Source organism: Leptospira alexanderi serovar Manhao 3 str. L 60 (assembly GCF_000243815.2).
In the GTDB taxonomy this organism is placed as follows: Bacteria; Spirochaetota; Leptospiria; order Leptospirales; family Leptospiraceae; genus Leptospira; species Leptospira alexanderi.
The window spans coordinates 102,501-153,517 of record NZ_AHMT02000044.1; the positions used below are offsets into that span (position 1 = coordinate 102,501).

80 protein-coding genes and 6 pseudogenes (2 of these 86 cut by a window edge) are annotated in these 51,017 nt (G+C 41.4%); 45 read left to right on the forward strand and 41 right to left on the reverse strand.

What is annotated here, in order from left to right; all coding sequences use genetic code 11:
* Positions 1–302 carry the 3' portion of a YbaB/EbfC family nucleoid-associated protein gene (locus tag LEP1GSC062_RS14005; protein WP_010579243.1) on the forward strand. The gene continues 4 nt to the left of window position 1, outside the view, so the window shows 302 of its 306 coding nt (coding positions 5–306); its start codon lies off the left edge, out of view; its stop codon occupies positions 300–302.
* 351 nt (positions 303–653) lie between these two features.
* Positions 654–1,403, forward strand: a complete 750-nt coding sequence (locus LEP1GSC062_RS14010) for a hypothetical protein (protein WP_010579244.1) — start codon at positions 654–656, stop codon at positions 1,401–1,403.
* A 12-nt stretch (positions 1,404–1,415) separates the two neighbouring features.
* On the opposite strand, the gene LEP1GSC062_RS14015 is transcribed toward LEP1GSC062_RS14010, so the two are convergent.
* Positions 1,416–2,150 (reverse strand): leucine-rich repeat domain-containing protein, encoded by a 735-nt coding sequence (locus LEP1GSC062_RS14015; RefSeq protein ID WP_039942152.1) that lies wholly within the window; start codon positions 2,148–2,150, stop codon positions 1,416–1,418.
* Positions 2,151–2,431: 281 nt separating this feature from the next.
* On the opposite strand from LEP1GSC062_RS14015, the gene LEP1GSC062_RS14020 reads away from it, so the two are divergent.
* The 3 genes from LEP1GSC062_RS14020 to LEP1GSC062_RS14030 are packed head-to-tail and all read left to right on the forward strand — an operon-like array spanning position 2,432 to position 5,847.
* Positions 2,432–3,028, forward strand: a complete 597-nt coding sequence (locus tag LEP1GSC062_RS14020) for an LIC20153 family lipoprotein (protein ID WP_010579246.1) — start codon at positions 2,432–2,434, stop codon at positions 3,026–3,028.
* A 13-nt stretch (positions 3,029–3,041) separates the two neighbouring features.
* Positions 3,042–3,734 (forward strand): HmuY family protein, encoded by a 693-nt coding sequence (locus LEP1GSC062_RS14025; protein WP_010579247.1) that lies wholly within the window; start codon positions 3,042–3,044, stop codon positions 3,732–3,734.
* 4 nt (positions 3,735–3,738) lie between these two features.
* Positions 3,739–5,847 carry a TonB-dependent receptor plug domain-containing protein gene (locus LEP1GSC062_RS14030; protein ID WP_010579248.1) on the forward strand — a complete coding sequence of 703 codons (2,109 nt, stop codon included), beginning with the start codon at positions 3,739–3,741 and terminating at the stop codon, positions 5,845–5,847.
* Positions 5,848–6,120: 273 nt separating this feature from the next.
* Here LEP1GSC062_RS14030 and LEP1GSC062_RS14040 read toward each other — a convergent pair whose 3' ends face one another.
* Together LEP1GSC062_RS14040 and LEP1GSC062_RS14045 are read right to left on the reverse strand one after the other, a co-directional pair.
* Positions 6,121–7,341, reverse strand: coding sequence for an MFS transporter (locus LEP1GSC062_RS14040; RefSeq protein WP_279625788.1), 1,221 nt, complete (start codon positions 7,339–7,341; stop codon positions 6,121–6,123).
* On the reverse strand, positions 7,319–7,996 hold the full coding sequence (locus LEP1GSC062_RS14045) for a biliverdin-producing heme oxygenase (protein WP_010579250.1): 678 nt from the start codon (positions 7,994–7,996) through the stop codon (positions 7,319–7,321). The genes LEP1GSC062_RS14040 and LEP1GSC062_RS14045 overlap by 23 nt, the downstream gene beginning before the upstream one ends.
* Before the next feature lie 534 nt (positions 7,997–8,530).
* Between LEP1GSC062_RS14045 and LEP1GSC062_RS14050 the strand changes: the two genes are divergently transcribed.
* Together LEP1GSC062_RS14050 and LEP1GSC062_RS14055 are read left to right on the forward strand one after the other, a co-directional pair.
* Positions 8,531–10,105 (forward strand): hypothetical protein, encoded by a 1,575-nt coding sequence (locus LEP1GSC062_RS14050; protein ID WP_010579251.1) that lies wholly within the window; start codon positions 8,531–8,533, stop codon positions 10,103–10,105.
* 5 nt (positions 10,106–10,110) lie between these two features.
* Positions 10,111–11,342: pseudogene (locus LEP1GSC062_RS14055) on the forward strand (AZOBR_p60025 family cell surface glycopolymer formation protein).
* Between the two features lie 168 nt (positions 11,343–11,510).
* Here LEP1GSC062_RS14055 and LEP1GSC062_RS25575 read toward each other — a convergent pair.
* Positions 11,511–11,693: pseudogene (locus tag LEP1GSC062_RS25575) on the reverse strand (IS630 family transposase); the annotation flags it as partial.
* A 33-nt stretch (positions 11,694–11,726) separates the two neighbouring features.
* A pseudogene (locus LEP1GSC062_RS20550) lies at positions 11,727–13,054 on the reverse strand (IS256 family transposase).
* Positions 13,055–13,251: 197 nt separating this feature from the next.
* On the opposite strand from LEP1GSC062_RS20550, the pseudogene LEP1GSC062_RS14070 reads away from it, so the two are divergent.
* The 6 genes and pseudogenes from LEP1GSC062_RS14070 to LEP1GSC062_RS21980 form a co-directional block, all read left to right on the forward strand.
* Positions 13,252–13,632, forward strand: a pseudogene (locus LEP1GSC062_RS14070) (hypothetical protein); the annotation flags it as partial.
* Positions 13,629–13,979 (forward strand): hypothetical protein, encoded by a 351-nt coding sequence (locus LEP1GSC062_RS14075; RefSeq protein ID WP_010579253.1) that lies wholly within the window; start codon positions 13,629–13,631, stop codon positions 13,977–13,979. The pseudogene LEP1GSC062_RS14070 and the gene LEP1GSC062_RS14075, both read left to right, overlap by 4 nt.
* 13 nt (positions 13,980–13,992) lie before the next feature.
* On the forward strand, positions 13,993–14,415 hold the full coding sequence (locus tag LEP1GSC062_RS14080) for a hypothetical protein (RefSeq protein ID WP_010579254.1): 423 nt from the start codon (positions 13,993–13,995) through the stop codon (positions 14,413–14,415).
* Between the two features lie 12 nt (positions 14,416–14,427).
* Positions 14,428–14,898: a hypothetical protein gene (locus tag LEP1GSC062_RS14085; RefSeq protein WP_010579255.1), complete on the forward strand. Its 471-nt coding sequence runs from the start codon at positions 14,428–14,430 to the stop codon at positions 14,896–14,898.
* Positions 14,898–15,333, forward strand: a pseudogene (locus LEP1GSC062_RS14090) (M15 family metallopeptidase). Before LEP1GSC062_RS14085 ends, LEP1GSC062_RS14090 begins: the two are co-directional and overlap by 1 nt.
* On the forward strand, positions 15,288–15,488 hold the full coding sequence (locus LEP1GSC062_RS21980) for a hypothetical protein (protein ID WP_020984588.1): 201 nt from the start codon (positions 15,288–15,290) through the stop codon (positions 15,486–15,488). Before LEP1GSC062_RS14090 ends, LEP1GSC062_RS21980 begins: the two are co-directional and overlap by 46 nt.
* 293 nt (positions 15,489–15,781) lie before the next feature.
* On the opposite strand, the gene LEP1GSC062_RS14095 is transcribed toward LEP1GSC062_RS21980, so the two are convergent.
* A complete protein-coding gene (locus LEP1GSC062_RS14095) occupies positions 15,782–16,273 on the reverse strand; it encodes a hypothetical protein (protein WP_010579258.1) in 492 nt (163 codons plus the stop codon).
* 350 nt (positions 16,274–16,623) lie between these two features.
* Here LEP1GSC062_RS14095 and LEP1GSC062_RS14100 point away from each other — a divergent pair, with 350 nt between their 5' ends.
* The 31 genes from LEP1GSC062_RS14100 to LEP1GSC062_RS24900 all read left to right on the forward strand — a co-directional run bounded on the left by LEP1GSC062_RS14100 (position 16,624) and on the right by LEP1GSC062_RS24900 (position 32,617).
* Complete coding sequence (locus LEP1GSC062_RS14100; RefSeq protein ID WP_020984612.1) at positions 16,624–16,821, forward strand: hypothetical protein; 198 nt, start codon at positions 16,624–16,626, stop codon at positions 16,819–16,821.
* Positions 16,822–17,030: 209 nt separating this feature from the next.
* The gene (locus tag LEP1GSC062_RS14105; protein ID WP_010579259.1) at positions 17,031–17,426 is read left to right on the forward strand and encodes a hypothetical protein; all 396 of its coding nucleotides are present in this window, start codon (positions 17,031–17,033) and stop codon (positions 17,424–17,426) included.
* Positions 17,427–17,431: 5 nt separating this feature from the next.
* Positions 17,432–17,656: a hypothetical protein gene (locus LEP1GSC062_RS24885; RefSeq protein WP_039942183.1), complete on the forward strand. Its 225-nt coding sequence runs from the start codon at positions 17,432–17,434 to the stop codon at positions 17,654–17,656.
* Positions 17,653–17,847 (forward strand): hypothetical protein, encoded by a 195-nt coding sequence (locus tag LEP1GSC062_RS14115; RefSeq protein ID WP_010579261.1) that lies wholly within the window; start codon positions 17,653–17,655, stop codon positions 17,845–17,847. The genes LEP1GSC062_RS24885 and LEP1GSC062_RS14115 overlap by 4 nt, the downstream gene beginning before the upstream one ends.
* Entirely contained in the window at positions 17,844–18,218 is a 375-nt protein-coding gene (locus LEP1GSC062_RS14120) for a hypothetical protein (RefSeq protein WP_010579262.1), read from the forward strand. Before LEP1GSC062_RS14115 ends, LEP1GSC062_RS14120 begins: the two co-directional genes overlap by 4 nt.
* On the forward strand, positions 18,215–18,400 hold the full coding sequence (locus LEP1GSC062_RS24890) for a hypothetical protein (RefSeq protein ID WP_010579263.1): 186 nt from the start codon (positions 18,215–18,217) through the stop codon (positions 18,398–18,400). The genes LEP1GSC062_RS14120 and LEP1GSC062_RS24890 overlap by 4 nt, the downstream gene beginning before the upstream one ends.
* Complete coding sequence (locus LEP1GSC062_RS14130; protein WP_010579264.1) at positions 18,397–18,603, forward strand: hypothetical protein; 207 nt, start codon at positions 18,397–18,399, stop codon at positions 18,601–18,603. The genes LEP1GSC062_RS24890 and LEP1GSC062_RS14130 overlap by 4 nt, the downstream gene beginning before the upstream one ends.
* 35 nt (positions 18,604–18,638) lie before the next feature.
* Positions 18,639–18,965, forward strand: a complete 327-nt coding sequence (locus LEP1GSC062_RS24895) for a hypothetical protein (RefSeq protein ID WP_010579265.1) — start codon at positions 18,639–18,641, stop codon at positions 18,963–18,965.
* Positions 18,966–19,290: 325 nt separating this feature from the next.
* Positions 19,291–19,482: a hypothetical protein gene (locus LEP1GSC062_RS14145; protein WP_010579267.1), complete on the forward strand. Its 192-nt coding sequence runs from the start codon at positions 19,291–19,293 to the stop codon at positions 19,480–19,482.
* Complete coding sequence (locus tag LEP1GSC062_RS14150; RefSeq protein WP_010579268.1) at positions 19,479–20,318, forward strand: hypothetical protein; 840 nt, start codon at positions 19,479–19,481, stop codon at positions 20,316–20,318. The genes LEP1GSC062_RS14145 and LEP1GSC062_RS14150 overlap by 4 nt, the downstream gene beginning before the upstream one ends.
* Positions 20,319–20,470: 152 nt before the next feature.
* Positions 20,471–20,656, forward strand: coding sequence for a hypothetical protein (locus LEP1GSC062_RS14155; RefSeq protein ID WP_010579269.1), 186 nt, complete (start codon positions 20,471–20,473; stop codon positions 20,654–20,656).
* Positions 20,657–20,658: 2 nt separating this feature from the next.
* Positions 20,659–20,907 carry a hypothetical protein gene (locus LEP1GSC062_RS14160; RefSeq protein ID WP_010579270.1) on the forward strand — a complete coding sequence of 83 codons (249 nt, stop codon included), beginning with the start codon at positions 20,659–20,661 and terminating at the stop codon, positions 20,905–20,907.
* Between the two features lie 8 nt (positions 20,908–20,915).
* Positions 20,916–21,146 (forward strand): hypothetical protein, encoded by a 231-nt coding sequence (locus tag LEP1GSC062_RS14165; RefSeq protein WP_010579271.1) that lies wholly within the window; start codon positions 20,916–20,918, stop codon positions 21,144–21,146.
* Between the two features lie 13 nt (positions 21,147–21,159).
* Positions 21,160–21,531 (forward strand): DUF736 family protein, encoded by a 372-nt coding sequence (locus tag LEP1GSC062_RS14170; RefSeq protein WP_010579272.1) that lies wholly within the window; start codon positions 21,160–21,162, stop codon positions 21,529–21,531.
* Positions 21,532–21,719: 188 nt separating this feature from the next.
* Complete coding sequence (locus LEP1GSC062_RS14175) at positions 21,720–22,868, forward strand: replication initiation factor domain-containing protein (RefSeq protein ID WP_010579273.1); 1,149 nt, start codon at positions 21,720–21,722, stop codon at positions 22,866–22,868.
* A gap of 305 nt (positions 22,869–23,173) precedes the next feature.
* Entirely contained in the window at positions 23,174–23,746 is a 573-nt protein-coding gene (locus tag LEP1GSC062_RS14180; RefSeq protein WP_039942186.1) for a hypothetical protein, read from the forward strand.
* A 110-nt stretch (positions 23,747–23,856) separates the two neighbouring features.
* Positions 23,857–24,951: a hypothetical protein gene (locus tag LEP1GSC062_RS14185; protein ID WP_010579275.1), complete on the forward strand. Its 1,095-nt coding sequence runs from the start codon at positions 23,857–23,859 to the stop codon at positions 24,949–24,951.
* Between the two features lies 1 nt (position 24,952).
* On the forward strand, positions 24,953–25,246 hold the full coding sequence (locus LEP1GSC062_RS14190; RefSeq protein ID WP_010579276.1) for a hypothetical protein: 294 nt from the start codon (positions 24,953–24,955) through the stop codon (positions 25,244–25,246).
* Positions 25,239–25,856, forward strand: coding sequence for a hypothetical protein (locus LEP1GSC062_RS14195; protein ID WP_020984617.1), 618 nt, complete (start codon positions 25,239–25,241; stop codon positions 25,854–25,856). Before LEP1GSC062_RS14190 ends, LEP1GSC062_RS14195 begins: the two co-directional genes overlap by 8 nt.
* Before the next feature lie 36 nt (positions 25,857–25,892).
* The gene (locus LEP1GSC062_RS14200) at positions 25,893–26,576 is read left to right on the forward strand and encodes a hypothetical protein (RefSeq protein WP_010579278.1); all 684 of its coding nucleotides are present in this window, start codon (positions 25,893–25,895) and stop codon (positions 26,574–26,576) included.
* A 73-nt stretch (positions 26,577–26,649) separates the two neighbouring features.
* Entirely contained in the window at positions 26,650–27,051 is a 402-nt protein-coding gene (locus tag LEP1GSC062_RS14205) for a hypothetical protein (protein WP_010579279.1), read from the forward strand.
* 12 nt (positions 27,052–27,063) lie between these two features.
* The gene (locus LEP1GSC062_RS14210; RefSeq protein WP_010579280.1) at positions 27,064–27,759 is read left to right on the forward strand and encodes a hypothetical protein; all 696 of its coding nucleotides are present in this window, start codon (positions 27,064–27,066) and stop codon (positions 27,757–27,759) included.
* The gene (locus LEP1GSC062_RS14215; protein ID WP_010579281.1) at positions 27,759–29,291 is read left to right on the forward strand and encodes a hypothetical protein; all 1,533 of its coding nucleotides are present in this window, start codon (positions 27,759–27,761) and stop codon (positions 29,289–29,291) included. The genes LEP1GSC062_RS14210 and LEP1GSC062_RS14215 overlap by 1 nt, the downstream gene beginning before the upstream one ends.
* Before the next feature lie 4 nt (positions 29,292–29,295).
* Positions 29,296–29,748, forward strand: a complete 453-nt coding sequence (locus LEP1GSC062_RS14220; protein ID WP_010579282.1) for a D-Ala-D-Ala carboxypeptidase family metallohydrolase — start codon at positions 29,296–29,298, stop codon at positions 29,746–29,748.
* A gap of 4 nt (positions 29,749–29,752) precedes the next feature.
* Entirely contained in the window at positions 29,753–30,358 is a 606-nt protein-coding gene (locus tag LEP1GSC062_RS14225; RefSeq protein WP_010579283.1) for a hypothetical protein, read from the forward strand.
* A complete protein-coding gene (locus LEP1GSC062_RS14230; protein WP_010579284.1) occupies positions 30,355–30,726 on the forward strand; it encodes a hypothetical protein in 372 nt (123 codons plus the stop codon). The genes LEP1GSC062_RS14225 and LEP1GSC062_RS14230 overlap by 4 nt, the downstream gene beginning before the upstream one ends.
* Complete coding sequence (locus LEP1GSC062_RS14235) at positions 30,719–31,123, forward strand: hypothetical protein (RefSeq protein ID WP_010579285.1); 405 nt, start codon at positions 30,719–30,721, stop codon at positions 31,121–31,123. The genes LEP1GSC062_RS14230 and LEP1GSC062_RS14235 overlap by 8 nt, the downstream gene beginning before the upstream one ends.
* On the forward strand, positions 31,123–31,557 hold the full coding sequence (locus LEP1GSC062_RS14240; protein ID WP_010579286.1) for a hypothetical protein: 435 nt from the start codon (positions 31,123–31,125) through the stop codon (positions 31,555–31,557). The genes LEP1GSC062_RS14235 and LEP1GSC062_RS14240 overlap by 1 nt, the downstream gene beginning before the upstream one ends.
* A gap of 6 nt (positions 31,558–31,563) precedes the next feature.
* Positions 31,564–32,028, forward strand: a complete 465-nt coding sequence (locus tag LEP1GSC062_RS14245; RefSeq protein WP_010579287.1) for a hypothetical protein — start codon at positions 31,564–31,566, stop codon at positions 32,026–32,028.
* The gene (locus LEP1GSC062_RS14250) at positions 32,028–32,462 is read left to right on the forward strand and encodes a M15 family metallopeptidase (protein WP_010579288.1); all 435 of its coding nucleotides are present in this window, start codon (positions 32,028–32,030) and stop codon (positions 32,460–32,462) included. Before LEP1GSC062_RS14245 ends, LEP1GSC062_RS14250 begins: the two co-directional genes overlap by 1 nt.
* Positions 32,417–32,617, forward strand: coding sequence for a hypothetical protein (locus LEP1GSC062_RS24900; RefSeq protein ID WP_020984606.1), 201 nt, complete (start codon positions 32,417–32,419; stop codon positions 32,615–32,617). The genes LEP1GSC062_RS14250 and LEP1GSC062_RS24900 overlap by 46 nt, the downstream gene beginning before the upstream one ends.
* A 266-nt stretch (positions 32,618–32,883) precedes the next feature.
* Here the strand turns inward: LEP1GSC062_RS24900 and LEP1GSC062_RS14265 are convergent, their stop codons facing one another.
* Positions 32,884–33,192 (reverse strand): hypothetical protein, encoded by a 309-nt coding sequence (locus tag LEP1GSC062_RS14265; protein ID WP_010579290.1) that lies wholly within the window; start codon positions 33,190–33,192, stop codon positions 32,884–32,886.
* A gap of 389 nt (positions 33,193–33,581) precedes the next feature.
* Between LEP1GSC062_RS14265 and LEP1GSC062_RS24905 the strand changes: the two genes are divergently transcribed.
* Positions 33,582–33,773, forward strand: coding sequence for a hypothetical protein (locus tag LEP1GSC062_RS24905; protein ID WP_010579291.1), 192 nt, complete (start codon positions 33,582–33,584; stop codon positions 33,771–33,773).
* Between the two features lie 200 nt (positions 33,774–33,973).
* Here LEP1GSC062_RS24905 and LEP1GSC062_RS14275 read toward each other — a convergent pair whose 3' ends face one another.
* The 34 genes and pseudogenes from LEP1GSC062_RS14275 to LEP1GSC062_RS14430 all read right to left on the reverse strand — a co-directional run.
* Positions 33,974–34,156, reverse strand: coding sequence for a hypothetical protein (locus LEP1GSC062_RS14275; RefSeq protein WP_010579292.1), 183 nt, complete (start codon positions 34,154–34,156; stop codon positions 33,974–33,976).
* Positions 34,157–34,359: 203 nt separating this feature from the next.
* Positions 34,360–34,542: a globin family protein gene (locus LEP1GSC062_RS14280; protein ID WP_010579293.1), complete on the reverse strand. Its 183-nt coding sequence runs from the start codon at positions 34,540–34,542 to the stop codon at positions 34,360–34,362.
* 201 nt (positions 34,543–34,743) lie between these two features.
* Positions 34,744–35,049 (reverse strand): Bor family protein, encoded by a 306-nt coding sequence (locus LEP1GSC062_RS21985; RefSeq protein WP_010579294.1) that lies wholly within the window; start codon positions 35,047–35,049, stop codon positions 34,744–34,746.
* Between the two features lie 130 nt (positions 35,050–35,179).
* Positions 35,180–35,380: a hypothetical protein gene (locus tag LEP1GSC062_RS24910; RefSeq protein ID WP_020984578.1), complete on the reverse strand. Its 201-nt coding sequence runs from the start codon at positions 35,378–35,380 to the stop codon at positions 35,180–35,182.
* Positions 35,335–35,769: a M15 family metallopeptidase gene (locus LEP1GSC062_RS14285; protein WP_010579295.1), complete on the reverse strand. Its 435-nt coding sequence runs from the start codon at positions 35,767–35,769 to the stop codon at positions 35,335–35,337. Before LEP1GSC062_RS14285 ends, LEP1GSC062_RS24910 begins: the two co-directional genes overlap by 46 nt.
* On the reverse strand, positions 35,769–36,215 hold the full coding sequence (locus LEP1GSC062_RS14290) for a hypothetical protein (protein WP_010579296.1): 447 nt from the start codon (positions 36,213–36,215) through the stop codon (positions 35,769–35,771). The genes LEP1GSC062_RS14285 and LEP1GSC062_RS14290 overlap by 1 nt, the downstream gene beginning before the upstream one ends.
* 3 nt (positions 36,216–36,218) lie before the next feature.
* Positions 36,219–36,656 (reverse strand): hypothetical protein, encoded by a 438-nt coding sequence (locus tag LEP1GSC062_RS14295; protein WP_010579297.1) that lies wholly within the window; start codon positions 36,654–36,656, stop codon positions 36,219–36,221.
* A gap of 24 nt (positions 36,657–36,680) precedes the next feature.
* Positions 36,681–37,028, reverse strand: coding sequence for a hypothetical protein (locus tag LEP1GSC062_RS14300; RefSeq protein WP_010579298.1), 348 nt, complete (start codon positions 37,026–37,028; stop codon positions 36,681–36,683).
* Complete coding sequence (locus LEP1GSC062_RS14305; protein ID WP_010579299.1) at positions 37,025–37,627, reverse strand: hypothetical protein; 603 nt, start codon at positions 37,625–37,627, stop codon at positions 37,025–37,027. The genes LEP1GSC062_RS14300 and LEP1GSC062_RS14305 overlap by 4 nt, the downstream gene beginning before the upstream one ends.
* 4 nt (positions 37,628–37,631) lie before the next feature.
* Positions 37,632–38,081: a D-Ala-D-Ala carboxypeptidase family metallohydrolase gene (locus LEP1GSC062_RS14310; protein WP_010579300.1), complete on the reverse strand. Its 450-nt coding sequence runs from the start codon at positions 38,079–38,081 to the stop codon at positions 37,632–37,634.
* Entirely contained in the window at positions 38,078–39,610 is a 1,533-nt protein-coding gene (locus LEP1GSC062_RS14315) for a hypothetical protein (RefSeq protein ID WP_010579301.1), read from the reverse strand. Before LEP1GSC062_RS14315 ends, LEP1GSC062_RS14310 begins: the two co-directional genes overlap by 4 nt.
* A 1-nt stretch (position 39,611) precedes the next feature.
* Positions 39,612–40,304: a hypothetical protein gene (locus LEP1GSC062_RS14320; RefSeq protein ID WP_020984589.1), complete on the reverse strand. Its 693-nt coding sequence runs from the start codon at positions 40,302–40,304 to the stop codon at positions 39,612–39,614.
* An 8-nt stretch (positions 40,305–40,312) separates the two neighbouring features.
* Positions 40,313–40,741, reverse strand: a complete 429-nt coding sequence (locus LEP1GSC062_RS14325; protein ID WP_010579303.1) for a hypothetical protein — start codon at positions 40,739–40,741, stop codon at positions 40,313–40,315.
* A 9-nt stretch (positions 40,742–40,750) separates the two neighbouring features.
* Entirely contained in the window at positions 40,751–41,428 is a 678-nt protein-coding gene (locus tag LEP1GSC062_RS14330) for a hypothetical protein (protein ID WP_010579304.1), read from the reverse strand.
* A 41-nt stretch (positions 41,429–41,469) separates the two neighbouring features.
* Positions 41,470–42,021, reverse strand: coding sequence for a hypothetical protein (locus LEP1GSC062_RS14335; RefSeq protein WP_010579305.1), 552 nt, complete (start codon positions 42,019–42,021; stop codon positions 41,470–41,472).
* A 31-nt stretch (positions 42,022–42,052) separates the two neighbouring features.
* Positions 42,053–42,337: a hypothetical protein gene (locus LEP1GSC062_RS23680; protein WP_020984601.1), complete on the reverse strand. Its 285-nt coding sequence runs from the start codon at positions 42,335–42,337 to the stop codon at positions 42,053–42,055.
* A 1-nt stretch (position 42,338) separates the two neighbouring features.
* On the reverse strand, positions 42,339–43,445 hold the full coding sequence (locus LEP1GSC062_RS14345) for a hypothetical protein (protein ID WP_010579306.1): 1,107 nt from the start codon (positions 43,443–43,445) through the stop codon (positions 42,339–42,341).
* 96 nt (positions 43,446–43,541) lie between these two features.
* On the reverse strand, positions 43,542–44,105 hold the full coding sequence (locus tag LEP1GSC062_RS14350; protein ID WP_010579307.1) for a hypothetical protein: 564 nt from the start codon (positions 44,103–44,105) through the stop codon (positions 43,542–43,544).
* 42 nt (positions 44,106–44,147) lie between these two features.
* Positions 44,148–44,414, reverse strand: coding sequence for a DUF2442 domain-containing protein (locus LEP1GSC062_RS14355; protein ID WP_020984615.1), 267 nt, complete (start codon positions 44,412–44,414; stop codon positions 44,148–44,150).
* 1 nt (position 44,415) lies between these two features.
* Entirely contained in the window at positions 44,416–44,676 is a 261-nt protein-coding gene (locus LEP1GSC062_RS14360) for a DUF4160 domain-containing protein (RefSeq protein ID WP_010579309.1), read from the reverse strand.
* A gap of 132 nt (positions 44,677–44,808) precedes the next feature.
* Entirely contained in the window at positions 44,809–45,960 is a 1,152-nt protein-coding gene (locus LEP1GSC062_RS14365) for a replication initiation factor domain-containing protein (protein WP_010579310.1), read from the reverse strand.
* A 179-nt stretch (positions 45,961–46,139) separates the two neighbouring features.
* Positions 46,140–46,520 carry a DUF736 family protein gene (locus tag LEP1GSC062_RS14370; RefSeq protein WP_010579311.1) on the reverse strand — a complete coding sequence of 127 codons (381 nt, stop codon included), beginning with the start codon at positions 46,518–46,520 and terminating at the stop codon, positions 46,140–46,142.
* Positions 46,513–46,707 carry a hypothetical protein gene (locus LEP1GSC062_RS14375; protein ID WP_010579312.1) on the reverse strand — a complete coding sequence of 65 codons (195 nt, stop codon included), beginning with the start codon at positions 46,705–46,707 and terminating at the stop codon, positions 46,513–46,515. The genes LEP1GSC062_RS14370 and LEP1GSC062_RS14375 overlap by 8 nt, the downstream gene beginning before the upstream one ends.
* A 248-nt stretch (positions 46,708–46,955) precedes the next feature.
* Entirely contained in the window at positions 46,956–47,108 is a 153-nt protein-coding gene (locus LEP1GSC062_RS24055; RefSeq protein ID WP_020984596.1) for a hypothetical protein, read from the reverse strand.
* A 149-nt stretch (positions 47,109–47,257) separates the two neighbouring features.
* The gene (locus LEP1GSC062_RS14380; RefSeq protein WP_010579313.1) at positions 47,258–48,061 is read right to left on the reverse strand and encodes an ML domain-containing protein; all 804 of its coding nucleotides are present in this window, start codon (positions 48,059–48,061) and stop codon (positions 47,258–47,260) included.
* Positions 48,058–48,240, reverse strand: a complete 183-nt coding sequence (locus tag LEP1GSC062_RS14385) for a hypothetical protein (RefSeq protein ID WP_010579314.1) — start codon at positions 48,238–48,240, stop codon at positions 48,058–48,060. Before LEP1GSC062_RS14385 ends, LEP1GSC062_RS14380 begins: the two co-directional genes overlap by 4 nt.
* On the reverse strand, positions 48,233–48,484 hold the full coding sequence (locus LEP1GSC062_RS24915; protein ID WP_010579315.1) for a hypothetical protein: 252 nt from the start codon (positions 48,482–48,484) through the stop codon (positions 48,233–48,235). The genes LEP1GSC062_RS14385 and LEP1GSC062_RS24915 overlap by 8 nt, the downstream gene beginning before the upstream one ends.
* 127 nt (positions 48,485–48,611) lie before the next feature.
* Entirely contained in the window at positions 48,612–48,818 is a 207-nt protein-coding gene (locus tag LEP1GSC062_RS14395; protein ID WP_010579316.1) for a hypothetical protein, read from the reverse strand.
* Complete coding sequence (locus tag LEP1GSC062_RS24920) at positions 48,815–49,000, reverse strand: hypothetical protein (RefSeq protein ID WP_010579317.1); 186 nt, start codon at positions 48,998–49,000, stop codon at positions 48,815–48,817. The genes LEP1GSC062_RS14395 and LEP1GSC062_RS24920 overlap by 4 nt, the downstream gene beginning before the upstream one ends.
* The gene (locus tag LEP1GSC062_RS14405) at positions 48,997–49,371 is read right to left on the reverse strand and encodes a hypothetical protein (protein WP_010579318.1); all 375 of its coding nucleotides are present in this window, start codon (positions 49,369–49,371) and stop codon (positions 48,997–48,999) included. Before LEP1GSC062_RS14405 ends, LEP1GSC062_RS24920 begins: the two co-directional genes overlap by 4 nt.
* A 184-nt stretch (positions 49,372–49,555) precedes the next feature.
* Positions 49,556–49,780: a hypothetical protein gene (locus tag LEP1GSC062_RS25910; protein WP_010579320.1), complete on the reverse strand. Its 225-nt coding sequence runs from the start codon at positions 49,778–49,780 to the stop codon at positions 49,556–49,558.
* Positions 49,777–50,004 (reverse strand): hypothetical protein, encoded by a 228-nt coding sequence (locus tag LEP1GSC062_RS14420; RefSeq protein ID WP_010579321.1) that lies wholly within the window; start codon positions 50,002–50,004, stop codon positions 49,777–49,779. The genes LEP1GSC062_RS25910 and LEP1GSC062_RS14420 overlap by 4 nt, the downstream gene beginning before the upstream one ends.
* Positions 50,004–50,384 (reverse strand): hypothetical protein, encoded by a 381-nt coding sequence (locus tag LEP1GSC062_RS14425; protein ID WP_010579322.1) that lies wholly within the window; start codon positions 50,382–50,384, stop codon positions 50,004–50,006. Before LEP1GSC062_RS14425 ends, LEP1GSC062_RS14420 begins: the two co-directional genes overlap by 1 nt.
* A 280-nt stretch (positions 50,385–50,664) precedes the next feature.
* Positions 50,665–51,017 (reverse strand): annotated as a pseudogene (locus LEP1GSC062_RS14430) (IS5 family transposase); its annotated part runs 659 nt beyond the window's last position; the annotation flags it as partial.

Consider the following 51,017-nt stretch of genomic DNA (forward strand, 5'->3'; position numbering starts at 1 on the left):
TCGGTAACAAGTTAGAATCAATAAAGCAAATGAATCAGATGCGAGTAAGAATAAAGAAAGCGGAGAAGGATCTGATGGCGCTTTCCTTCGAAGCAAAATCCAAAAACGACTTAGTAACTTGTATCTCCGACGGAAAACTCAACATCAAAGATATATTTATCGAAGACGAACTTCTTGCAAAAAACGATAAAAAACTTTTACAGAAGAGCATCAAACAAGCCGTATCTCGTTCTCTTGAACTTGCACAAAATGCGGCTGAAGAACGAATGGGAGAATTTCGCGGAATGATGGGAATGGAGTGAGTTCTTCTTCGTTTCTCGTCTTAAACACTTTTTACCCAGCCTGAAATTTTAGAATTTCAAATCGATTCGTCTCTCAAAACCAGATTTGTTTTCGAACAATAGAAGCTATCTCAAAAATATCTTAGGAATGATCGGAATCAGCATTTTAAGCAAAGATAAAATATTTTTGAGCAGTTTCTAGTTCACTTGACGTTCCGTATTCGAAATCAAACTTTATGTACATCTAAATATGTCTTTTCCACTTTTTTAGAAACTAGAAAGAATACTTGATTGAAGATTTTTTCCCAACTCTTAAACTACAAAGAATCATTTTACACACCGTATATTCGGGAATCATCAACGCTAAATCCAATGTTCAATCGTAAAAAGGGACGATTTTTCGTATTTTTCACAATTTGTATCTTCACAACCCGATTCTGTTCCTTGGACAACTCAAAAACGGAAGGCGTTCCTGGTCACAAACCCATCTTACCCTTGTTATCCGGAGAATATTATTCCAAAATTCAAAAACTGGAAGAAGGTTATTTTGTGAGGCAGTTATTCCTAGACATGACCCGAAAACAAAGCAAATTCATATTTGCTCAGTTGAGCGTAACCCTCGGCAAAAATCGAGAAGAAACCAGAATGGAAGGAATCGTAAAAACAACAAACAGAGGAGTACAGTTGATTCCGGAATCCTGCCGAGTTTTTACGAACAGAGAATCCGGAAACCGATGGGCCTTAGTCCGCGCCTACGATTGCGATCATCTTTCCTTTCAAATCGAATCAATCCAATCCAATTCGATTTCTATCGAGCCCGATTTTATACCTGGAAATCCAAGCGGAGTTTATAGAAAATCGGCGTCCTCCGATGCAAACAAAATCAGTGCTCTCGTTTTGGAAAGTGAAGGAAAAATTTTAGAAGTCTGGGGACTCAGGCTTTCCAGAGTGAGAAAAAACGCGACGATCGTATTGGAAAAAGAAAACGGGCAAAAATATCCGGTTCGTGCTTTGAAGATCATAGAAACCACGGGACAAGTTACAGCGGAAGGAATTCCCATAGAAAAAGAAGATATCCTCCTCTACGACAATCGCTCGGAAGCCGGACCGCTTACATATTAAAAAAAAAGAATATTATAATGAATCTACGTGCATAGGAACCAACTTGAGGTAGGGGAGTTGCTCTCGCACTAGATCTAATTCTTTCCGGGAAAGATCTAATCCCGACCATTCTAAATAACGTAAGCCCCTCATTTCGCGGATAGAACGAATCTCTTTGATATGAGTATGTCCGATTCGGAGTTCTAAAAGGTTCCTACAATTTGCGATTGGTTCCAAAGAGGAGACTTCCGTGTTTCGAATATCTAGTTGTTGTAGTTTGCACTCTGAGCCAATAAAAGAAAGATCGCGAATTTTGGTTTTATACAAACCTAATTTAGTCAATTTACCGACTCCAGGATATCGTTTCAGATCTTGTTCATCCACGGATGTTTCATTTAGATACAAACTGTGTAGAACGGGCAATTTGGATAAAACGGAAAGATCCTTTACTTTGGTCCCGCTTACATTTAGAAAACTGATTGTCTTTAAGGAACTGAGTTCTTCTAAATTCTGAAACTCCGGATGGGAAATTTCCAGAGAAGCGAGATTTCTAAAATCGACCAATCTGGTTATATCCGGAAATTCATTCTCACCAAATCCAATCCAACGAATTTGATACGGATAATATCTAAGGACTTTACCTTCTTTAGAAAAGACGGGAACTCCACCGGAAACAGGTTCTTTTTCTAAAAGAACGCATGAAAAAGTCCAAAAGCAGAAACCGGTAATCAAAATCTTGGATAAAGAAAAAGAACAGATCCGAATCATAATTTGGTACGATTGAGAATTAGGATTCAAGAAAAAGAAGCCAATTTTTAAAATAAAAAGCTCAAGAGAAGTACATTTTTGGCGTAGGAGCTCCCACACTTCAAGTGTTCAAAGTTCACAGTTAGAATTTAAGATTTTAAAGGTAACATCCAATAGTGGGTTTTTGTAAGTGTTAAAATGGAACTCACAAGAATAGAAAATTCCTTCTTCTCACGCACGATTTTGAGTTTGACTCTCATGTTCACAACTTCAAGATAGCTCAATTACTAAAGGAGTACATCATGAGAAATATTCAAAAATATGCGAAAATAGCAGTTACTTTTAGCCTCATCCTCGGGCTACTCTTAAGCTGCAAAAACGATAAGAAAGAAGATGATAAAAAAGGCGATGGCATTGCTTCTTCGATGCTTCTTTTGGCTTTAGTCAGTTTAACCCCCAGTTACAACTGTGCCGCAACCGTCAAAGGCAAGGTCGCTTCCCTACCTGCAATGACTGCATCCACTTCCGTTCAAACACTTATTTATGGCAAGGTTCCATTCGTAAATCATTCCATCGCAGCCGTTAAAGTTACGGGTGCAGTTAATGGAACTAAAATTGTTTTTACCGGACGTAACGTTGCGGATTTTGACGAAGGGAGTTCCAACAATGAAAACGCTCCTTTGGTCTACAATGCCTCTTCTTGTGCGCTTTCCGATGTCGCTCAAGATACAACAAGATCAACTTACACTACAACTAGCGAAGGTCAATACGGTTCCGCCGCAGGCGACGGTCCTTATACGTATACGCTGAATGCTACAAAAGGTAAAGATTACTATTTTGTTTTCTATCTTGCGAGTAGAACCTCCGAGCCTCCCGCGACTACGTTCCAACTACAATAAGATATCGATTCAAATGAACGCATTTCTGAACTTCAAACCGCTATCCCTCTTCGGACTCGGAGCCTTGCTCCTTGTTTCCTGCGCGAGACAACATTCCGCGGTCGACAACGAAGAACTTGCGTTCAAACAATCGATTCTCGCCTTACAAAAACAAATCGAAGAAGCGAATCGTTCTAAAATTCTTTCCACAGAAGCGAACGAAGACGGTTCGTTTACCACGAAAGTTAGATCGGTTTCGTATGACGTATGGATCAAATACAACTTTGCAAACAAAGCTCAAGCTTTTGTTCCGGATGCATCCGGAGGCTGGGACGTGGGTTTTCAAAGGTTCAAGCTTCAGACAAACGGAGGTTTGACCTATTCGGAGGGACAAGGAGGAGCCTGTTTGACCAATCCTGTTCTCACCGATTTTAACGCCGCGGCTTCGAGTAATTCTGCGGCCTTGGGTTGTACAAACGCTTCTTTTTCCCCCGACACAAACGTATCTGAAATCGCGGCTGGCGGAGTTCAAACCAACTACGTGGGAAACAACGTTCTCAACAAATGGTTTAACTACACTTTCGCTTTTTTGCAGCCTAATCATAACGTTTTCATAATCCGTTCCAATACTGGAAACGAATACTACCTCTTTCAAATTACCAGTTATTATAATTCCGAGGGGACCTCGGCGCATCCCACCGTAAGATGGAAACAAATTCCTTACTAACCGTATGTTCTTTTCGATCCGTCGGCTCTTTCAATTCAAATCGATTCAGATCCTATTGCCGATTCTCTTTTGCATTTCGGTCCAAGCTCAAGATGAAAGCACAAAAGTTAGAAACAAAGTCATCGAAGAAGAATCGCCTAACAGGATTACTACGAAAAACGACAACACAGCTGCAGAATCACTTCGAAAAGAAAACGGGCAAAACATTCCAGAAGAATCCCAAATCGTAGTCACAGGCTCCAGAGGCGAACGAAGACTCAAAGACTCCACGGTTGCGACCGAAGTAATCTCCCGTAAAAAAATAGAAGCCAGCGGTGCAAGAAACGCAGCCGAAGTTTTAGAAACCCAATTGGGAATCGATGTGGTTCCATTTTTTGGAGGTTCAAGAGTTCGAATGCTCGGCCTCGATTCGCAATACGTTCTGATTCTAATCGACGGAGAAAGGATTGCAGGACGTTTAAACAATGCCGTGGACCTCAGCAGATTCAAAGTCCAGAACTTAGAGAGAATCGAAATCGTAAAAGGCGCCTCATCAGCGTTATACGGAGCAGACGCAATCGGAGGAGTTATCAACCTCATCACAAGAGAGGCGGATAAAAAACTAAGCTACGAAATGCGCACCACTTACGGAAACGGAAGTCGAAAAAATTTCAACACCGAAGGGGAATTCAATACTAGCGCCAACATGGGTTTTAGAAACGAATTCGTCAGCGGTGCGGTTTCCGCAGGTTACAATAAAAATCCGGGTTACAGACTAGTTTCGAATTCTCAGGCTACGACCGGAAACGCTTATCAAGATTTAAACACGGGGATGAATCTCACCTTCAACCCGGACGGAAACTTCAAAGGTAAAACGAGAATTCTTTACCAACACAGGGATCAAAACGGTGTGGACGTAACTCAATCCAAAGCAACTTTTGATCGGAATAATAAAACACACGATTTTTTAGCCACGGGTTCTTTGGAATACGGATTTGGAAAAAGAAATTTGATCTCCTTTCGAGGAAACATTTCCAAATGGGAAAACAAATACTACAACAACCAAAGAGGGTCGGACGAATTAGACGTGAAACAATTGAACGCAGAACTCACTTCCCAAGGAACTGTTCAATTGGACATGGAAGCTTCCGAAAAACATTTTATCACGATAGGTGCTGAATCCTTTGCAAACGAATTAGAATCGGATCGGTTACAGAGTCGGTACGTATATAGAACTAGAAAGGCCGTATTCTTTCAGGACGAGTGGACCGTCTCCAGTTCTCCTCGAATTCGAGTGATTCCGGGAGTAAGATACGACGACGATTCTCAATTCGGCAATCAAACGACTCCTAAGCTTGCGGTCCGTTACGATATTTTTCAGAACTTAGTTTGGAGGACGAGCTACGGAAGGGGTTTTCGTCCACCCAGCTTTCAGGAATTATATCTTCGTTTTGAAAACCCGGCCGTGGGTTACGTAGTGGAAGGGAACCCGAATTTAAAACCAGAACGATCGATCACGATCAACTCGGACTTGGAATACAGTCCTTTTAGTTTTTTGACATTTTCCCTCAGTTTATACCGCAACGACATTATCAATTTAATCCAGTACAAATTCGATTCGAACAAAGGGAAGGAATTTGCCGAATTTCAATTACAGAACATCGCGAAGGCATATACGAGAGGAGGGGAATTCGGAGTTCAGTATAAATTCTTAAAATACTTCACGCTCGAATTGGGTTATAATCATACGGATACAAGAGATCTAAATACGGACAGACCTTTAGAAGGAAGAGCGCTTCATCAGGCGTCTGCAAACTTCATTTACAACTCCCCTGGAGGGTTCCAATTCAACCTGAGAGGAAAACATCTGGATAAAAGGCCGTTCTATAGTGCCACGAATAATCTTTCTGCGGCAGGACAAGACTATATTCCCACCGAAGTTAAATTGAACGAAAACCCTCCCGTGATTTACGGAAAACCGTTTACGATTCTGAATGTAAGAATCGAACAGAAATTCTTCAATAAACACTTTTCTCTTTTTTTGGGAGTGGATAACGTGCTCAATCAATACGAACTTGCCTACAATCCGACTCGACCTCGATTTTATTACGGCGGATTTTCCGCTCAGTTTTAGGTTCCGTTAAACCTCCAAAACTATTATAACGTTATTTCAGAAATGATTCTCAATAGAGTTGTTGAAAAATTAATTCTCTATCCGTTTCTGCCCTATTGAAATGGACGTTTGAAGCAGTTTTGCTAATCTGAATCATGGAATTTTTCAACAACTCTAATGTAATATAATGATGTTTCAAAAGTGGACCGCGAGCGTGGGGGTTTGTCGAAATGTAGAAATACGACGCAAATCGGATAAAAACGTATTCCAAATATAAAATATTTTTAGAATATTCTAAAGTTCTTTCTTATTGAGGATCTTGTAAAACGGGATACTCGTTAAAACGATCAGAATCTGCGCGGACCCGAATACAAATGCGGTGAGAGAAGATCCTAAAAAAGGAGCCCAAGTAGTAGAAATCCGATCCAACCCCACCGAAAAAATCGGACCCAGAAAAAATCCAAGGGAGCCGAATCCCATCAGACCGGCCATTACAAGCCCGTTATTTTCGCGCTTACAAAGGGAAGAGGCGAGCCGTAAAGAAGTGGCGAACATCAACCCCGCACCCAATCCGCAGAATAGAAGTGAAACGCCGATCCATATAACCGACTGGAACATTCCGGAAAGGGCCAAAGAAACCCCGTAGATTAACGATCCGATTGCGACTGGAAAATATTTTCCGGTTCTTTTGGAAAGACGAATCGCAGGATAAGATAAAAGAGCCATCGGTAAAAAAACCAAGGATAACATTTTTCCGGTCTCGGAAGGATTAAGGAAAAACTTTTCCCGAAGACGCAGATTCAGAGAACTCATAAAATATCCGGAAGTGAAACGATCCAAGAACTGGAATGCGAGAGGAAACAAGAGGAGAGGATGAGTTAAAAAAAGAACGCAGGATTCTTTCCAAGAATGTTTTTTCGAGTATCTCAACTTTTCTTCGGGAACAAATCGATATACGATCCAACCAAGAAATAATAAAATTCCAGAACCGATTCGAAACGGTAGAGTTGGATCCTGTTTCCCTAAAAAGCCGAAAGAAAGTCCCACGGCTCCTCCCAAAGAAAGTAACATTCCGGATAGACCCATCAAACTTCCGTTGCCGAATTCGAGTTTAGTTTCTCCATGCTCAAAGTCAGCAACGGAAGCGAGAAGTAATCCAATCACGAATACGTGCGTTCCTCCTTCCAAAAAGCGAAAAAACAAAAGTGTGGAGAGATTTTCCGCATAAGGAAGAAGGTTTAAAAGCAAGGCATCAAACCCACAAAAAAGAACGACGAGTTTTTTACGAGTTCCGAAATAATCCGAAAGAAAACCGGCGATCGGCGAAAAAACAAAAGACCCAAGCATCGCTATACTCAAAAACCAGGCGACTTCTCCATTGCCCGATTGAAATCTATCCTTTACAATTTCCTTAAATACGGGCACGATCATCGTGACCGGAAGCATCGCCAAAAAAACGGCTACTGGCAGAAAGTATGCGGATTTTTTCAAATCAGCCTTTTCCCAAAACGGTATCGTAAACTTCCTTACCGATTGCAGAAATCAAGTCCCGTTCTAGTTCGGAAAAAATTCCCTGATTTAAAAGAAATACCTGTTTGGATTCGGATAGAATCGCTTGCTTTTCAGAATCGTTTACGGGCAGAGAATCCAATGCGATCCGATAATTTTGTTTGAATCCGTTGATATCTTGAATGGCGGGAAATTCGTAAAAAGAAATCCCTTGTCCTTCCGGAAGGTTCAAAGCTCTGGCCGCAACTTTTTTCAAGATTTGCCCGCCGGAAAGATCTCCCAGATAACGGACATAGGAATGTGCAGCCAACAATTCCGGTCGAGTTTCGGAAATGTTTCGGATTCTTTTCACATAAACTTGAGTCGCCTCGCTAGGTTGACGATCCGTTGGTTTCCAGGTTCCATAAAAGAATTGAAGATCTTCTAAAAGCGCATCTTTTCGATAAAGCTCCGGGAAATGAATCGATTTTAGTACCGCATTTCCCGTATGGCGCTCCAATTCTTCTTCCATAGATTCGTAAACAAAGTAAAACGCTTCCAAATGTTTTGCATAAGTTCCTTTTTCTAAAATTCCTTTCATAAAACAACGAATGAAAGCGGAACCTTCTGCAGCTTTGTGTTCTTCGGATGTTCCTTCTCGTAAGATGGTTGCTAAACTCATCTTGCACCTCCTGACAATAGTGTGACAATTCTTTTAAGCTGATACTGAGAATCAAACTTATTTTACACAAAATCGCCGATTTTTATTGGGAAAGTTCAAACTCTTCAAAGAATGAATCCGAGAGAGTTTTTGAAGAATTTGTGGGAGCTCCTACAAACAAAGAATTGTCGAGACCACGGATATTTTGCGAAGAAGACCCGGGAAAACGAAAATCTTGAAAGAGATTCCTGGGAAAAGCCGTAGGAGTTCACACAAATGAGAAAGATAGAATTTTACTAGACTTATTGTGGGGAAACGACGGCAACAAAAACGTAAAAATTGGGAATCCGTAGGGCTAAGCTAATGGCTGCTTGTTTCAATGAAATTAAAAAATAGTCGTTCTCATCACGATCACGTTGGCTAAAAAAATATGATCCAGAGTAGGACTTTGAAATTCGCCCGTTTCCTCTGGACAAAAGTCCGAACGGTTTTAGTGTGGATACCCATGAGATCATACTCTTACGGAACCTGTTCCAATTACAATTCCAAGGTAAAATGAATCCCGAGACTCGAGTAAAAATCAAAACGATCTGGATCTCTCTGCTTCTATTACTTGGATTCCTATTTTTAGATCGAGTTCTGTTTCCAATCGCTCTTTTTGAATTTCCAAACGAGTTAGAATGGGACACTTCTCCTTGGTATAACTTTCTTCATAAACAAAGACACATTCGTTTTGAAAAAGACGAAAAAGGGATTCTCATCGCAGGGAGTAGCGTCGCTCTCTATTCCGCATATCCGCAACAGATTACGGATAAAGTACGAACGTCCAACATAAAAGACGGGGAAAAATTCAGAGCAGAATTTTATTCTCATCCCGCCCTATCTCCCACAGATCTTTATTACTATTCTGACGATATTTTAAATAAAAAACCAGAACTCGTGGTCTACGTTTTAAATCCAGCAGATTTACAATTAGATTATATTCAAAAACAAGAATATTCCGGAGTTGGTTTCGACGAACGAGCGAGATTAAAAGACTACAAAATCCGTCATCAAAATCGCTTTATTTTTCCGGGAGAGTTCCTTGCGGACCACTGGAAAGACTATACAAAAGGGGAATTCTTCGCCCAATTGACCAAAGCATTGATCTTACTCAACCGCTTTAGAAGTTTCGTATACGATCCTTGGATAGAATACATGGAACATCATACGAGAACCATGCGCTCCTATCACTATTATACAGGTTCCATGCCCAAAGAAGGGATTTTTTTGAGAGGATGGACCCCGCCAAAATTCACAATCGAATGCGAACTCAAAGACGGGAAATTGTCGGAAGATATCTTCACCCAGAAACCGGGAATCAGAGTTCGGATCGACCGAATCTCACCCGCCGATCAACGGATCTCAACGCAAGCACCCGTTCATAATGAAATATATTCGAAAGCAGGCTGGAAACCGTTGATTCTTGAGTTTAAGGAAAAATCCGGGAGAATACCACAAACTGTAACCTTAGAATTTACAGTTTTACCGACCACGAGTTCCAATGAAGTTGATGCGAGAATTTTCGGCGTTCCCGCGACGTACGGAATCCGTCTTCCTCAAAACTTTTGCAGAAGAGAGATTCGAACTGGAATCTCCTATGAAAGAATTCACGGACTGGACGATGATCGGATCGAAGCCATGTCCGACGAAGATTATCTGAAAGACTACGCAAAACGTCTTTACTATAATCCCGAAAACGAAGGCGCACTCAATCGATTGAAAAAAATCCAGAAGAACAAAGAGATCTTGGGTAATTCCCCTTATTTCATTTGGTCCGAGATTCAATTCTTGGAAAAGACGATCGCCAAATTTAAAGCGAACGGTCAAAAATTGATCATCATTAATTCTCCCGAAAATCCAATCGAAAGTAAATATTACAAAAATGGAAACTGGTATCAGGGCTATCTTAAATTTTTGAGCTCTCACAAAAGCGATACATTCGGTTTTTACGATCTCAAGGATGCGATTCCCGACAAAAAATTGTTTTTAGATCCTCATCATCTGACTTTCAACGGAGCAAAACGCAGTTCCGCTTTCTATACCGATGTCATTCTGAATTTTTTAAACGTTTCAACACGGAAAGAATAATGAAATTGGATGCGTTTTTTTCAAAAATTCGATCCTTATTTGTAAATCCTCTCTTAATCCTTCCTCTGTTTATTTTATTGTACGCTCTTTCTTCCTTTTTAATCTGGAAAAAATACGATTGGAATCCGAGTTCCCAAATCAACTTCGGAATGCAATTCGTTGTTCAAAATGCGGCCGAAACTCCAAAAGGTGCGGTCGTGTTTTTAGGTCGTTCCGGTGATCTAGGAGCCGGCTACGACGGACAAATCTTTTATTATTATTCCAGAATGTTAAGCGAATTCAATTTAAACTGGCCCAAAGGATTCGAAGAAAACATTCGTGCATCTAGAATCGGTTATCCTCTCTTTGTTTCCGTATTCGGCTGGTTCGGAACTTGGGGAACCGTATTCGGAATGTATTTCTTAAATCTCGTCTTGATTTTGATTTCTTGGTTCTTATTAAGAGATCTTTGCGGCGAAAGGCATCGCATCTATTCAAGTCTCTATTTATTTTCGCCCTTTCTTTTAGGAAGTTACTCGCTTTTAGTCTGTGATGCGATTCTAACCGGATTTTTAGTGATAACATTTTGGTTTTACAAAAAAGAAAAATGGATTTGGTTTTCTTTGTTCGGGGGAATTTCAATTTTAACAAAGGAACAAGCTCTCTTTTTACTTTTTCCTCTTGGAATTGAAGCTCTCTCGAAAAAAAATGGAAAGACGCGGTAATAATCGTTTCGACTTTATTTTTGCCGTTTCTTTGGGCCGTTTTTCTAAGAATTCAATTCCCAAATTGGTCTCCGACAAGATTCACCGATTTTTTTACTCCGTTAGACGGCCTTATCGGTTATTGGAAAGAGATCAATCATCCTTCTATAGTATTTTTTTTGCAAGCTCCCAATTTTGAAACGGGCCTAATTCTCTTTGCAAAGAAATTTTCTAGAGTTCCGATCTTTATTCTATTCGCCGTCGGTTTGTTCATTCTCAGTAGCGGAAATTGGAAAAAAGGAATCGCAGAGCGACTTGCTTTTTTCTTGGTGATGTTTTCCATTTTTTCCGCAGGTTATGTACTGTATTGGTCTTCCTATGAAAACGTCTCTAGGATGTTTACAGTTTCAACTGCGTTTTTGATCTTTTGGAAGTTAGAGGACGACTCCATCTCAGACTTCGCTTATTGGATCGTTACCGGAAGTATCGTTTTCATTTTTTTGTTCAAACTTACATTTATCTCTTCGACACTTCCCTACGAGATCTGGAAATGAAGATTTTTTTTACGTCATTTTAAATTCTAATTTCAAGTCCAGAACAAGAATCATCAATGAGAACAAAAGTTGTAGGAGCGTTTCTTAATGGTAAGTCCGCACTCATATTAGCCACTGTTCGTTTAAGGCATGTCGCTTTCTACTACTGATCCATATAAAAATGAGTACCTAAATACCAGCTTGTCTCCAATAACTATCAAAACTGATTGTATTTGATTTCAATATACCTAAAGTAGATTTAGTTCTTTGAATCAATTGGCTAAGATTCTCCGGACAAAAATTAGCCATATAGTTTTTCTTCCAACGACACCAGATATATTCTTGCGGATTTAACTCCGGAGCATAAGGAGGGGTAGTGTCAGCAATCCTGTGTAAATAACTTTTTTAAAACGAATCCAATTTCAATCGATCTCCGAAAAGAATCGCAAACTGGTTCATCGCTTTTCCCCAATCTTGAATCGGCATGGTCCATTTTTTAGACATATTATTCAAAGCTAAATAGAGAAGCTTGATTGCCGCCTCATCGTTCGGAAACGAACCCCGATTCTTGATAATCTTTCTTTAAGCCCACTAATTCATAGATTCGATAGCATTTGTAGTGTATATCGCCTTACGAATGTTAGGTGGATAGGCCAAAAAAAGGAATCACCGAATCCCAATTACTTCTCCAAGACTTGCTGATCATCGGATACTGACTATCCCATTTGGTTGAAAAATCATCAAGGCTTTTCTTAGCAATCTCTTCCGATGGAGATTTGTAGATGGCCTTTAGGTCGACTACCAACTCTTTCCTCTGTTTGTAAGAAACCCATTTCAAAGAATTCCTAACCATAGGAACGATACAAAGTTGAACTTGTGCATTAGGAAAAACTGATATGATTGTATCCGGAAATCCTTTCAATCCGTCGACACAAGCAATTAAGATATCTTCAACGCCTCGATTTTTTAAATCGGTTAAGATCTGAAGCCAGAACTTTGCCCCTTCGGTGCGTTCTACCCAGATCCCAAGAATCTCTTTTGTGCCCTGTAGATTGATTCCTACTGATCTCTCCATAAAGGAGTACCACCAATTTTAGCACAAATCCCCGTTTAGACGCAGAATTTTGGACACTCTATTATGTAGATTGATTCCTAAAGCCAAATAGAAGGCTTTGTTCACGACGTGGTTGCCATCTCGAACCTTCACGATCAGCGCGTCCATGATGAGAATCGGATACACTTTATCCAAGGGTCGATTCTGCCATTCGATCACTGTTTCCATTACGGAATCCGTTACTTGAGAAATTAAATCCGCTGAGACTTCAACTTGATAAATTTCTTTCAGGTGTTGAGATATTTCTCGAGTTGTCATTCCGCGTGAATACATCGAGATGATCTTTTCATCGAAGCCGGTAAATCGTGTCTGTCCTTTCCGGATTATCTGAGGTTCAAAGCTTCCGTTTCTATCTCGAGGAACTTCCAAGTCAATTGTCCCAAAGTCTCCTTTGAGCTTCTTACTACTTTTTCCATTTCTTGAATTGCCTGTGTTATTTCCAGTCGAGGAATTTTTCTCATACCCAAGATGATGCGTCATCTCTCCTTGCATCGCTCGTTCAACAAGTGATTTGGTGAGTTGTTTTAAGAGGCCTTCGTTTCCGATCAGCTCCTCGGGGGGTTTTACCTTTGATTAATTCATCGAGTAGTTCTTCCGCTCGATTCTTCGGTTTGCTCATACTGCTTTATCCTTGTTACTTTTTCTTTTTTCTACAAGTCATTTACACAATCGAGATGACACCCTCGAAAGGAAAACAAATCAGAAAAGTAGAATATAAAGAAATACTAAAATACTAAACGACCTTTCTCCAAAAGCCGCCCTCTTTCCAAACCCCCGGAGGAAGTAGGGGAGAAACTGATCACTCCGTTACAAAATTCTCCTAACTTAATCCGGGGTCTATTTTCTATGTCCGTAGATTTTAATTTTACGGAGAAGGGGGCGGTTCTTCGTTTCCCTCCGTATATGAGAACGCGGGTAGAGGACGGTTTAAAAGAACTTCTGCAAACGATCGTTTCATCGGTTCGGGAAATCTCTACCGAGAACCGTTCTATCGAATTCGATTTTACGAATACGTTAGTCGTAAATCCGTATTCTGCAAATTCTATTTTCGAAATCATAGAGGATGTTCAGACAAATAACGGGGTTTATCTCGTTTTGTCGTTTCGTGGAAAGCACCTGAAGGATTTTGAAATTGCTGTTCGTAAACTGTTATCCCGTTCCGATTCCAAATCCGTAAATGTGAGGAAAAGAAAATGAAGCATATAATTTCAATTTTATTAATATTCTCCTTTGTTTCGTGCGCGTCTTACTCCGAACAGGTGAAACAAAACGAAACCGATTTGGACCGGATGGAACAAATCGTATTCGCGTCTAACGATATTCCAAAAACGGATATGGAGTTTATTAAAAATACTCTCTCTAAAACGAAAGAACTTTTAGACAAAGGTGTTGAGGAGTCCGTTCTTGCGGACAAGTGGCGTGACTGGATTTTTGACAAATGGCTATTTATTGCGTTATTTGTGTTGGGTGCGGTTTCGTTTCTCGTTTGGAAATTAAAATCGTTTTCGTTTCCTCTTCCTTCTCTTGGAAAATCCGAATATTAGGAGTTTTTAATCAATGGCACAACGTTATTATATCTACTACAAACAAACCGGATCCGGGAATTTTACCGTTGGTAAACCTTCCGGCTATAACAAGTTTTTACACAACCCGGACGTGAAAAGAATGTCGTTTGAATTGCCGTCTGACAACGGAAAAAGTCAGGAACAAATCGGGAGATTCATTCAGGATTTTCAACGTTTGAACGCCGGTAGATTCGCGATTTCGAACGCTGTTACTGGGGCCGTTTCAAATCCACCCGCTCCGAAACCTCCGTCCGGTTCCGGTGGAACCGATTCAAAAGTTCCGTCTACTACGATTACAAATTCGGGGAAAGCGGATCCGGAAAAGAAAGACAACAACAACACAGTTATTATTGTTATCGCGATTGCTCTCGGACTCGTATTTGGTCCTAAGCTTTTAAAGAAACGGAAACGGTAAGAACAATAAAATATGTCGTTGCCCGAGTATCCAGATTTATTCGATTTCAAATATACACCTAAGGGGATTGTGTTTCACGCTATCGATTTTTCTGGTTATTCTGGCACTGTGAATATTCCGGATTCTCTTCGGTTATATAACGCATTTTTCGAAGATTTTGAAAAACGTAGAATTGGGTTTCGAGTTCAAAATGGATCGACCTACCGAGAAACCAATATTGCAAATATTTATTCAAATGATCCTCAGATTCCGGTTTTTAACAAAATCTTTTCACAAGCGAATTCTAATATTCCAAATTTCAATACTGTAATTAAAACATACGATTTTGATTCTGGCGGCCCTTCTGCTCCGTTACCTACATCGTTAGTTGAATGGCTGGAAAAGAATTTTAAAGATGTTAAGACGATTTTGATTGTTATTCTCTGTATCTATGCCGGTTGGAAAATTTTTGGAAACGATATTCTCGGTAGGAACCGGAGATAATGAGCGTTATCAATTCCTTCGAAAACGTGGATCCTCGACTCGTTTCGTTTTTCCAGGATTTGAAACGGACGCTTCCGTCCGTCTACGTTTTCGAGTCCCGCCGGTCGTGGACCAGGCAAGCGAAACTTTACGCGGCCTGCAAAGCCGGGACCGGCCACTGTCCGGCGGGCCGCACCGGGAAGTTCCGCGCATCAATACGGTCGGGCATTGGATATTAACGGATTTAGCGCGGAAAAGGATCGGAAAACAATTGAAGCCATTTTAGTGAAACATCCGGATATTGAATGGGGCGTCGATTGGAAACAGAGTGACCCGCCGCACTTTCAAATTCGGAATTGGAGAAACGGGCTTTCGTTCTCTGAAAAAATCTTCGACGGGGGTTATTGGGTATGGGCTGTAATTGCAATAATCATAATATTCCTTCTCAATCGTTAAACGGCGAACTTGGATTCTGGCCGTTTGACTGGTTGGAACAAAGGGCAACCGAGTTTTGTTTGGAAAAAGCGTATGACCATATTACGCCGGTTGTTGTGTTTGTTATCTGTATCGTTTTGATTCTCGTTTTGGGTGGGCGGCTTACGTGGGTTTAACGACGTTTATAAATACCTTCTCTCTGACCAATTCGCTCAATTATGATTTCTTTTTTGATTTCATCGATAAAAAATAAAACCCGATAAGGCCAAACGACTAATCTATAGAAATCGCTTAGAGGAGATTCCATCGGAGCTATTCCTGTATTATTCAATCCGTTTTCTTTTAACTTATTGATTGCCTTTCGGATTTTTTCTTTGTCAGGATTCGGAAATCTTTTGATTTCCTTTTCGATAAAACTTTCGTTTGTGATTGAATATACGAACTTGGAAGACAGAAAACTACGCCTGATTTAAGCCGCGTTTAATCTTTTAAAAAGAGCTTCTCTCATTTCAGGAATGGAAAGTAAGTCGAGTGTCGCCTCGATGGATCTCATCTTTTCAACAATTTGCTTTAGAAGTTCATAATGTTTAAATTCAAAATGAGACCCATCAGCAGATTCTAATTCATCGCGCATCTCGATTAAGACTCTTTCATAGATTTCTAATATTTCTAAAAAACGATGATAATCTCTATCACATTGCTCAATACTCATTTTATAAAGAATGCTTCCGTATCTTTCCAATGCTGTCAGAAGTCTGCCTTCTAATTTGTAAAAATATTCTAAAAACCATTCAGAAATCGGAAATACTTTATCAAGTAATCTTAAAGAAATTCGTATTGGAAAAAGGACGACCCGTAAGGTTTTTAGAACCGGACTGGAAACCGTATTTTTACGAGTTTCCATTTCCACTACGAAAGGAACCAATTTTAGAGCGTTTGAATTTAAGATTGCGGTTGCCATGATTTTACCGAACTGACTGGTTTTTAAACCTACCAGAATGATTCTACCGTATTAGTCGGACTTTATACAGAATTATCAAGAAAAAAATTTGCGAATTAGAATAGTAATTTGGGAATATGTCTACGACCTTTCCATTCCCCCGTTCGGTCCCTGTGAAACGTGTGATTTACCCGTTTCACAGACCATTTTTCAGTATCCCGAAATAGAATAGAAAATACGTTTTAAATGTAAATTGGGAATATGTCTCCCGAACTTTATGAGACGTTTTTTCCTCAAGCGACAGAATTTTTTCTTGATAACATTGAAGAGTCTGTTATTAATTGTTTATCCTTTGAAGCAGGAGGTGATACATGTTGGCAACCACTAAACCAGTTACATTAAGAATGGAAACAGAAGTTTTAGATCGTTTTGATAGAATTGTCCAAAAGGCGAAAAAAAAGCCTTTAGGGACACTTACAGACGATACGATTCAAAATTTTATTCGACGGCTCGTTATAAGCGAACTCGATCGATTGGAAAACGTCGTTGCCAATTCGTCGAAAGCATAATAATAACTAAACTATATTATTTAATTTTGCCACGAATTGGGGACATAACAAACGAGGCATAATTTCCATTATCGTTCTTATTTGGAACATAATTCCAACTTCCGATAATGTATCTATTGTCTATAAACATTATGGGACAAAACATATGCGTTTTGGAACATAATAAAAATTGAAAATATTTTGTCTCTTTTGCGAGAGATAAAATATTCATGACTGAATCAAAATTTCAAACTGAACAAACTTCTAATAATGGCATATTCGATGATCCGAATATGAAATTAATACGAAGTTCTAAAACAATTGTAATAGGGGAGGGCGACGCTCCCTCTATTGCCCCAAACCGTTTCACGCACGCCCTACGTCCCTCAAACGAAACAATCACCCCCGAGGCCCTGTCTCGAATTGTAACCGGCCTAACTACAGTTCTCGAACAAACTCAAACAGTAAAATACCATATCTCCGAATTTTCACACGTTATGAAAAAGACGAGAGAACTTGGAGCGGCCGCCGGTTGTCACGAGACCGGAATCGCCGCCCGCGTGTATACCAAACGGGAATTAATGAAACTCATCATTCTACTCAAAAACCTCTACAGGAAGTATTAATGGTAATGAACGAATATTTTATTCACTTCATAGAGTTGAGTGGCTTTGTGCGAGCGTTTAGAATACAATCTCGGAGTTTACTGGGAGCAAAACAACGGGCGTCGAGAATATTCAACCAACTGTCTGGCTTGTTGATTAGAGAAATAGAGATTAAAGACGCGAATTCAACTAACTCGTTTTGTATGGCTCACAGATTTATCGGATCGAAAAAGTGGAGTTCGTTTTTATGAAACGAGTAGTAAACATAAACTCGGTGGTTCTACGAACGGGTGGGGAATTGATTTTAGATAACAAACAATCTATGCACCTATTAACACGAAGCCTCTGGGTTACAGTCCCAGAGTTTTTTCCTGATAAATATTTTCCGGTAACGTTAGCGGGAGCAAAAAAATTTCTGAACGAGGGGAAGATCAAAAAATGAAAATCCTTTCTATCGAATTCAGTCACGGCCCGGTTTCCATATATGCTCACTCGTTCGAGTCGGAACGAGTGACAATGTGTGTAAAAGGATTTTTGAATACGTTTAAACAGTTCAGTGACTTAACACATGAGTTGAGTCCTGGAATCGGACGGGTTACGATTTGTTCGACGAATCCAAGCGCGTTTTTATTCACGTTACCCAATACGATCGGAACTCTGCATTTACATTTTTCAAATGGTAGAGATACGATCGATCAGGACGTTATTATTTCGACTCTGCAAAGTTCGGAACGGACGGCCGCAATGGAGAAGTTATTAACTGTGGTTCGTTTATTAATACAAACCACTGAATCGGAGCGTATATCCGCATGAAGTATTTGAAATTTTTAATATGTTTCTTCAGCGGGACGGCGGTTGCATTTTTTATTTCGTTTTGGATTGAAACGCTAAACCCGGAACCGCACGAAGGGGCGTTGCTATTTGAATCGTTATCCTGGTATTCGTCTATGTTTCTCGCTGGAATATGCGGATTCATTGCAGGGAGGGGGAAATGAAAGACTTCGTGGATGAGTTAAATAACGAACTCAAATCAAAAGGACTTCCGGGGGTAACGGCCGGAAGTCAGGTTCAACTCAAAACGTGCGCCGGTTGCGGACGTGGTGCGACGGTTTTGTATTCAATGAATCGTTGCAGAGTTTGCATATCAACCGGCTACCGGAATCGTTTTTTACCACCGGGAAGAATTAAGTTTTTTTAATATACAATGAGACATAAATAAAAGCGGAATCTATTATGGAATTTTATCTCTGTTTAACTTTTATCACGGGAGCCTTGAGCGCTGCATTTTGTTTTTTCATGCAAAGGGCGTATTCCGATTTAATATCATCAAGGCCGCGCGGGAAGACACAGGGCGGCGCGGGAAAGCGCGCCATTGATGCGATGTGTGAAATCAAGAGCCTGAGTAAACGGCTGGCTCTTTTTTCTGAAACTTTGAAGTTTCAGAGCACAATGTTAAACGAACTTTTTGAATATGATGAAAATCCGGACTATGTCCATATACGAACTGAATTAGAAAATCTGATAAAGTTAGTAGATTCTAAGGCTCTAAAATACGAGTGAGATAATGGAACTATTTCTAATACTACTCATCGGAACGTCTGTGTCGTTCGGACTGTTTTACTTAGACCACTTTGCAAACGAAAGAGAGATTTCGAAGTGAATAAGAAGACACGGGAAGTTCTTGAATCACACCTTGCCGGTTTTCTCGATGAGACCCTTAAAGGACTGAGAGGCGTTGCTCAAAAGGAACTCTTCAATAAAGAGAATCATCAACTGAGTGGACCGGAGCAGATAACGGAGTTGGAACCGTGTGAGTTTTGTGGAGTAGTAAAGTCGAAAGGGATGGTTTGCCTTCCTTCAAACTTAAATTGTAGGAGAAGACGAAATGCCTAAGATTTTAAGAACTGTAGAATTTTGCGAGGATGTAAAAACGATGACGCGTAACGGACATTCGAAGAGAGATACGGCCAAAAAGCTCGCTAAAAAATATCTCGGACCAAACGGAAAGATTTCGCCAAAGACGGTTCGAATCGCATTAGAAGAGGGCCCACTCGCTCCGAAGGAGCCTAAGCTGTGATCTTAGATTTAAAAGAAGCAAAGCGGGCTTTACAGGCAATTTCGGCCAACTCGGAAGCAGGAACAAAATTCCGAATTTCTTTCTCCAACGCAAAAGCAAACATCCTACATTCACAAAACGTATTAAAAATTCCGTCGTGGCTTCCGTCCGGAGATTATACAGTGGAAGTCTTTCAAGTATCGGAAGAAGAGGAAAGTCCGCGTTCTGCATTTGAATTCCGTTTACCAAATAAAAATCAAATACAACTCGAAGAGCCAACCCCGGAACCCCCGAGCAGTTTACAAAATACTCATGTTTTAGACGGGAGTATTCCTGTTTCCGCACTCAATGCCTTGCTTGCACTTCGAAAAGAGGACCAAAAGGAAATCGATCACAGAAAAGAATCGGATCGCTTGATTTGGGAAGCGAAGATTGCCTCGTTAATCGAGAGCCACAAGAACGAAATAGAGAGAATCAAAGAATCATATAAGAACGAAATCGAACGATTGAACTCGACGCACAAGTTCGAACTCGCTTTAACTCAAGGGAATGTGAACAAACTCGAAGAAGCAAAGGAGCAACTCACTAAATCAATTGAAAGCAGATTGAGGAAAGAACAAAAATCTTTAGTTCCTGCACCTCCTCCAAGCTTCGACGTAAATACAATTACTCAACTTTTAAGTCATCCTTTAGCGTCTGTTTTTATTTCAAAAATTTTCGGTGTGGAAATCCCAACCATTCCCGCTCTGGCCGGGAATCCTCAAGCATTACAATCGATCATTTCAGAAGTTACGAATATGCTTGGTTCCGGAGAAGGCGGCGGGCTTTCTGAATTGCTAAACAGGGGGACTGAATGAATAGTCAAGAAAGAGAAATACAGGAATTGAAATATAAGGTTTCTTTAATCAAGGAAATCTTTCATCTGATATTTCCAAAGTTTGAATCGTTTTTGAGTTCAAAAGATCGTGAACTTATTAAAGCGGCACTCATAAAAATAGGAGAGTAAAAGATGAATCGAATAGTTGCAATCAACGCAATCTGTGAGGACGGTTCGATGCTCGTTTTAAAGGTGTCTGAAATGACGATCATTGATCGGAAGGTGGTGGAACAGATTCAAAAAAACGCGGCTTCCGGAGAGAACATCCAGGAAGTTCAAGCGCAACTTGAAAAAGTGTTAGGAGGCGATCCGAGTTAAAAATGGCTCATGCTTACTGCTACGATCCAAAACGAGACAAGCGACACAAGGTAGAACCACCTAAACCACGTTACACTCCGAAAGGAGACGGCAAGGATTGGATCCGGGAACTCTGCGCGACGTTTCGCGGGACTTTGATTCCTCCGGAACGTTATAAACCGGAATGGAGAGAAATCGACTGCCTTGGTAGTGGTAAGCCTGTAAATCCCGAGCCGGTAGGCGAGAAGCATTCAAAAAAAATAAAGGAGTAAAAAATAAAATGGGAATATATCAAAAGGGAATGGTCGAAATCGGCCCTTCAACAGACGAAACAAAAGTTCCTCGAATTCAAGTGAGGTTAATGGAGAAAAGCGGAAACTATTCGTTTACGATTTCTGAATCTAAGTTCAAACTTTTAGAGAAAGCAATTCTCGAAAAGAATCGGATCGAACCAATCAAAAACAAACAAAACGAGACCAGAAACGATCTGGGTTCTCTCGAAGTGGACTAAAGGAGACTAACGCATGAGCAAAACTTTGGGATATATGCAAGAGAAGAAAGATAAAGACGGAAACAAGTTTTTCAACTTGGAAATCAATCTCCCTTTTTCTCCGAAAATGGAATTTTTTGCAACGGATAACGCGAAGAAAAATTCTCCGGAAGCCAACGACTCCGCACCTGACTACTTAGTTTACTACGCAAAGAATCAAGTGGGAGCCATTTGGAAAAAGATTTCTAAGAATGGATCTAAAGAATATCTTTCTTGCGAAATAGTCGCACCGCTGTCCTCACAAGGCAAGCTGAATTTTGCGCTATTTCCGGATCGAGAAACGGAAGGAAGATTCAACGTCTCCTATTCCGAACCAACCCAGAAAAGGGAAGATGTCCCGTTCTGATGGGATACGGCTTTATTTTGTGGCTGGGAAGCTAAGGGAGTAAGGCAAACACCATAGGCAGGCCGGAGGACGTTCTTTGTCCTCCGGTTTTTTTTGTGTCCGGCATTCAAGCCGGAGGCAAGGGGGGTTAGTAAATACCCCCTTGCTAACTTAATTTCAATAAAACTAAAACAATAAAAGGCAACATCATGAATTCTACTAAAACATCTATATTTATTCCGGACGAATTAAAAAAGCCGTTCGTGGACTGGCTTTCGTTTTCGATCGAGTATTCAGAAAAAGCCTGGGAATGGCTTCGTTTTGTATTTGGGGAGCCTGAAATAGAGGAAAAGGGATCTAGTACCGGACACACTCATAGATTCCGCGCGCCGGGGGATGTTTATGGTGCGTTTTCTCCGGAGCGAAAGAGTCAGAAAATTTATATTTCGCTGTCCTCGAAAGCTTTGTTCTCGTTTCGTTCTTCCTCTCTTAGTTTAAACGAACTAATCGCACAAGCGATTGAACTGAATGGAAGATTCACGCGGGTCGATTTGGCGCTGGATGACTACGAAGGTCATTTGAACCTACCTCATATTTACGAAATGTTAAACCGGAAGCATGTCGCAACTCGGTTTCGTGGATTTAGTAAATTTGAAGCGCCTGTAAATTTAGTCGAAACCGGAAGTTTATTCAAAGATCATAAAATAGGGCGTCATGGATATACAATCTATATCGGTGCGTTTCGCGGTAGTAATACTTTCGTAAGAATCTATGACAAGAAAAGACAGGTAGGTCCGGAATGCGCGTGGCCGATCTGGAATCGATTAGAATTTCAGTTAACTCACCAAGCCGCCGATCAGTATTGCAATCCAAGCTGGAACGTTGACCCGGAAACTGGAGAGATTTTAAATTCAAACGAACGGTTTCCCGATCCACGCCGTGCAAAGTTCGAGGATCGAAACTTTCCTAAAACAGCTTTTTACTATTTAAAATTCCTCGAACCGACATACATTCAGAAAAAAAACGATTTAGGTCATTACTATTTATCCGAAAAACAAAAACATTTCTGGGTGCCTTGTAGTTGGTGGACAAATTTTTTAAAAACGTCGGAAGGAAAATCAATTGGACTTCCAAAAAATGAATCCGGACTTGAAAATATTGATAACTGGATAAGGACTCAGACGTCCGGTGCGGTTTATCTTCTAACTGAATTTTATGGTGAAGAATATTTGAACGAAGTTCTCAAAGACGGAAAAGAAAAGTTTGAAAAGAATAAAAAATACCAAACAATTTTGAAAGAAGCGAGAGAAAAACGAAAAAATCCTCCAAAAATCGAGTTCGACGAGGTTCCGTTTTGAAGAAAAACGGAACTCTAGTGAAACCTTCCTGAAACTTTAACGCTACTTTAATGGGACTTTAGTGAAACCTTAATGATACTTTACTAAAACTTTAGTGAAACATTTAGTAAATTAAAGTCCCGTTCTATTCTTTTTATTTGGCGAATCCTCGCAAAATTCACATTTCTCTTTTGATACACGAATTCTTTTTAGAAACAGAAAAATTAATCCAAAGAAAATTATTTTTTTAAAAACGAAACATTAGCGAAACATTAAAAAATAAAGGTCTTGTGCGTTTTTCTAAGTCGGTTCTGAAATTTTCTTTTGTGATTCCAAACGACTTAACAGAAATAATTCAGAAACTACCGAAGAAGGATCAGGAATCATTCGAACTCATTTTCAGACTTTTCGAGCAGGATCCTTCCCTTGGAGTAATTCGTTCAACTCTCGTTCCACTCGGTTCGTATCACGATACGGTGGAAGATGTTTTTCGAATTGCCTATCTTTACCCGCAAGACTTAGGCGAATATTTACACAAAAGTATTTTTGAACTGTATAACCTGGTTCGGTCTCTTCCGTATCGTCCTGATCCTCCGGGACTTGAAACAGTCAGTCGTTTTAAATTCACGCGACTTCCCTGGTTTCCGATTCGGGATTGTGACGACAAAACGATTCCGATATTGTCGTGGGCGATTTTTCACAACGTTCCTTGTCGCGCGGTTGTATGCGGGCAACGCGTCCGACCGCACCACATTTACCCGGAAGTTTTGTTAAACGACGAGTGGCATACGGTAGACGCAACGTATTCCGACAGATGCAGGTTCGGACAGAAACTATACGGAGAAAACTTCCGAGAAGAGTTCTATTTAAAGGACTTTGAAAAAAAATTCAAAAAATGAAACTTTAGCGGAACTTTAGTGAAACATTAGAAAAAGGTAAAGGAGTTTCGTTAGGAAAAATTCTGTACTTTTTATTTTGCCGGTGTTAGTCTTTCTAACAGAAAAATCAAATGACGTTTAGGTATACATTAGAAGGCGATCAAACAGCAGAGCTTCCACAAGATGCCGTTTTGTTAAGAGTGAAAGGGAAATACCTTCCTACTCACGATCTTGGGAATGGGGTCCTCAATGGAGATTTTTACGTTGAGGAGCTCGACTATCACTCTCCTGAAAGGGCGCAACTCTCGGGTGATGAAGATTCGACGATTGCGGTTCGGCTGGGATCCTTTTATCACGATGACGCGATTCCGATCGCATTGTCCGGCGATGAATTGGGATTTTTTGCGGCTGCAAAGTTATTCGGACGCGGTTTTAAACTTCCGTCATTTGGAAGACTTCCTTCGTTTCGCGGCGTAAAAATAAATACGAGTGGAATATCGAAAGGGTTTAGAGGCGCAACGCGATCAATTCAGAAAGCAGGAAAAGATGTTTTAAAGACCGGACAAAAAGCAGTTAAAGATTACGGAAAGACTTTACAAAAAGGTTTTAAAGACGCTGGGAAATTTGCCGGAAAGGCTTTGGAAGCGGTTCCGGATATTTTACAAGCCGTAGGCCAAGGACAGGGCGGTGCAGGCGAAGAAGAACCTACCGAAGACGAACAACCGGAAGAATTTTCACAATCGGAAGGATTCTCGGATGAAACCGGTTCAGAACCGGCTTACGACGAATCCGGATACGGGGATGAGATGTCAGGGGAGCTTGGATTTTTCCAAGCGGCGATGGCGGCGGCCCCAATGGTATCTAACGTTTTGAGTCAGTTTTCAAACATTCAAAATCAAAAGACTCAAGCAAAAAACCAAATGAATATGAACAAGATGAATTCTATTATGAATCTTGTTCGGCCTACGAGTAAGGCGCCTGTAAAAAAAGCGGTTCAGCCTGCTCAAAATAAAAATTTTTCGAATCCCGCACTTTCAAAAACTCCGGAAGGTAAATACGCCTTAACGTATTCGAATCGGGGAGGAAGCGGAGAAGAACCACCTCCAAATCCAAACGGGAACAATCCAGATAAGAAAAATGATAAGATGCTTCTATATGCCGGAGGCGGTTTAGCGGCAATCATTGTCCTCGTAGTCGTTTTTAATAACATGAAAGGAAAGAAGTAAGATGGCGGCTAAGAAAAAAAGCTCTAAGTCAAAACGCAAAACTACAAAGCGTCGCACTAGTACGAGATCAAAAAAGACCTCTTTGGTTTCGATCGAAAAACGATATACGTCTACAGCGAAGCCAACGCTTCACAAGTATCCAAAGAAACCTGCTAAGAGTGCGACGAACGCGACTAAAAAAACATACATTGAAAAATTCAAAGACGTTCGCGAGAAGAACAAGCGTTTGCTTGACCAGTGGCAGGCAAATGTAAAGGAAGCAAACCAATTGAACAAGGAGATTTACGGTGGCTAAGAAAAAAACGTCATTTATCGATACACTCAAAGAGGGCTTCAACGGCGATACTCTCATAGGGGCGGGTATAACCGTTACGGCAATGGCCCTAAGTTATTTGGGTCAAAACTTCGTTCCAGAATCAATGGACACGAAAAAAAAAGCCCGTCCGATTTTTATTCCGCTCCTGGTTGCCCTCATCTCGGTCTTTCTTCCCAAAAAGGAATTCAAAATTCATGGAATCATCGGTGCCGCGGTCATGCTCATGTTTGGTATTCTTCGGGCTCTGGATGAAGAGAAAGCCAAAGACAAACGAATTACCGGAAAGATGTTCGGCCTTGATACTCTCGGCGGGGATCCGAACGAAAAACGAATCGAATTCAATAATTTGAATGAAGTCGGACAGTTCATCCAGGCGACACAGTCCCAGGTAAATGGATCCGACGGAACCGTTTACGATTTCGTTCCTCTGTTAAATCAAACGGTTCAAGGGGATGAGAACGGACTCTATGGGGATGACGGTCTTTACGGAGATGAAAATGGACTCTATGGAGACGACGACCTTTCCGGCGACGAAGGCGGCCTATATGGCGATGAACCACAACGCGAATACGCGGGTGGAATGATCTAACAAAATCAAATACACGCAATTTTAGGAGAATTTGCAATGAGAAGAACCCTAACAAAAAGAATTTTCGGAAGTGATCCTTCGACAGGGAAAAGAATCGTAAAAGGAGCCAGAAGACTTCCTTTTTATAACCAAACTCTTAGAACCACGGCGGTTTTAAAGAGTGGAGTGCTGGAATACAATCTCTTCAAAAAAGAAGAGCCTGCTTATCTTCGGAATTATACCGGAGAGAAAAACCCGTTCCCGAACGGAGAAGGGGAGTTCATTGCAGTGACCGCCCGGTTCTTGGCACCGGATCAATCCACGATTACATTCGACAATGCTTCGGTTTCGGTTCTGAAAGGGCTGTCGTTGATTCAAAATTCCGGTTCTTTCGTGATGAAAATCGGAGACGAAATCGTAGCGAAAGATCTTCTTTCGGTGATCATGCCACCCATCCCTTGGCTCGTTCTTCCATACGTAAAGGGGAATCCGAACGACGTTGTGTTTCCTCCTCCCGGAGTGATTCACTTCGAACCTCAATCGGGTTGGATGGAACGATCTAAACAAAAGATGATCTCTTTCAAGACTCCGTTGCCTGTTACGGCTCAAGAGGGTGTCGATCTTATCATCAAAATCGACAAGGATCCGACGGTCGCGCTTCCTACGCAAATCGATAACTACCTCTTGGAGCTCCAAACTCCCGCGAACATCTTTTTGAAAAGTGTAAGCGTAGAGAGATAGATTTAAGATCAAAGACCAATGAAATCAAGATCCGGATCGTGCATGATTCGGATCTTTAAAGGAATATTAGAATATGCTTACATTTGATTTAGTCGTTTCAGGAGTTACTCAAAAGTCAATTGAGGCAAACTCTAACGTGTTTACCGACGCGTTTACGATTTCGAATAACTTTGGAAGAAATCTGAAAGTCAAAGCGATTCAAATAAAATACAAAAAAGAACTCAAGACGGCGCAAATCAAAATTTCACAAAACGGAGATTCGACTCCTTTTATCAAGGAGACCCCGCTTGCACAGTTGGGAAGCTCCCATGAGGCGGAAATTGGTTTCAAATTGTTTCCGGTAAACTTAGTCTTTACGCATCAATCTAATTTCAGCATAGAACTGAAACCCGCCGGTGTCATTATCGACAAAGATGATGTTTCGGTATCGCTTTTTTGCGACCACATCAGAGCCGCCGCACCTGCCAAAAAATAGGACAGGTAGGTCATGGAGATTTTTGTTTCTAAAAAAATTGTATATTCAGTTCGGAATATTTTAAACCCTCCGGACTCTTCGGTTCTTTTGGAAAAAAATCTTCCGAAAAGTGCGTATAACGTTCCAGGAGAACAGTATTTTACGATTGGAGCTTTCGACATAAGTTCGTTAAAGACTCCTGTTATCACCGGAATTCTTGCAACTCTTGCACAGAACTACTCAAAAGTGCGTCGGTCATATCTTCCGGCAACTACTCTCCATTTTTTTTCTGTATCTGACAGGAGTCTGTATTCTGTTCTTTCCAAATTTACCGATCCGGAATTTTCAAGTTCAAATTTCAAATTGGACGACAAACCGGTTCCGACTCTTGCAACTTTAAAGGATGAATCGTTTTCGTTGAACTTCAACAAGAACGATGTCGCTTTAAAAAATGTCATTTCCTATCAAACCTATGGTCCTGACTACACATTTCTCTTTGCTCCAAGACACAACCCGGTTCGTTCTATTTTTGACAACATTACAAAATTTTGGTCTGTATCGTTTACCGATTACTTAGAATCAAAGGTTAAGGTGGAGATTCCTTCCCAAACAAAATACGTTTTAATTTTTCCGGACGCATCCGCTCCAACTCCGATTTCTAAAACTCAGACAAAATCGGATATTTCTTTGCAAACTCTTGTAACGTTGAATATAAGCGAGGGGAACTAATGGTTTGGTCCGAGATAGAACCAGGGCAATGGTCCAGTGATTCGGGTCTACTTTTAGAAAATCGGCCCGGGGTTGGGCCATATATCTATTCGGAAGAACTGGAGGACGAAATTCCAGACTCCGGAATGCCTCTCGTGGATCTTTTTAAAAATCCGCTTTTATCAGTGGTTACCGTGGATCCGGATACTGGAAAGCTTCCAGTTTCGCTGATGCCTTCGATTGCGATTACAGATCTGTTTATCGTGAACAGTCAGGCCGCTATGTTGTCGTTAAGCGCACAGCGCGGGGACATTGCGGTTAGAACTGATATTCCTGGCCCCGGTATGTTTATATTGTCCGGGGATGATCCTACGTTTTTGCCAAACTGGATTCCGATAACAGCTCAGTTTCCGGATTGGAATCACATTCAAAATAAACCCGCTTCGTTTCCTCCAACGAGTCACGATCACGACTCTCGTTACTATACCAAATCCGAAACGGATAACGCATTATTACAAAAACGGAATATATCTATTCCGATTCCATCGGAGGACGTTACACAGGACTCGGAACACCGGTTTGTTACGGACGCGGAGAAAAATCTTTGGAATAATCCTTCGTCTTCCACTGACTGGAATACGATATCAAACAAACCCGTGGCGTTTCCACCTTCTGCACACGATCACGATTCTCGTTACTATACAAAATCCGAATCCGATAACGCATTATTACAAAAACGGAATACTGGAGCTTTAATTCCCGCGACCGAAATCGCGGAGGATACAACTCACAAGTTTGTAACCGATACACAAATAGCCGCTTGGAACGCCGGTGGTGGTTTCTCGATTCCTCTGGGTGGAATTTTAGAGGACGCTTTGGATCAGTTACCGAGTTCTAACTTTAAAGAAACGAATGGACAAGCAATTTCTCGTTCTACGTTTGCTACGCTTTGGAATTTGGTTCACAGGTCTGTAACGAGTATAGTGGCGGCCACAGACAGAATCAATGTCGCGGCCCACGGTTTAACGGAAGGGCAGTTGATAAAATTTGCGTTTACGGGTGGAGGGGTTACAGCATTCACAAATTATTATGTTCGTAATCCTACATCGAACGATTTTCAAATCTCCTCGAATCCTACAGGCGGGGTTATCAATCTAACGTCTTCTCAATCAGGGGATTTGATTACAAACGTTGAATATGGATTCGGAGACGGATCAACTACGTTTAACGTTCCCGATCGTCGCGGGATATTTCCGCGCGGTGCGGGAGTTCACGGAAGTAGGACGAAAACGACGGGCGTAAATTACGACGGTGGATCGGTTGGGTTTGCGGGTCAGGATAAGCAAATTCCGCACGTGCACCAACAGTATGCCGGGGATATTGCCGGCGGAACTTACGGACAGGGCGGACGATATGGGGATTCCGGCGGGGCCAGTGCTGCCACAATTCTGTATACGGGTCCCCCCGTGTCGAATGGAACCGGAAATCCGCGAAATGGGGACGAGGTGGCTCCCGCATGGATTGCAGTAAAATACAAAGTGAGAGCGTTATAATATTATGAACCTTTCTAAAAACTTTACGTTAGCCGAATTAACGGTTACTCAAACTGGACTTGTAAACTCTCCCGACGAAAGACAAATCATAAATCTAAAAAGGCTCTGTGAAACAATTCTCGAACCTCTTAAAGAAGTAGCCGGAAAACCGATTCAAGTAAATTCCGGATATCGTTCCCCCGCGGTAAATCGTAAAATCAAGGGAAGCATAACGAGTCAACACATGGCGGGAGAGGCCGCGGACATTTGTGTTGTGGGAATGAGCATTCTCGATATTGTAAAAACAATCATTCAATTGAATCTTCCGTTTCACCAATTGATAAACGAAGGGACCGCTTCGGGAGTCACCTGGGTTCACGTTTCCGTCGCTCCCCTGGGTGTTAAACCGAAAAAGGAAGTTCTTAATGCCTTTGGGATCCCGGGTCAAATGAAATACCAAAGGATTTCAATGGGATAACATTATGGAATCAGTATATTTAGAAATTATAAGGTTCGTAAACGAAGGATCAATTTTTAGAGTGCTTCTCGTCCTATTTTCATTTTTCTCTTTTTTGCTCCTTGCGGGTGTGGGATTTCTTTGGTTTAAAAACCCTGAAATTATCAAAGAGGCACTTCACACGCTATCACTGAGGAAACTTCCGGAAAAGGTTATAGAACAAGAACAGAACGTAATTCCTTCGGTTCCTGATCTTGACCTGATCCGAAATCTTTTTTCGACTTCTATGGATATGAATTTTTCGGAAAAAGGCGTGTTACTTAAATTTCCTCCTTATATGAGAACAAGGTCGGAAGATGGGCTAAAAGAACTCCTTGAAAAAATTCTTTCTTCGGTTCGTGGAATCTCGACGGAAAATCGATCTATAGAGTTCGACTTAACGAATACACTTCTTGTTAACCCTTATTCCGTCTCGGTCATTTTTGAAATCATCGAGAACGTCCAGGCGAATAACGGCGTGTATCTTGTTCTTTCGTTTAAAGGAAAGCATTTAAACGATTTTGAAATTGCTGTTCGTAAACTTTTATCCCGTTCTGATTCCAAATCCGTAAATGTGAGGAAAAGAAAGTGAAGTATATTTCAATTTTATTAATATTCTCCTTTGTTTCGTGCGCGTCTTACTCCGAACAGGTGAAACAAAACGAAACCGATTTGGACCGGATGGAACAAATCGTATTCGCGTCTAACGATATTCCAAAAACGGATATGGAGTTTATTAAAAATACTCTCTCTAAAACGAAAAAGCTTTTAGACAAAGGTGTTGATGAGTCCGTTCTTGCTGATCGTTGGAGAGAGTGGATTTTTAACAAATGGTTGTTTGTTGCTTTGTTCGTTTTGGGAATTGCCGGTTTGATCGTTTTAAAATTTAATTCTTTTTCTCTCGCTTCCTTGGTTCCGGATTTTTTAAAATTTAATCTTGGAGGAATGGGAAATGCCTGATCCTACGTCCAGCACGAAAGTGTTTTTGTTTCGATTGAACAATTGGACAATCGAAAAAGAAGATACTCTATTAGATAAATTCGAGGCCTATGGTTTAAACGACCACTGGCAGGGATACAATCCGCCGGGTCATCCGGCAGCAGTTCGCGGACTGTATTTTGTTCCGGATACGCAGGAGTTGAGAACGCAGGTAGAACGTTTGGTTGCTGAATCTGTCACTCTGAATATGAGTATCCTGGGGACGTATGATTTATTCGATAATCCATTTTCGAACATTGAAAAAAAACAGGATCCGGTTCCGACTTCAGACATTGAAAAAAATAAAGATCCGGTGTCGGTTGCATATATCGTATTAGCGATTTTGGTTATTCTCGTAGTTTTAGGAGTTTTTAAATAATGGCACAACGTTATTATCTCTACTACAAACAATCCGGAGCCGGGAACTTGGTTGTTGGTAAACCTTCCGGTTATGCAAACTTTATGCACAACCCAGACGCAAAAAGAATGTCGTTTGTTTTGCCGGAAAATTCAGGCAAAGCACAAGAAACAATCGGGAAATTCGTTCAAGACTTTCAGCGACTCAATACGAACAAATTTTCGATTTCAAATACTTCGATTCAAAACTCATCGACTCCAACGCCCGGACCTTCTCCTAAACCTCCGGTCGGTGGAACGGATCCCAAACCAAACACGACTACGATTACAAACTCGGAGAAGTTCGAGCCTAAGAAAGAGGATAATAACACTATGCTAATCGGTGCGGTTGTGCTAATCCTGATCGGTGTATACGTTTGGAATAATTCTCAAAAGAAGAGTCAGAGAAGAAGGTAGAATTTTGTGCCTGAAACTCCGTTTGATTTTGATGGGAAATATATACCTTCGGGCGATGTTCGTCACGTAATCGATTGGTCGGGTTATTCGGGTGAAGTAAAGATTCCCGATTCTCTGAAAATCTTTTACGGGTTTTTAGAGGAGCCTGAAAAAAGAAGAATCTCGTTTATTGTTCAGGCGGGGTCTGTGTATCGTGAACAATTCACAGTCAAAATTTATTCGAAAGATCCGCAAATCCCTGAGTTCAATAAAATATTCTCTCAATCGAATATTCAAATTCCTAAATTTTCTAATTCAGTTCGGACTTACGATTATGACACGAAAGGGACAAATATTCCGGGAATCCCCGAACGCGTTAAGAAGGAAACAGAAGAGTTCTTGAAAGATGCAAAAAACATCATACTCGTTGGTCTCGGTGCTTTTATAACCTGGCAAATTTTTAAAGATGATCTTCTCGGTAGGGGGAAATAATGGCCGTTATCAATTCCTTAGAGAACGTTGATTCAAGACTCGTTTCGTTTTTTCAGGATTTAAAAAGATCCCTTCCCTCCGTTTATGTATTCGAGTCCCGCCGGTCATGGGCACGACAAGCTAAACTCTACGCGGCCTGTAAAGCCGGAACCGGTTCTTGTCCGGCGGCTCCGCCGGGAAGTTCTGCACATCAATACGGAAGGGCGTTGGATGTGAACGGATTCAGTGCGGTAAAGGATCGGAAACAAATTGAATCCGTACTAGTAAATCATTCTGGTATTGAATGGGGCGTCGATTGGAAACAGAGTGATCCGCCTCATTTTCAAATTCGAAATTGGAGGAGGGGGCTTTCTCTTTCTGAAAAAATCATCGACGGAGGCTATTGGATATGGATTGTAATTGCGGCAATCATAATATACGTTCTCAATCGTTAAACGGAGAACTGGGATTTTGGCCTTTCGATTGGCTGGAACGAAAAGCAACAGAGTTTTGTATGGAAAAAGCTTATGAGCAGCTAACGCCGCTCGCCGCGTTTTTGATCGCGCTGTTCGCTTTCGTTCTTCTTAGCGGACGAATCAAATGGGTTTAGGAAAATTTAATCTTGAATTTGACTTCTTAGAACGTCGGAAGGTATAAAGAGTCGAAGTTGTTCACAGATTGATTCAATGGTCTGAAGATCAATGCTCTCATCTGAATCACAAATTAAAACACGGACTATTCCATTATTGCAATTCTCTATTTTCCAAATGTGTTCGACAGTATTCATTTCAATAAAGTCGATGTTGTAGTTACTACCGAGAAAAATTCTTACTTCAGACCATGATTTCATAATTTCAGATTCGTTCCTTACAAGATTTATGCACATACCGCGAATTTCGTATCTAATCCTTCGGTTTCGAAATCTGATATGGATTTGTTTTCTGTTTTTTCGAATAAATCAAAATACTTTTGAGGTGCTGGCGAACTATCTGAAAATGGAGTCAAACCCCTTTCTTTGTCTAAAGCGGCCTGTGCGTCAAAAGTGAGTTTGAATCTGTGTAATAGCTCGTCAAAAGATTTGCCTTGTGCCGCAATATTGTTTTCTAAACATCTTACCAGCCAAAGGGTGTCGCTTTCATTTCTGTATATAACTGCTCTAAAATGTTTTAATTCTTTATTGTTCATGGCTCTTTTTCTCCGTATTTATCTATTCGACGACTCTCGAAAAAAATCAAGTAAAACATTTGGGATTTTGGGTCCGTGTCCGGTGGCCCGTTTGGACTTTTCTAATTAATACGATCTTCTTGAAAAACAAACGTCCAAATAGTAATTTGGGAATATGTCTACTCGTAGACAGTTCCCCCGCTCGGTCCCTGTGAAACGTGTGATTTACCCGTTTCACAGACCATTTTTCAGTATCCCGAAATAGAATAGAAAATACGTTTTAAATGTAAATTGGGAATATGTCTCCCGAACTTTATGAGACATTTTTCTCAATGCGACAGAATTTTTTCGTTGACTATAATTGTAAAAATTTTTACAATTATAGCATCCTTTGAAACGGGAGGTGATACATGTTGGCGACTAAAACAGTAGGTCTACGAATAGATACATCTGATATTGAACGATTTGATAAAATTGCTCAAAAGGTCGAGAAATCGGCATTTGGAGTAGCTTTTGATACATCGTTTACGAGCTTCGTTCGGCGCGCGGTGCGGAACGAACTTGATCGATTAGAGAACAAGGTTGCCACAAGCTCGAAGTAAAAAAAGGGATAAAATATTTTCAATTTTTTTGCATACCGTTTGTGGGACATAACGAACGGGGCATAATTTACATTAAAGGACTTTTTGGAACATATCCCTGACTTCCTATAATGTATCTTATGTCCCGTAAAACTATGAGACAGATTAAGTCTCATTGAATCGCAAAACAATAATATCCATTACCGGAAGTTTCGTTTTGTTCACCGGTTTTTTGCAACCAGCGACCGTTTCTCAAGCCATTCAATTTTATCCACCATAGCAGCTTCAATCGCATACTTATTAGTAGGCTTGACCCCTGTGGATTTTTTGAACGCCTCTAAAAGTCTTTCAATCATTTCATCACTTAATGAAACTGTTCGTCTTTTTTCGATCGCCATTTCCATGTATCACCTCCCCGTTCAAAGGATGTAAATGGTTATAACTTTTTACAATATAATCGGTCAAGCAAGTATTTATAAAAAATTATAAAAAAATCGGCATTTCGTTACTGGTCGCTATGTTAATTATGTCCCGTAAAACTATGAGACAGATTAAGTCTCATTGAATCGCAAAACAATAATATCCATTACCGGAAGTTTCGTTTTGTTCACCGGTTTTTTGCAACCAGCGACCGCTTATCGTAGAATTCAGCTTTTTCAATAATCGCAGACTCAACAATGTCTTTTATAACTGGTTTTGCTCCAGTCGCTTTTTTGAACGCTTCTACAAGTTTACTAATAGATTCTTCACTTACGTGAATGTTTCGAGTTTTTTCGGTCGCCATTTCCATGTATCACCCCCTTTTTCTAAGGATGAGATTTTTCTATATTTTTGAGCAGAAAAGTCAATACAAAAATCTCTAAAATACAGAAAAATATAAATTTTTCAACGATTCAAAAATCAAGCTCCGGTTTAATCCTGTCCGAAATCCGGCACCACGTCCGGGCATAAAAAAGCCCCGGAAGAATCCGAGGCTTTCTAAAGTTATTTGTTATTTCTTGGGACTTTGATCACAGTAAATCTCTATCGTTCTCGGTGTATAGATTCCCCACGTCACAGATGACAACAGAATATCTACAAACGTAAACGACGATTCTATTTTTGCAACCGGTCTATTATCACAAATTTGAGACGCGGAAATCTCCTTTGTTTGTCCAATTCCAAATAGAACGAAATGATGGCGCCTCTCATAAGTAGGAACCATTCCAGGCCTATCGTGTTCGAGGGATACGTAGGCTACCTGAGTTGCACAAAAATTCAGGAAAAGGCAAACACACAACGCAAATATTTTTTTCATTTCTCATGCTCCAGTAAAGTGTTATTAGACCCATAATTATTAGGCAACAGTAATGTAGCAATTTCATTTTATTTTAAAATGATTCATATTATATAATGAAATTATTTTATTCTTACGTAAAATTTAAACATCAAACCCACTTGAGTCGCCCACCCAAAACGAGAATCAAAACGACGCAAATGATGAGAATGACAACCGGCGTGATGTGTTCATACGCCCGATCCAAACAAAACTCAGTTGCTTTTTGTTCGATCCAATCAAACGGCCAGACTCCAAGTTCCCCTTTTAACGATTGAGAATGTATATTATGATTATTGCAATTACAGCCCATACCCAATAACCCCCGTCGAAGATTTTTTCAGAGAACGAAAGCCCGTTTCTCCAATTCCGAATTTGAAAATGCGGTGGGTCTGACTGTTTCCAATCGATACCCCACTCAATTTCCGGATGACGTATTAAAACGGATTCAATTGATTTCCGGTCCTTTTCCGCGCTAAATCCGTTCACATCCAACGCCCTTCCGTATTGATGCGCGGAACTCCCCGGTGCGGCCGCCGGACAGGACCCCGTTCCGGCTTTGCAGGCCGCATAGAGTTTGGCTTGCCTGGTCCACGACCGGCGGGATTCGAATACGTAGACGTTCGGAAGCGTCCGTTTCAAATCCTGGAAAAACGAAACGAGTCGAGGATCCACGTTTTCGAAGGAATTGATAACGGCCATTACTTCCGACCCATGATATCATTACCGAAGATTTTCCAACCGAGAAACGCACCGAGACCGATGAGTATAACTGTTTTAATATTTTTCAAAAACTCTTCAGCCTCCTGTTTCAATCGTTCGGGAATTACCGGAATGTTCGTCCCTTTCGTGTCATAGTCATACGTTAGAACAGATTTAGAAAAATTCGGAATCTGAGAATTCGCGTCGGAAAAGATTTTGTTAAACGACGGAATTTGCGGATCTTTGGAATAGATTGTAAGGGAAAGTTGTTCTCTGAAAACGGTTCCGGATTGAACGATAAAGGAGATTTTCCGGCGATCCGGATCCAATAGAAAACCGTAATATTGTTTTAACGAATCCGGAATGTTTACGGACCCGGAAAAACCGGACCAATCAATAACGTGCCGAACGTCACCGGACGGAATGTATTTACCGTCGAACTCCAAGGGTTATCGCCCACGTTTGCCTTTAAGCAGCTTAGGACCAAATACGAGTCCGAGAGCAATCGCGATAACAATAATAACCGCGTTGTTGTTCTCATCCTGTTTCTCCGGCTCTATTTTCCCGGAATTTGTAATTGTAGTAGACGGAGGTTTTGGATCCGTTCCACCCACGGGAGGTTTCGGAGTGGGACCGGATCCAGGAGTCGGTTGCGAAACTGATCCAGTAACCGCGCTTGCAATCGCAAACCGACCGGCGTTTAACCGTTGAAAGTCCTGTATAAACTTTCCGATTTGTTCCTGGGATTTCCCCTGATTTTCCGGCAAGACGAACGACATTCTTTTCGCGTCGGGGTTGTGTAGAAAGTTTGAATAACCGGAAGGTTTTCCAACAACCAAGTTCCCGCTTCCAGTTTGTTTGTAGTAGAGATAATAACGTTGTGCCATTGTTTAAAAACTCCTAATATGATTTTAAATCGAACCGGATATTCCAAGAGTCGGAATTGAAAACGATTTCAGTTTCCAAACGAGAAACGCAATCACTCCCAAAACGAAAAGACAAACAAACAACCACTTGTTGAAAATCCACTCTCTCCAACGATCAGCAAGTGCCGACTCATCAACACCTTTGTCTAAAAGTTCTTTCGTTTTAGAGAGAGTATTTTTAATAAACTCCATATCCGCTTTTGGAATATCGTTAGACGCGAATACGATTTGTTCCACACGGTCCAAATCGATTTCGTTCTGTCTCACTTGCTCAGAGTAAGACGCGCACGAGACAAAGGAGAATATTAATAAAATTGAAATTATATGCTTCATTTTCTTTTCCTCACATTTACGGATTTGGAATCAGAACGGGATAAAAGCTTACGAACAGCAATTTCAAAATCTTTCAAGTGCTTTCCACGAAACGACAAAACGAGATAGACTCCGTTGTTTGTCTGAACGTCCTCTAAAATTTCGAAAACACAACCCGCGGAATACGGGTTTACCAGAAGCGTATTCGTAAAATCGAATTCGATGGAACGGTTTTCTGTAGAGATTTCACGAACCGACGAAACAATCGTTTGTAGTAACTCACTCAGACCGTCCTCTACCCGCGTTCTCATGTATGGAGGAAAACGCAAACACGCCCCTTTCTCCGTAAAATTAAAATCTACGGACATAGAAAATAGACCCCGGATTAAGTTAGGAGAAGTTTGTAACGGAGAAACGATTTTAAGTTCCCCTACTTCCTCCGGGGGGTTTCTCAGTGATAGCGTGCGTAAAGTTTCTTGAATAATTTCCGGATTTTTAAACCAGAGAAACCCCGCACCCGCAAGTATAAAAAAGATTAGAAATGAAAACAGAATGAGAAGGACTCTGAAAATAGACCCTTCATTTAAGAACTTTAGTATCTCTAAATATACTGATTCCATAATGTTATCCTATTGAAATCCGTTGGCATATCATTTTTCCAGGAATCCCAAACGCGTTTAGGATTTCCCGTTTCGGTTTAATTCCAATAGGCGCAACGGAAACGTGAACCCAGGTAGCCGTGGCAGTCCCTTCGTTAATCAACTGATGAAATGGTAAGTTCAACTTCGCTATTATTTTTACAATGTCCAGAGTGCTCATTCCCACAACACAAATGTCCGCCGCTTCTCCCGCCATGTGTTGAGACGTAATCGAACCTTTGATTTTACGATTCACCGCCGGAGAACGATACCCGGAATTGATCCCAATCGGGCGTCCGATTGTTTCACGCAAAGGTTCCAAAATCGTTTCGCAAAGTCGTTTTAAATTTGCGATTTGTTTTTCGTCGGGAACATTTGGAAGTCCCGTCTGAGTAACTGTTAATTCGGCTAACGTAAAGTTTTTAGAAAGGTTCATAACACTCTCACTTTGTATTTTACTGCAATCCATACGGGAGCCACTTCGTCCCCATTTCGCGGATTTCCGGTTCCATTCGACACGGGAGAACCCGTATACAGAATTGTAGCAGCGCTTGCCCCGCCGGAATCCCCATATCGTCCGCCCTGTCCGTATGCTCCACCGGCAATATCCCCGGCATACTGTTGGTGCACGTGTGGAATTTGCCTGTCCTGACCCGCAAACCCAACCGATCCACCATCGTAATTTACACCGGTTGTTTTCGTTCTACTTCCGTGAACTCCCGCACCCCTGGGAAATATCCCGCGACGATCGGGAACGTTAAACGTGGTCGTGTTGTCTCCGAATCCATATTCAATATTTGTAATTAGATCTCCCGATTGAGACGACGTCAGATTGATAACCCCGCCTGTAGGATTTAATGAGATTTGAAAGTTGTCGGCGGTAGGGTTACGAACATAATAATTTGTGAATGCAGTGATTCCGCCGCCGGTGAATGAGAATTTAATCAGTTGCCCTTCTGACAAACCGTGTGCAGTGGAATCGATCCTGTCCGTGACAGGTGCGATACTGGTCACGGTTCTACGAACAGCGCTCCAAAGCGTTGCAAACGTAACACGAGAAATCGCCTGCCCATTCGTTTCTCTGAAATTCGAACTCGGTAACTGATCGAGACTATCCTCTAAAATACCACCGAGTGGAATCTGAAAACCTCCTCCGCCTCCAGAGTCCCATGAGGATATTTGTGCGTCCGTTACGAAACGATGAGTTACATCCTCTGTGACTTCCGTCGCGGGAATCGGAATAGACACATTCCGTTTTTGTAATAATGCGATATCGGATTCGGATTTGGTATAATAACGGGAATCGTGATCGTGAATAGAAGGAGAAAACGTCACGGGTTTATTTTGGATACTACTCCAATCTGTAGCCGCCGGATTGTTCCACTGATTTTTTTCCGCATCGGTTACGAAACGATGAGTTACATCCTCCGTAACTTCCGTCGCGGGAATCGAACCGGTATTCCGTTTTTGTAATAATGCAGAATCCGTTTCGGATTTGGTATAATAACGGGAATCGTGATCGTGATTGGAAGGAGAGAACGAAGTCGGTTTATTTTGGATATTACTCCAATCCGGATACGTCGTTGTGAGAGGAATCCAGTTCGGTAAAAACGTAGGGTCATCACCAGCGAGAATAAACATACCAGGGCCGGGAAGTTCGGTTCTAACCGCAATATCCCCACGTTGTGCGTTTAGAGACAACATTGCGGCCTGACTATTGACGATAAACGTATCATTGATTGCCAGTGCAGGTAGATACTGAGTTGGAAGTTTTCCTGTCGCCGGATCGGCTGTAATTACAGATAACCCCGGGTTTGTAAATAGATCCGAGAGGACCATGAACGTGTCCGGAAATTCGTCCTCAACTTCCTCGTTATACATAATCCAGCCGAATACCCCATCATTTTCCAGAATCCAACCGGAACCGTTTTCAAAACGACCTGTCTCCACCTGTAACCAGGACATTTTAATCTTCCTCGATCACTACGTTTAACAGAGACGAGATGGAAATGTTACTCTTAGTTTGCGACTTCGAAACTGGAGTAGGAGAAGACGCGTAGGGGAATATTAATAAATACTCATATTGCCTTGGAATCGGAATTTTAATCTGAGAATCGAGGGAGTCTATCATAGAGACCGAAAAAAACGGTTCAATGTTATCAAAAATACTTTTCACCCCGTTGTTTCTGGGAGCGAAAAGAAAATCATAGTTTGGACCAAAACTGGAAAATCTCAGACGGTTTGTTGCAACTTTGTCTGAGTTTTCCGTTTTGAATGAGAGAGTTTTTGCAATTGCGAGATTCGGAACCGGAACACCGTCCAGAGTAACGGAAGAAGAAAGAATTTCAGAGTCCGAAAAGTTCTTTAGAATTCCGGACAAAGTCGGATCGGAAGTTCCGAAAAAATTCAACCACTGAACCGGGATGTAACTTTTACGAACATACGAATAGTTCTGAGATAACGTCCAAAGAATCGATTTAATCTTTTGTTTCTGAGTGGGTTTCAGTTTAACCGCAACGACCGTAAATTCTAAATTGCCCGGTAAACTGTAGGCGGATTTAGGAACAGAAGTTTCAAACAATACATCGTTTGTTTGCGGGTTTAGAATGTTCTCCGCACTAAACGCTAATTTTTTTGAAAACAAAACTTCTGTTGCCATAACACGTGTTAAACGTATTCCCCGAGAACCGACATACAAACGTCACCCGCGTTTAACGGAATCGCTTTCGTTTTCACCCAGAGTTCAATTTCGAGGGTATCCCCGAGTAAAAACTCTACGGGAAAATCGTGCGCTTTTTCCGTTGCTCGGTTCCTACCGATGACTGAAATTTGAGTTTGACCGGCAACGAGTTCTCCGTTTGCTCCCGATCGTTTGATTTCAATTAACGCATCTTCCAAGCCCGACTTGTAAACGAGTGCGATTGATGTGACTCGAATCGGTCTGGAACGATCGTTTTTGATCGAAAGAACCTTCTGAGACGAACTACTTGCAGATAACGCGGAGGACTCACTCGACAATACGATATCGTATTTTTGCCTGTAAGGTCTAACTACGCCGGTAGGTTTTGCTACCGGCTTTTGGGATAGTGTATTCACGTTAGTTCCTTATCTCTCTGCTTTTCCCTGGGAAAAATTCGCTTCGACTCCCAGATACGCAATGAGGTAGTAGCCGTCCGCGAAATTCGGAATCGTCACACCGTCGGCGATGTTTAGTTCCAACTCCAGAGACTCGTTTGTTTTTACGGGCAACGGAGATTCAAACGGAACGACTAACGCGTCGGATCGTTTGATCCAGGCCGAATGCGCCCTTCTCTGGGAACTCTGAATCGGAGGACGAATTAAACCTGCAGTTGCAGAACCTACGTCCGTGGTTCTAAAAATAAACGGCATCGGTTCGAGGATGTTTCGGAGTGCCTCAACGTGATTTACGTCTCCACCGGTTCGTAAAGTGACGGTTGCAGAATTTCTAATGCGTTCGATAACATCCACCGCGCCCACGGTCGCCTCGTTGATGGAAATCATTCCCATATTGGGACCTGCAACCCCGAAATACAAAAGCGCCACCTTCCCAAAATTATTCGGAAGTGGATTGGAACCTGGTTCGTAGTTTTTAATCTCTCCCGGTAGATTTTTAAAAAACGAATAGGAACGTTTCAGCGAGTCGATCGGAATCCCGGAGCCAATCGTTTTGTAATAAAACTCAGATCCCGGTTTTCTGATTCTGGATGTGGTTCCATCCGGATTTTTTACTGTAGTTAATTTGCCGTGTGTTCTACGTGACATGTTGTTTTTTTTCCTTAAAAATTTAAAAAATGGTTTCGTGTTTAGAGAAGAACTTCGTCTCCATAGAGAACTTCCTCCCCGTGAATCTCGTCGTCCCCGTAGAGAACTTCTTCGCCATGGATTTCATCCTCTCCATAGAGAACTTCTTCCCCGTGAATTTGGTTTGCCATAGGGGACTGTATCTCTATGTATCCGTCGCCGTCGACCTGAGTGGCCGCGTCCACAAATCCTTTGAGTTCAGACATATTCTGAAATTCTAATTCCTGTCTGTCACCGGCAAGGCTCAGTCCGAAGATCTTTTTCAAAATCTTTTTGTCGTCGGATTTCTCTTCGTCCAATAGTTTCAGGATTCCGAATATTAGCATAATTGCAGATCCAGTGATTGCAAAGGGTTTGTATTCCCGTTTTTTGATTGCCAATGCCGCTATGATTGCAACCAATATCGGAACGACGATGGGTCTGAGTTTTTTCTTTGTGTCCAGAGATTCCGGAACAAAATTTTGTGCGAGATACGAACCCGCGAGTGTCGCAACCCCGATGACGATTCCGATGAGAGTTTTTTTGTCGAATTCCCGTTGTAAATTAAATGCCATTTTGTTTTCCTATGTTTTTGTTAAACGACTTCTATCCGAATATTTTCTGATCCAATTTGTTGGCCTCTTTCACATTCTCCTGCCATTCTCGAAGTTTTTTAGTGTTTCGAGAATTCAAAGTATCAAGCTTTGCCAAATATTTTTTCTTTTGAGTAATGGTTGCGTTTTTTTTGGGCTTCTGTGGAACGGCTGATAACGTTGGGCGTTTAGTTGAATTGTATCGTTTTTGAATACCCTGAGAATGCACCAATGGTTTCGATTTTTTTGTTGAAGTATGTTTCTTCCTACGAACCGTTTTTGATTTTTTAGATGCCATGTTATTTACCTTTTTTATTCATCATATATACGAGTCCGAGTGCCGCGATTCCAGCACCGATATACATTATGTTTTTGTTATCTGTCTTTTCCCCTGAACCACCACCGGAATCGGCTTGGTTGTCCAAATTCCGATTTGAATAACTGAGTTTTAACGCCCCGTCCGGAGTTTGTGCAAGTTTAGGATTAGAAAATGACGAGTTTGATACCGCTTTTTTTGGAGCGGGTCTTTTTACTACGGCTTTCGGTTGAGGTCTCAATACGGAGGCAAATGCGTTTAGTTTATCCATATTCCGCGCGTGTTTGGCCGCCGTGTTTTGCTGTTGCATACTGTTAAACGAATTGAAAATTTGACCCGCCGTTCCCGCCGCCATCATTGCCGTGGGTAAAAAACCGAGTTCGCCGTTTAGTTGCTCTTCCATATCCTCATCCGTTGGAATCTCTTCCGGTGCTTCCGAGTAGTTTTCTACTTCTTCGGAATAACCGGGATCCTCAGAGTTTTGTGTTTCGTCTAACTGTTCGTCTTGAGGTTCTTCAGTTTGTTCTTGGCCCTGCCCTTGTCCCATGGACTGGAGGAGTCCCATTCCGCCCTGTGCGACCTGGCCGACCATATTGCCGACGTCCTTTAGCCCTTTACCCAAACCCTTTCCTACGTCCTTCCAGGCTTTGCCATACGACCGAACTGCATTTTGTGCGCCCTTCCCGATTTGTTTTCCAATTCGGCCGACACTTTTGGTCGCGTTACTTAGTCCACGAGATAACCCCCGAGTGTTTAGTTTGAAGCCCTTAAATACGGGCATTTTGATTGCCGGTGCTTTGAATCGAAGCCCTTTGAGAAGTGCTCCCCAAGCTCCCAGTTCATCACCAGAGAGAAATATCGGGATCGCGTCGTCATAGACAAGGCTTCCAAAAAATTCTGAGTGTTTGGCGTCGTCGAATCCGGAGAGTTGTGCTACTCTGGGAGAGTATCCGTCAATTCGTTCTATATAGAGGTCGCCGGACAGTTCTCCGTTCAATTCAAATTTTGGAATATACTTTCCATATACTCGGGTGATTTGGAAATCTTCCGGTAATGTCGGGTCGCCTTCGAGTGTCAGTCGATTACTCATCTGCCAACAGAGTAATCTATTTCGCTCTCTAGTACAAGCTTCGAATTTTTAGGTTGGGGTTATAGGGCTTGAACAGAGCTCGGACAGAGCTTGTTTTTAGAATTTTTTTTGAAAATCGGCGAGGTAGAACTCACGTCGAAACATTTCTCCGTAAAGTTTTTGTCCGAATACCGAACGTTCCGGATACGTTGCGTCCGCCGGGATCCAATGTCCGTTTAACTGAATTTCGGGGTAGATATGATGAGGTCGGTTTCCTTTTCCGCACACGACAGCGCGGCATGGAATTTTGTCGAGAATCGCTTTTGCTAAAATCGGAACTGTTTTGTCGTCACAGTCACGAATCGGAAACTTTGGATCCTTTGTGTATTTAAAACGACTGACTGTTTCAAGGCCCACGGGGTCCGCGTGATACGGAAGTAATCGAACAACGTTATACAATTCGAATATAATTTTATTTTCATATTCCCCCAAATCTTCCGGATACTGATACGCAAGTCGGAACACGTCCATTACCGTATCCTCATACGATTCCAGTTTGGTTAGGGTAGGTTTTAATCGTTCGAACTTTTCAGGGCTCGCCGTTACAAAGCGGATTAGTTTTTGAACGACCGGATGATCTTTTTGGGGTAGGTTTAGAAGTGATTCGGAAAGTGATTTCATAGAAATAGGAAATCACATTTCTAAAGAAAAGTACAGAGCCGTTTAAATTTTTTTTAAACTTCGTTTGCTCTGTTTTTTATATGCCTTGTAGAGAAAATCCGGACAAACATCAAATCCGTTATCCCACTCAATTGAACCCGTTAGCGAATTAACCGTTACCTGCTCAAACGCTGGACGTTTTTTAAGTTCGGTTCCGATCGGTCCAAAAAGTTCTTTGGAAAGGTCATACATAAAATCTTCCCCCGAATCAAATTTAACTCGAACGGATAGGGAATCAAATTCCGGTTTTACGCTGATAATTTTTTTCATACTAATCTAACGGCTTTATTTTGACAAGTGCTTCCCTTTTGGTAGCACGATCCCAATTTTTTTGCAATGCTTTTCGATTTTTAAACATCCATTCCAAAACCAATTTTTTCGCAACCTTCGGTAAATGTCCGTCCATGATTTTTACGTCCGCGATCCCGATCAACGCGGAATATTCGGCGTAATAGACGTGAACATGCGGAGGATTATGATCTAAGTAGTTGATGTATATTTTAATTCCGTAGAATTCGCTGATTAAAGGCATTTTATTTCTCGTTTTCGTTTTTAGGGCTTGAACAGAACTCACTCAGGACTTGAACAAGACTCGAACAGAGCCACTTTTCAAACTGATAGAGCCTGAACAGGGCTTGAACAAGACCCGAATAGAGCCTATTTTTTAGAATGGAACTTCGTTTTTCGGTTCTAAAACTTTCGGTTTTGATTTTTTCTCTAAAAATTCTTCTTTGAGTCTCTGGTATTTTTTATTCCGTTTTTGTTTTTCAGTCCCTTCCGCCTTTAAATCTTCGTAATAATCGTCCCCATACAAATCGGACATGAGTGATACCGCTCCAGAAACCTGGTTTCGTAACCAGTTGTCGATTTCTTCAAGTCCAGTCTCGTGTTTCGGTAATCCGATCGGCTGTCCTTCGGCGGTTTTTAAAAATTGAGTCCACCAGCTACAAGGAATCCAAAAACGCTTTTCTTTTTCAGAAAGATAAAGATGTCCTAAATCATTTTTTTTCTGAATATAAGTAGGTTCCAAAAACTTAATATAGTAATATGCGGTTCTTGGGAAACTCCTGTCTTCGAATTTGGCGCGTCTTGGATCGGGAAAACTTTCGTTCGTATTCAGGATTTCACCGGTATCCGGATTTACATTCCAAGTCGGATTACAATACTGATCGGCGGCGGGACCGGATAACTGAAACTCTAACCGGTTCCAAATCGGCCAAACACATTCAGGACCGACCTGCAACTTCTTGTCGTAGATCCGAACAAATACACTACTTTTTCGCATCGCTCCGATATAAACCGTAAAGCCTTGTTTTCCAAGCTTTGGGTCTGTAAAAAACGATCCAGTTTTTATTTTCTCTCCCAAGGCTTCAAACTCACTGTATCCCCGAAAGCGGGTTAAAACTTCTTTTCGATCCAATTTTTCACAAATTAAATCTAAGTTTAAAAAACCGTCATAATCATCTTGAGCCAGATCGATTCTCGTAAATCTTCCCTTTAATTGAACCGCTTCCTCAATTAACTTCGAAAGACCTTCTCCTGAAAGCCCTAAATTAAAAAGGGCCTTTGACGAAAGGGACACATAAATTTTTTGACTTCGCCTATTTGGAGAAAACGCACCGAATACGTCCCCGTTCGCCCGGAAGGTATGTGTGTGGCCGGTTTGATACCCCTTTTCTTCGATTTTTAGTTCTCCAAACGTATTCTTCAACCACGTCCAAGAAGGATCCGAATATTCTACGGTAAACGAAAGCCAGTCCACAAACGGACGTTTTAAAAAATCAGGAACGGAAGTTTTTGAGATAATCTCATTCATTTTAGTTTTACCTTTTATTCTTTTGTTTTTATTGAAATTCCGTTAGCGGGGGGGTATTACTCTCCCCCCTCCACCCCGGAAAAATCCGGGCACAAAAAAACCGGAGGACGGTATTGTCCCCCGGTCTGCCTTTACGTGGGCCTTATTCCCTTAGCTTCCCAGCCATACAAATAAAGCCATTAGTATGGAACCTCTTCCTGAGACGGTTTTTTCTCCATCGGTTCCGAATACAATACGTTATAGTCCCCAGGTGTGGCCGGGTCCGGAAACAACGCAAAATTCAGCTTGCCCTCTAAGTGCAGGGGCGCCATTATCTCGCAAGAAAGATATTCTGTAGAGTTCTTAGATGTCTTTTTCCAAGCGGCTCCCACCTGATTCCGTGCGTAATAAACAAGGAAATCAGGCGCGGAGGCCCTGGCATCAGGCGCGTTTTTTTTAGAATTTTCTCTCACGTAAAATTCCATCTTAGGCGAAAACGGAAAATTAATTTCAAGATTGAAAAATTTCTTTCCTTCCTTTTTATCTACCCTCTCCTCCATACGTCCGACTGTTTTACTCATTTCCTTTCACCTCTTCTCTGTTCGCATACCCCAGCGCCTTTTTCATTGCCTCTACGAGAGATATAAAATCACCCTCCTCCAAATAGAACAGGGCTGGTGTTTTGTCCGGTCGCGAAATATAAACCTCGTATTTTATTCCGTCCGTTTCTATGAGTCGTCTGATTGTCGTTCCTGTTGTTTCTGACATTTTTTCTCCTTTTGGTATATTCATTTTATTGAATGCTGCTCGGCTACCGCCGAGGGATTTACAGGGCTCCCACTCCAGGCAGTCCGATTTTTTCGTGGATCACGCTCCATTCCGGTCGATACGCATCGGGTGAGACTAACGTGCAACAAAACACCGAATACAACTCCCGTTGCCAGTCCCGGCCATCGTTTTTAGGCGTATACCGTAAACGACGTAGACGCGTCCGTTGTGGATCGTAAACGCAAGGTTTAGCCACTGTTCTCCGGAACCACTCCGGAGTTTTCAACTGCCGATTGGATTTGTTCCACCATTGCCGGACTAATGATCCTCATGGATGCAACATCCAAAACGACCACCGTTTTATCCCGGAACACAATCGTAATCGATTCTATTTCATTCATCAGTTATTCTCCTTTTGCTTCACGTAATGCAAAATTGATTTGTTCTCGTTGTTCAGCCGACAAATACTTTGAAAACAACGGATACAACGTTTCCAATACCGCAATCAACAACGAATTGCTGTATTCTAAATTTCTAATTCTCTCGTCCATCACTTACCTCGATTGATTATTTCCATAATGCTGTTTGTTTGGCCACCGGTGGAAGGTGTTTGATTCATCAGGCCGGATGCCAATTGCATAATCTGGGCCATATCGATTCCACCGCTTCCGGTTGGTATATTCGGAACTTCTAATCCGAGTGTTTTTCCGAGTAGAGATAATATGAGAGGATTTTCGAGGGCCTTAGTCAGATCAAAGCCTTCGGTCTGAGAACCGTTTTTGAGTTCCCCTTTGACTCGCGATTCAATCGCTCGCGTGAGTTTGGTCCGTTCCGCCTCTAACAAAATCTGATTGTTTTTCGTAATTTCGAGTTTGTATTCCCAGTCTTTGTTAATTCGATCGATTTCATTTTTGTGTGATTCGTTGAGTCGTCTACTTTCCGCTTCGTATGCCGCGCGAAGTCCGTCCAGTTTCGTTTCCCACAATTGTCGTTCATTCTCATGCGAAATTTGATCCTGTTTTCGAAGTTCTAATAATATGCTTAAGTTTAAATCCTTCGGACTTTGAACCTCTACCGGTGGAGTAATTGATATCTGATTTTGTGTTTCAAGCTCCTCTTTGAACGGGATACTGAATTCAAAATTCGAAAGAACCTTTTCCCCCTCACTCGTTACCTCAAATACTTCCGCTCTATACGTTCCGGAGGGAAGGTTTCCGGGAATGGACAGCTTTTTAATCGAGAAAAACATTTCCGTCTTTATATTCAAAAATTCGATTCGATAACTGGACTCGGAACTCGTGCTCGTTGCCAGATTCGAGAGTGTTCGTCTCGCTGTTTTTAGATCCAGTGTCATTGTTTCCCTCTAAACGGCCCTTCTGTCAGCGCTTTCGTAATTGTTCTGGGAGTCAATTTTTTACCGTTACCTAAATACTTCTCAGAAAGTTTCTTGGATATATCCGTTTTGGTATATCCGCGTCGGGCCAACTCCTTAACCTCCGCGACAAAATCGGTTGTTCGGATTATTTTAGGCATTCCGTTTTCCTCTTAACATATTGCAGACGTGTTTTTCGTTTTCGAAATGATAACGCTTACACTGCTCGCATAATATAAACTCGAATATTTCAGATTCATTATGTTTGTCACCTTGCGTTATATACGTTTGCAGTTCCGATGATACATTTCGAATTCCGTGCTCAAACTCTCGTTGGAATCTGTTTTTTACGATTCCAAAGAATTTGTTTAGTTCTTCCGTTATGATTTCGTCGAGATAACGCATTATTTATTCGCTCGTATGTTCGCTACGTGATCGAGATAGAATAGTCCGAACGACACAGACGTTCCGATGAGTAGTATTAGAAATAGTTCCATAATAGATTCCGCTTTTATTTATGTCTCATTGTATATTAAAAAAACTTAATTCTTCCCGGTGGTAAAAAACGATTCCGGTATCCGGTTGATATACACACTCTACAACGACCTGATTGATACAATACCGTCGCACCACGTCCACAACCGGCGCACGTTTTGAGTTGAACCTGACTGCCGGCCGTTACCCCCGGAAGTCCTTTTGATTTGAGTTCGTTATTTAACTCATCCACGAAGTCTTTCATTTCCCCCTCCCTGCAATGAATCCGCATATTCCAGCGAGAAACATAGACGAATACCAGGATAACGATTCAAATAGCAACGCCCCGTCGTGCGGTTCCGGGTTTAGCGTTTCAATCCAAAACGAAATAAAAAATGCAACCGCCATTCCACAAAAAAGAAAAATCGAATATTTCAAATACTTCATGCGGATATACGCTCCGATTCAGTGGTTTGTATTAATAAACGAACCACAGTTAATAACTTCTCCATGGCGGCCGTCCGTTCTGGATCTTGCAAAGTCGGAATAATAACGTCCTGATCGATCGTATCTCTACCATTTGAAAAATGTAAATGCAGGGTTCCGATCGTATTGGGTAATGTGAATAAAAAAGCGCTCGGATTCGTTGAACAAATCGTAACCCGTCCGATCCCCGGACTCAACTCATGTGTTACGTCTTGGAATTGTTGAAACGTATTCAAAAATCCTTTTACACACATTGTCACTCGTTCCGACTCGAACGAGTGAGCATATACAGAAACCGGGCCGTGACTGAATTCGATAGAACGGATTTTCATTTTTTGATCTTCCCCTCGTTCAGAAATTTTTTTGCTCCCGCTAACGTTACCGGAAAATATTTATCAGGAAAAAACTCTGGGACTGTAACCCAGAGGCTTCGTGTTAATAGGTGCATAGATTGTTTGTTATCTAAAATCAATTCCCCACCCGTTCGTAGAACCACTGAGTTTATGTTTACTCGTTTCACAGATATGAACTCCACTTTTTCGATCCGATAAATCTGTGAGCCATACAAAACGGGTTAGTTGAAAATCCATCGTGAATTTCTATTGCAGAAATAGGACGTCCCGGCTGTGTATTGAATATTCTCGTCGCTTTAAACTTTGCTCCCAGTAAACTCCGAGATTGTATTCTAAACGCTCGCACAAAGCCACTCAACTCTATGAAGTGAATAAAATATTCGTTCATCCCGCGGCCCTTGATGCGTGTTTCATTTTTTCTAATTTAGATTCAAGGTTTTTAAATAACTCGAATTCCGCTTCGGTTCGTTCCGCCAATTTTTTAAAAATAGCATCGTCACAAATAGCTTTCGATCTCATATAGCCATCAGCCTGCTCACGCAATTTTGTTCTTTTGTTCCAAACGAGATAACTCAACTCGCGCAATTCGTCGTATGTAAATTCCGTTTCCATTATCTTTTCCCCTTTGCTTTTGCTTCGTCCAGGTCTATGCAAAATTGGTAATACATAGTAACGGCGGTTTTTATAATTTCCTCTAAATTATCACGTGCGGATTTTCTAATGGAATTCCCAATTGCGTGGATGCTATCGGAATCGTTGAAGGTATCAATCGCATGGCGGCCGCGCCGAAAATTCTCCTGTATTTGTGACGCTTGCGTAATGATGGACCCGATTTTGCCGGACCACCAATTTAGTTGTCCGGCCTTAAAATCGCCGTCGTCCCTACTCGCCAACTTTGACAGCGCATTGTCGCGGACTCGTTCAAACGAGTCGAGCATTTCAGAAAATTGTTCTGGGAGTGAGGTTTGTGAATTTTGTTTGGTTTTTGCCATTTCGTAGCATACTACATGGAAATGCAAAATAGTGATAAATTTATTTAAAAAAAATCACTTTAATGTGAACATAATAGAGCTTCCTCATATGTATCTTATGTCCCGTAAAACTATGAGACAGATTAAGTCTCATTGAATCGCAAAACAATAATATCCATTACCGGAAGTTTCGTTTTGTTCACCGGTTTTTTGCAACCAGCGACCGTTTCTCAAGCCATTCAATTTTATCCACCATAGCAGCTTCAATCGCATAAATAGTCGTCCCTGAAAAAGTGATCTCCTAATTAAAATGGTTGCACCAAAGAGAAATTTGAAAAAGGCGCACGCGAAAAAGAGAAATTTGATCCAGAAACAAAAAGAAAGCTCGGAATAGCTTTCTGAAATTACAACCGGCAGCGGATAGGATGGCATTGATACGATCTCCTTCTTGACCTTTCAGAAAGTTCCGATCCATCTTGTGACCCTGTTTCAAATGAGAAATGATCGGTTCAATGGCGGCTCTTCTGTTCATCCATTTCCTTTGCCAACGAGACATTTTCTTTCTGCTTTTATTGGAAAGGTGAACTTCCACATCGACCGGATGATGATCGTTTCCTTTGTAACCTTGATCCACATAACACTCCTTAGGTCGAA

Excerpts from the sequence above, each read along its gene's own strand:
- LEP1GSC062_RS14010 (WP_010579244.1), top strand. The coding sequence starts at position 654 with ATGTTCAATCGTAAAAAGGGACGATTTTTCGTATTTTTCACAATTTGT.
- LEP1GSC062_RS14015 (WP_039942152.1), bottom strand. The coding sequence starts at position 2,150 with ATGATTCGGATCTGTTCTTTTTCTTTATCCAAGATTTTGATTACCGGT.
- LEP1GSC062_RS14020 (WP_010579246.1), top strand. The coding sequence starts at position 2,432 with ATGAGAAATATTCAAAAATATGCGAAAATAGCAGTTACTTTTAGCCTC.
- LEP1GSC062_RS14025 (WP_010579247.1), top strand. The coding sequence starts at position 3,042 with ATGAACGCATTTCTGAACTTCAAACCGCTATCCCTCTTCGGACTCGGA.
- LEP1GSC062_RS14030 (WP_010579248.1), top strand. The coding sequence starts at position 3,739 with ATGTTCTTTTCGATCCGTCGGCTCTTTCAATTCAAATCGATTCAGATC.
- LEP1GSC062_RS14045 (WP_010579250.1), bottom strand. The coding sequence starts at position 7,996 with ATGAGTTTAGCAACCATCTTACGAGAAGGAACATCCGAAGAACACAAA.
- LEP1GSC062_RS14050 (WP_010579251.1), top strand. The coding sequence starts at position 8,531 with ATGAATCCCGAGACTCGAGTAAAAATCAAAACGATCTGGATCTCTCTG.
- LEP1GSC062_RS14075 (WP_010579253.1), top strand. The coding sequence starts at position 13,629 with ATGAAGCATATAATTTCAATTTTATTAATATTCTCCTTTGTTTCGTGC.
- LEP1GSC062_RS14080 (WP_010579254.1), top strand. The coding sequence starts at position 13,993 with ATGGCACAACGTTATTATATCTACTACAAACAAACCGGATCCGGGAAT.
- LEP1GSC062_RS14085 (WP_010579255.1), top strand. The coding sequence starts at position 14,428 with ATGTCGTTGCCCGAGTATCCAGATTTATTCGATTTCAAATATACACCT.
- LEP1GSC062_RS21980 (WP_020984588.1), top strand. The coding sequence starts at position 15,288 with ATGGGCTGTAATTGCAATAATCATAATATTCCTTCTCAATCGTTAAAC.
- LEP1GSC062_RS14095 (WP_010579258.1), bottom strand. The coding sequence starts at position 16,273 with ATGGCAACCGCAATCTTAAATTCAAACGCTCTAAAATTGGTTCCTTTC.
- LEP1GSC062_RS14100 (WP_020984612.1), top strand. The coding sequence starts at position 16,624 with ATGTTGGCAACCACTAAACCAGTTACATTAAGAATGGAAACAGAAGTT.
- LEP1GSC062_RS14105 (WP_010579259.1), top strand. The coding sequence starts at position 17,031 with ATGACTGAATCAAAATTTCAAACTGAACAAACTTCTAATAATGGCATA.
- LEP1GSC062_RS24885 (WP_039942183.1), top strand. The coding sequence starts at position 17,432 with ATGAACGAATATTTTATTCACTTCATAGAGTTGAGTGGCTTTGTGCGA.
- LEP1GSC062_RS14115 (WP_010579261.1), top strand. The coding sequence starts at position 17,653 with ATGAAACGAGTAGTAAACATAAACTCGGTGGTTCTACGAACGGGTGGG.
- LEP1GSC062_RS14120 (WP_010579262.1), top strand. The coding sequence starts at position 17,844 with ATGAAAATCCTTTCTATCGAATTCAGTCACGGCCCGGTTTCCATATAT.
- LEP1GSC062_RS24890 (WP_010579263.1), top strand. The coding sequence starts at position 18,215 with ATGAAGTATTTGAAATTTTTAATATGTTTCTTCAGCGGGACGGCGGTT.
- LEP1GSC062_RS14130 (WP_010579264.1), top strand. The coding sequence starts at position 18,397 with ATGAAAGACTTCGTGGATGAGTTAAATAACGAACTCAAATCAAAAGGA.
- LEP1GSC062_RS24895 (WP_010579265.1), top strand. The coding sequence starts at position 18,639 with ATGGAATTTTATCTCTGTTTAACTTTTATCACGGGAGCCTTGAGCGCT.
- LEP1GSC062_RS14145 (WP_010579267.1), top strand. The coding sequence starts at position 19,291 with ATGCCTAAGATTTTAAGAACTGTAGAATTTTGCGAGGATGTAAAAACG.
- LEP1GSC062_RS14155 (WP_010579269.1), top strand. The coding sequence starts at position 20,471 with ATGAATCGAATAGTTGCAATCAACGCAATCTGTGAGGACGGTTCGATG.
- LEP1GSC062_RS14160 (WP_010579270.1), top strand. The coding sequence starts at position 20,659 with ATGGCTCATGCTTACTGCTACGATCCAAAACGAGACAAGCGACACAAG.
- LEP1GSC062_RS14165 (WP_010579271.1), top strand. The coding sequence starts at position 20,916 with ATGGGAATATATCAAAAGGGAATGGTCGAAATCGGCCCTTCAACAGAC.
- LEP1GSC062_RS14170 (WP_010579272.1), top strand. The coding sequence starts at position 21,160 with ATGAGCAAAACTTTGGGATATATGCAAGAGAAGAAAGATAAAGACGGA.
- LEP1GSC062_RS14175 (WP_010579273.1), top strand. The coding sequence starts at position 21,720 with ATGAATTCTACTAAAACATCTATATTTATTCCGGACGAATTAAAAAAG.
- LEP1GSC062_RS14185 (WP_010579275.1), top strand. The coding sequence starts at position 23,857 with ATGACGTTTAGGTATACATTAGAAGGCGATCAAACAGCAGAGCTTCCA.
- LEP1GSC062_RS14190 (WP_010579276.1), top strand. The coding sequence starts at position 24,953 with ATGGCGGCTAAGAAAAAAAGCTCTAAGTCAAAACGCAAAACTACAAAG.
- LEP1GSC062_RS14200 (WP_010579278.1), top strand. The coding sequence starts at position 25,893 with ATGAGAAGAACCCTAACAAAAAGAATTTTCGGAAGTGATCCTTCGACA.
- LEP1GSC062_RS14205 (WP_010579279.1), top strand. The coding sequence starts at position 26,650 with ATGCTTACATTTGATTTAGTCGTTTCAGGAGTTACTCAAAAGTCAATT.
- LEP1GSC062_RS14210 (WP_010579280.1), top strand. The coding sequence starts at position 27,064 with ATGGAGATTTTTGTTTCTAAAAAAATTGTATATTCAGTTCGGAATATT.
- LEP1GSC062_RS14215 (WP_010579281.1), top strand. The coding sequence starts at position 27,759 with ATGGTTTGGTCCGAGATAGAACCAGGGCAATGGTCCAGTGATTCGGGT.
- LEP1GSC062_RS14220 (WP_010579282.1), top strand. The coding sequence starts at position 29,296 with ATGAACCTTTCTAAAAACTTTACGTTAGCCGAATTAACGGTTACTCAA.
- LEP1GSC062_RS14225 (WP_010579283.1), top strand. The coding sequence starts at position 29,753 with ATGGAATCAGTATATTTAGAAATTATAAGGTTCGTAAACGAAGGATCA.
- LEP1GSC062_RS14235 (WP_010579285.1), top strand. The coding sequence starts at position 30,719 with ATGCCTGATCCTACGTCCAGCACGAAAGTGTTTTTGTTTCGATTGAAC.
- LEP1GSC062_RS14240 (WP_010579286.1), top strand. The coding sequence starts at position 31,123 with ATGGCACAACGTTATTATCTCTACTACAAACAATCCGGAGCCGGGAAC.
- LEP1GSC062_RS14250 (WP_010579288.1), top strand. The coding sequence starts at position 32,028 with ATGGCCGTTATCAATTCCTTAGAGAACGTTGATTCAAGACTCGTTTCG.
- LEP1GSC062_RS24900 (WP_020984606.1), top strand. The coding sequence starts at position 32,417 with ATGGATTGTAATTGCGGCAATCATAATATACGTTCTCAATCGTTAAAC.
- LEP1GSC062_RS14265 (WP_010579290.1), bottom strand. The coding sequence starts at position 33,192 with ATGAACAATAAAGAATTAAAACATTTTAGAGCAGTTATATACAGAAAT.
- LEP1GSC062_RS24905 (WP_010579291.1), top strand. The coding sequence starts at position 33,582 with ATGTTGGCGACTAAAACAGTAGGTCTACGAATAGATACATCTGATATT.
- LEP1GSC062_RS14275 (WP_010579292.1), bottom strand. The coding sequence starts at position 34,156 with ATGGAAATGGCGATCGAAAAAAGACGAACAGTTTCATTAAGTGATGAA.
- LEP1GSC062_RS14280 (WP_010579293.1), bottom strand. The coding sequence starts at position 34,542 with ATGGAAATGGCGACCGAAAAAACTCGAAACATTCACGTAAGTGAAGAA.
- LEP1GSC062_RS21985 (WP_010579294.1), bottom strand. The coding sequence starts at position 35,049 with ATGAAAAAAATATTTGCGTTGTGTGTTTGCCTTTTCCTGAATTTTTGT.
- LEP1GSC062_RS24910 (WP_020984578.1), bottom strand. The coding sequence starts at position 35,380 with ATGGGCTGTAATTGCAATAATCATAATATACATTCTCAATCGTTAAAA.
- LEP1GSC062_RS14285 (WP_010579295.1), bottom strand. The coding sequence starts at position 35,769 with ATGGCCGTTATCAATTCCTTCGAAAACGTGGATCCTCGACTCGTTTCG.
- LEP1GSC062_RS14295 (WP_010579297.1), bottom strand. The coding sequence starts at position 36,656 with ATGGCACAACGTTATTATCTCTACTACAAACAAACTGGAAGCGGGAAC.
- LEP1GSC062_RS14300 (WP_010579298.1), bottom strand. The coding sequence starts at position 37,028 with ATGAAGCATATAATTTCAATTTTATTAATATTCTCCTTTGTCTCGTGC.
- LEP1GSC062_RS14305 (WP_010579299.1), bottom strand. The coding sequence starts at position 37,627 with ATGGAATCAGTATATTTAGAGATACTAAAGTTCTTAAATGAAGGGTCT.
- LEP1GSC062_RS14310 (WP_010579300.1), bottom strand. The coding sequence starts at position 38,081 with ATGAACCTTTCTAAAAACTTTACGTTAGCCGAATTAACAGTTACTCAG.
- LEP1GSC062_RS14315 (WP_010579301.1), bottom strand. The coding sequence starts at position 39,610 with ATGTCCTGGTTACAGGTGGAGACAGGTCGTTTTGAAAACGGTTCCGGT.
- LEP1GSC062_RS14320 (WP_020984589.1), bottom strand. The coding sequence starts at position 40,304 with ATGGCAACAGAAGTTTTGTTTTCAAAAAAATTAGCGTTTAGTGCGGAG.
- LEP1GSC062_RS14330 (WP_010579304.1), bottom strand. The coding sequence starts at position 41,428 with ATGTCACGTAGAACACACGGCAAATTAACTACAGTAAAAAATCCGGAT.
- LEP1GSC062_RS14335 (WP_010579305.1), bottom strand. The coding sequence starts at position 42,021 with ATGGCATTTAATTTACAACGGGAATTCGACAAAAAAACTCTCATCGGA.
- LEP1GSC062_RS23680 (WP_020984601.1), bottom strand. The coding sequence starts at position 42,337 with ATGGCATCTAAAAAATCAAAAACGGTTCGTAGGAAGAAACATACTTCA.
- LEP1GSC062_RS14345 (WP_010579306.1), bottom strand. The coding sequence starts at position 43,445 with ATGAGTAATCGACTGACACTCGAAGGCGACCCGACATTACCGGAAGAT.
- LEP1GSC062_RS14350 (WP_010579307.1), bottom strand. The coding sequence starts at position 44,105 with ATGAAATCACTTTCCGAATCACTTCTAAACCTACCCCAAAAAGATCAT.
- LEP1GSC062_RS14355 (WP_020984615.1), bottom strand. The coding sequence starts at position 44,414 with ATGAAAAAAATTATCAGCGTAAAACCGGAATTTGATTCCCTATCCGTT.
- LEP1GSC062_RS14360 (WP_010579309.1), bottom strand. The coding sequence starts at position 44,676 with ATGCCTTTAATCAGCGAATTCTACGGAATTAAAATATACATCAACTAC.
- LEP1GSC062_RS14365 (WP_010579310.1), bottom strand. The coding sequence starts at position 45,960 with ATGAATGAGATTATCTCAAAAACTTCCGTTCCTGATTTTTTAAAACGT.
- LEP1GSC062_RS14370 (WP_010579311.1), bottom strand. The coding sequence starts at position 46,520 with ATGAGTAAAACAGTCGGACGTATGGAGGAGAGGGTAGATAAAAAGGAA.
- LEP1GSC062_RS14375 (WP_010579312.1), bottom strand. The coding sequence starts at position 46,707 with ATGTCAGAAACAACAGGAACGACAATCAGACGACTCATAGAAACGGAC.
- LEP1GSC062_RS24055 (WP_020984596.1), bottom strand. The coding sequence starts at position 47,108 with ATGAATGAAATAGAATCGATTACGATTGTGTTCCGGGATAAAACGGTG.
- LEP1GSC062_RS14380 (WP_010579313.1), bottom strand. The coding sequence starts at position 48,061 with ATGACACTGGATCTAAAAACAGCGAGACGAACACTCTCGAATCTGGCA.
- LEP1GSC062_RS14385 (WP_010579314.1), bottom strand. The coding sequence starts at position 48,240 with ATGCCTAAAATAATCCGAACAACCGATTTTGTCGCGGAGGTTAAGGAG.
- LEP1GSC062_RS24915 (WP_010579315.1), bottom strand. The coding sequence starts at position 48,484 with ATGCGTTATCTCGACGAAATCATAACGGAAGAACTAAACAAATTCTTT.
- LEP1GSC062_RS14395 (WP_010579316.1), bottom strand. The coding sequence starts at position 48,818 with ATGAAAGACTTCGTGGATGAGTTAAATAACGAACTCAAATCAAAAGGA.
- LEP1GSC062_RS24920 (WP_010579317.1), bottom strand. The coding sequence starts at position 49,000 with ATGAAGTATTTGAAATATTCGATTTTTCTTTTTTGTGGAATGGCGGTT.
- LEP1GSC062_RS14405 (WP_010579318.1), bottom strand. The coding sequence starts at position 49,371 with ATGAAAATCCGTTCTATCGAATTCAGTCACGGCCCGGTTTCTGTATAT.
- LEP1GSC062_RS25910 (WP_010579320.1), bottom strand. The coding sequence starts at position 49,780 with ATGAACGAATATTTTATTCACTTCATAGAGTTGAGTGGCTTTGTGCGA.
- LEP1GSC062_RS14420 (WP_010579321.1), bottom strand. The coding sequence starts at position 50,004 with ATGGAAACGGAATTTACATACGACGAATTGCGCGAGTTGAGTTATCTC.
- LEP1GSC062_RS14425 (WP_010579322.1), bottom strand. The coding sequence starts at position 50,384 with ATGGCAAAAACCAAACAAAATTCACAAACCTCACTCCCAGAACAATTT.